Raw genomic sequence first — 56611 nt, 5'->3', positions numbered from 1 at the left:
GTAGACGCCGGACAGGCGCAGCGCGGGCACGGCGACGAGGGCTCCCACCCCTGCGGCGACCAGTACGGCGACGGGCAGTGCCCACAGCTCCCCGTGTGCGCCGAGGTGTCCCCACACCACCGCGCCGATTCCCGCGACGGACAGCTGGCACAGCGAGATCTGGCCGGTGAAGCCGGCCAGGGGCACGTAGGACAGAGCGATGAGGCCCACGGAGAAGACCGTGCCGTAGGAGACGACCGCCTCCTCGCTCAGGACGGTCGCCATGACCAGGGCGAGGAGCAGGACGCTGCCCGCGAGGACGAGGCTGCCGCGTGGGGTGGGCAGCGGTACGCGGACCAGTCGGCGGTCGCGGCCGCGCAGCCTGCGGTGCGGGAAGGCGAGCAGGGCGAGGAGCAGGAGCAGGGCGGGAGCGGCCAGGCGCAGGCCGGGGAGGTAGTCGTTGCGCGGCAGATAGCCGGCGAGGTAGGCCTCCAGCAGCCCGACGACGGCCGCGCCGAGGAAGGTGAGCGGCAGGCTGCGCAGCCTGCCGAAGACGGCGGCGGTGTACGCGCTGACGATGAGGAGGGAGAGCTGCTGGGCGTCGAGCGCGACGGTGGGGGCGATGAGGATGCCGCCGACGGCGGCGAGCTGGCTGCCGAGGATCCAGGCGAGGCGGCCGGCCCGCAGTGGGTCGGCGCCGGTGAGGCGGGCGAGGGCGCGGTCGTCGACCGAGGCGCGCATCTCCGTGCCGGCCCGGGTGCGGTGGAGCAGGAACCACAGCGCGGCCGCCACGGCGACCGCGACGGCCAGGGTGACGGCCTGGTGCCAGGTGAGGGTGGCGGGACCGAGGCGGATCGCGGACCGGTCGGCGAAGAACGGTTCGAGCGGACGGGGGGTGTCGGGGTTCCAGACCCAGCGGGCCAGAGCGATGCACCCGGTGAGCAGGGCCACCGTCATGACGAGGCGTTCGGCTTCGCCGAGGGCCTGCACCGGGCGCATCAGGACCCGCTCCACGACCAGGCCGAAGGCGGGTGCGAGGACGAGCAGGACGGTGACCAGGGCGAGCGGGACCGGCCACCCCCAGCCGACGGCCAGCTGCCAGTAGGAGAAGGCCGCGAGCATGCCGGAGGCGCCGTGGGCGAAGTTGAAGACGCCCGCTGTGGTGTGGGTGAGCACCAGGCCGCTGCCGATCACGGCGTAGATCGCGGCGGTGCTCAGGCCCACCACCGTGAAGGCCAGGAGTTGATCCATGACTTGGAAACTAGCTTCTCTCTATTGGAGAATCAACCATTCGTACATGATACTCAGTTCAGAGAATCTCATTCTCATCCGGTGCGGACGACGAGAGAGGCGTTCCTTTGAGGCCTACCGACGACCTGGTGGAGATCGAGCAGCTCCTCGCCCGATACGCGGTCGCCATGACCCGGGGCGACGTGGACGGTGTGCTCGGGGTGTTCAGCCCGGACGGCAGTTACAGCGCGTTCGGCGACACCTATCCGCTCGACGAGTTCCCCGCCCTGGTCGCCGCGGCGCCCAAGGGCCTTTTCCTGGTCGGGACGCCGCTGATCGAAGTGGACGGCGACACGGCCACCGGCACCCAGCCGCTGTGCTTCGTCGAACACTCCGCGCACACCATGCGCATCGGCTACTACAACGACACCTACACACGCACCGGCGACGGCTGGCGGCTGCGCACCCGGGCCATGACCTTCATCCGGCGCAACGGCGACCACGACTCCGGCCGTCCGCACGCCTTCGAGCGCACCCGTTCATGAAGGTCGCGGACTTCCGGCGGGCGCTTACGGCCTGGCTCGACGAACACGACCTCTCCCCCGGCCCCGACCACGGCCTCGACGCGCAGGTGGCCCAACTCGGCCGCGTGAGAAAGGCGTTGTGGGATGCGGACTGGATGCGCCACGGCTGGCCCCGTGAGGTCGGCGGAATCGCCGGGCCGGATGCGCTGCGCGCGGTGCTGGGTGAGGAGGTCGCGTACCGTCAACTGGCCGAGCCCGGCATCTGGTCGATGGTCGAGGTACTCGTGCCCACTCTGATCGACTACGCGCCGCCCGCGCTGGCCGCCGAGATGGTGCCCCGCCTGCTGAGCGGTGCGGAGCAGTGGTGCCAGGGCTTCTCCGAACCGGGCTCGGGCAGTGACCTGGCCTCGCTCTCCACCCGGGCGGTGCACGGCGGGACGGGCTGGGTGGTGAACGGCCAGAAGGTGTGGACGAGCCTCGCCCAGTACGCGGCCCGCTGCGTCCTGCTGGCCCGCACCGGGGCCCCCGGCCACGACGGCATCAGCGCCTTCTTCATGGACATGGACACCCCGGGCGTCACCGTCAGGCCGCTGCGCACCCTGCACGGCGTCGACGAGTTCGCCGAGGTCTTCCTCGACGACGTACGGATCCCGGACGACCGCCTGCTCGGCGCGCCGGGCGACGGCTGGCGGCTGGCCATGGACCTGCTGCCGCACGAGCGGTCCACCTGTTTCTGGCACCGGATCGCCCACCTGCACAGCCGCCTGGACCGGCTGCTGGCGGACGGCTGCGAACCGGACGCCGACTCGCTCGGCGCCGCCTGGCTCGACCTGCACACCGCGCGCTGCCGTTCGGCCCTCACCCAGCGGGCGCTGGCCGCCGACGGCCGGCTGGGACCGGAGACGTCCGTGGACAAGATCCTGCTCGCCACCGCCGAACAGCGGCTCTTCGACACCGCGCGCGACCTGCTCCCCGGCACTGTCGAACTGACGGACGAGGGCCCCTGGCGCACCGAGTACCTCTACTCGCGTGCGGCGACCGTCTACGGCGGCACGGCGGAGATCCAGCGCAACATCGTCGCCCGCCGCCTGCTGGACCTCGGAAAGGAGTGACCCCGTGGACGCCGACGAGCACGATCTGCTGGAGCAGACCCTGCGCAAGACGATGAACGGCGCCTCGGGCGCCGCCCTCGACGCCTCGCTCACCGCCCTCGGCTGGGCCGAGATGCTGGCCGAGGAACCTCGCACGGCGATCCCCCTGGTGTTCCGGCTGCTCGGCGAGACGGGAGCCCACGCCTCCGTCCTCAACGACGTCGTACTGCGCGAGACGGGCGGTATGCCGGGCGCAACACCGCCGCTGCCCTACACGGGCGGCCACTGGGTCGAGTGGAGGCGGGACGGGAACACGGACGACCGCCCGCTGGACCGCGAACTCCCGCTGCGGCGCGTGCCCCCGGGCGACTCCGTACCTTTGCCAGGAGCACGCCGGGCGCTGGGCTGGTGGCTCCTGGGCACCGGACGGGCGATGCTCTCGCTGGCCCGCCTGCACGTCCTGGACCGGCACCAGTTCGGCCGTCCCCTCGCCTCCTTCCAGGCCCTGCGCCACCGCCTGGCCGAGACGTACGTCGCCCTGGAGGGTGCCGAGGCGGCTCTGACGGCCGCCGGGGACGACGACACGTCGGCCCTGCTCGCCAAGGCGGCGGCGGGCCGGGCCGCCCTCACCGCCGCCCGGCACTGCCAGCAGGCCCTCGGCGGCATCGGTTTCACCGCCGAGCACGACCTGCACCGCCACCTCACCCGCGCCCTGGCCCTCGACGGGCTGCTCGGCTCGACCCGTGACCTCACGCGCGAGGCCGGGGCCCTGCTGCTGCGCGAGGGCCGGACTGTGCGCCTCGTCGACCTGTGAGGAGATCCCGGTGACCACCGATCTCTGGCACGACCTGCTCGGCTGCCTCGATCTGACGGCGGTGGACGAGCACACCTACGAGGGCCCCTCGCAACGGCTGGAGTACCGCCGTCTGTTCGGCGGACAGTTGCTGGCCCAGTTCGCGCGCGCGGCGGGCCGGGCCGTGCCCGGCAAGGAACTCAAGTCCCTGCACACCCAGTTCCTGCGAGAGGGCCGCACCGGTGAAGCGGTGCGCTACGAGACGGAGGTGCCGCAGCAGGGACGGACGTTCGCGACCGTCCGGCTCGTCGCACGGCAGCAGCACGGGGTGATCGCGGTGGCGAACGCGAGCCTTCAGGTGTGGGAGGAGGGACCCGAGCGGCAGACGACCGACCCGCCGGCGACCCCGCCCGGGCCGGAACGCCGGGTCCGGCTGGATCTGCTGCCGTGGGAGTCCCGGTCGGCGGCCGACCTCGACGCCGAGAAGGCCGAACCTCCCGTCCACGAGCTGTGGACCCGCGTCCCCGACGCGCCCCGGGCCGTGGCACCCGCCCTGCTGGCCTACGCGACCGATCTCACCCTGATCGGCACCGCGTTGCGGGCGGTGCCGGGCGTGACACAGGCGGGTGCCGGCACCGCGTTCGCGTCCGCCGTCACCGCGCACACCGTGTGGTTCCACCGGCCGTTCGACACCGGACGGTGGCTGCTGCTGCGCCAGCACAGCCCGCTGGCCGCGCACGGGCGGTGCTTCGGGCGCGGTGACGTACTGACCCAGGAGGGTCAACTGCTCGCGTCCTTCGCGCAGGAGGCGCTGCTGCGGTTCCTCTGAACCACGGTCATGAAGGTGCCCGGGCCCTGTGCGGCGGGACCCGGGCTTCCTCGTACCCGCGATCAGAGCCCGGCGACCTCCAGGACCAGCGCGGACCCCATCCCGCCCCCCGCGCACATAGCGGCGACGCCGACCCCTCCGCCCCGGCGGCGCAGTTCGTGCACCAGGGTGACGACCATGCGGGTGCCGGTCGCCGCGACCGGGTGGCCGAGGGAGCAGCCGCTGCCGTTGACATTCACCCCGGCGGGGTCCAGGCCGAGGCCGTGGACGGCGGCGACGGCCACCGACGCGAAGGCCTCGTTGATCTCGAAGAGGTCGACGTCGGACACACTCAGGCCGGCCCGGTCCAGCGCCTTGGGGATCGCCCGGATCGGTGTGAGGCCGGTCTCGGCGGGATCCAGGGCGACCGACGCCCAGGACCGTACGGTGGCCAGGACGGGCAGGCCGAGGCGTCGGGCGAGCCGCTCGTCGGCCACCGCCACCACCGCCGCCGCGTCGTTGGCGCCGCAGGCGTTGCCCGCGGTGATCGAGAAGCCGTCGATCTCCGGGTGCAGCGGCTTGAGAGCGGCGAGACGTTCCGCGCTGGTGTCGCGGCGCGGGTGTTCGTCGGCCTCGAAGGGGCCGTACGGGGTGTCGAGGGGCACGGTCTCGTCCTTGAAGCGCCCTTCGTCCAGGGCACGGACGGCGTTGCGGTGCGAGCGCAGCGCCCAGGCGTCCATCTCCTCGCGGGTGATCCCCGCGCGCACCGCGGTGTTCCAGCCCACCGTGATCGACATGTCGAGGTTGGGCGCGTCGGGCCGGTCCGGGTGGGACGGCGGCACCCAGGGGCCCTCCACGCCGCGGAAGGACAGCTTGGGCGCGGTGGAAGCGGAGTTGACGCCACCGGCGAGGACCAGCCGGTCCATCCCGGCCCGGACCGAGGCGGCGGCGGTCTGCACGGCGGCCAGGCCGGCCGCGCAGTGCCGGTTCAGGGCGAGTCCGGGCACCTGGGGCAGTCCGGCGGTCACCGCGGCGTGCCGGGCGACGACCCCGCCGCCGTAGTGGGACTCGGCGAGCACCAGGTCGTCCACCAGGTCGGGATCGAGGCCGTCCGCGACCGCCGCGACGATGTGGTCGGCCAGTTCGTGGGCGGTGGTGTCGCGCAGGGTCCCCTTGAAAGCGGTACCGATGGGGGTGCGCAGGGCGGCGACGAGCACGGCTTCAGGCATCGGTGGTCTCCTCCGGTTCGGCGAGCTCGGCGACGAGGGTGCGGCGCAGCAGTTTGCCGGTGGCGGTGCGGGGCAGCTGGGGGCGGAAGACGACGGTGTCCGGGGTCTTGGACGAGCGCAGGCGGCGCTTGGCGAAGGACCGGATCTCCTCCGGGTCTCCCGTGCCGACGAGCACCGCGACCAGCCGCTGACCCCACTCGGGGTCGGGCAGGCCGAGCACGGCGGCTTCCTGGACGCCCGGGTGCTGGAGCAGGACGTCCTCGATCTCGGCGGGTGCGATGTTCTCGCCGCCGCGAATGATCGTGTCGTCGGCGCGGCCGTCCAGGAACAGGTAACCGTCCGCGTCCAGGCGACCGCGGTCGCGGGTGGCGAACCATCCGTTCCTGCCGCCGGGCCCGGCGGCGCCCTCGTACTCGCCCGAGATCTGGGCGCCTCGCACGAAGACGAGTCCGGTCTCCCCGGATCCGAGCGCCGTGCCCTCCTCGTCGCGGATCTCGACGTCCACGCCGGGCAGCGGGCGCCCCACCGAGCCCAGCCGCGCGCGGACCGCCGGGTCCTCGGAGGTGAGCGACCGCCAGTGGTCGTCGGGGCCCAGTACGCAGACGGTGGAGGCGGTCTCCGTGAGCCCGTAGGCGTTGACGAAGCCGGTGGCCGGGAACTGGCGCAGGGCGCGCTCGACGACCGGCCGCGGACAGCGCGCGCCCCCGTAGGCGAGGTTGCGCAGGGACGGGACGTCGGCCTCGGCGTCCCCGAGCGCGGCGGTGAGGCGCGCCAGCATGGTGGGCACGACCATGGCGTGGGTGACGCCCTCGCGGCGTACCGTCGCCAGCCAGTCGGCCGGCTCGAAGAGGCTCTGGTAGACGATGCGGCGGCCGGCGTAGAGGTTGGTGAGCAGATTCATCAGGCCGGCGACGTGGTACGGCGGCAGGGACACCAGGCCGGCGTCACCCGGGTCCGCGGACCCGAAGTCCTGGGTGTTGAAGACATAGGCGAGCAGATGGCGGTGGCGGAGCAGGGCCGCCTTGGGGGCGGCGGTGGTACCGCTGGTGTAGAGCACGACCGCGACCGCGTCCTGGTCCTGCGGCGCGGGCCGCGGCTCGGGCTCTCCCGAAGCGGTCAGGAGCGCGTCGAGGCCGGCCGGGTCCAGTACCTCGGCTCCGGGATGCCGGTCGACCAGGGCGTCCCGTTGTTCCCGGCCCAGCCGGTAGTTGAGGGGCACGAAGGGGATGCCGGCCAGTGCGGCGCCGAACAGGGCGACGGGGTAGGCCGGATGGTTCGGCCCCAGGTAGAGCACGGCGGAGCGGCCGCGGAAGCGGTCGGCGGCGAGGTGCGCGAGGCGCTGGAGTTCGGCGGCGGAGAGGGTGCGGCCGCCTTCGGTGACGGCCGGCCGGTCTGCCGCCGAGGCGGCCATTTCCAGGATCACGGCTATGTTCATGAGAATGACATTCTCATACACTCATATCCCTACTCGCAAGATTGGGGAATGACGATGCGCATCGGTGACGGCTCGGCCCTGGTGGTGGGCGGCGCGGGCGGACTGGGCGAGGCCACGGTCCGGCGGCTGAGCGCGGCGGGCGCGCGGGTGGTGGTCGCCGACCTCGCCGACGACAAGGGCAAGGCCCTGGAGGCGGAACTGGGGGTGCGCTACGTCCGCACCGACGCCACCGACGAGGATTCCGTCCGGGCCGCGGTCGACGAGGCCGAACGGGTGGGGCCGTTGCGGATCGCCGTGGACTGCCACGGGGGACCCGCGAGCGGCGGCCGGCTCATCGGCAAGGACGGCTCCCCGCTCGCGCTGGCGGGCTTCCGTACGACCGTCGACGTCTATCTGACCGGGGTCTTCAACGTGCTGCGGCTCGCCGCGGCGGCGATCGGCCGTACCGAGCCCGTCGACGGGGACGGCGGCCGGGGCGTCATCGTCATGACCTCGTCCATCGCGGCGTACGAAGGGCAGGTCGGGCAGTTGCCGTACGCGGCGGCGAAGGGCGGTGTGTCGGCGATGACGCTGGTGGCGGCCCGGGACCTGTCCCCGCTCGGGATCCGCGTGGTCACCGTCGCCCCCGGGACGGTCCTGACCCCGGCGTACGGGAAGGCCGGGGACCGGTTGCAGGCCCACTGGGGTCCCCAGGTACCGCACCCGCGGCGGATGGGACGGCCCGGGGAGTACGCCGCGCTGGTGCAGCACCTGTGTGAGAACGACTACCTCAACGGCGAGGTGATCCGGCTGGACGGGGCGCTGCGGTTCCCGCCCCGGTAGGTCTGCCCGCGCGGCGGGTCAGCCGGCGTCGATCTCCTGGCGGGCCTTGGCCCACAGCCAGCCCGCGTAGGCGTGCAGCCCCTCCCCCGTCTCCCGGTTGCCCCGGCCGCCGAGCGCCCGCGCGTAGGTGCCTTCCAGCAGGGCGGCGAGACGGAAGCAGGCCAGCACCTGGTACCAGCGGAAGCGGGAGACGTCCCGGCCGGTCGCCACCGCGTAGCGCTCGACCAGTTCCGCGCGGCCCGGGAGTCCGTCCCACGGCTGGAACTGCGGTGCGCTGCCCGGCGGATCACCCTTCTCACGCCAGGCGGTGAGGATCCACGCCAGGTCGAGCAGCGGGTCGCCGAGCGACGTCATCTCCCAGTCCACGATGGCGGCCAGCCTGGGGGCGTCGCGGGCGAACATGACGTTGGCGAACTGGAGGTCGCCGTGGACGAGGCCGGTGGCGCCCTGTTCGGGAGTGTGCGCGACGAGCCAGTCGGCGACGGGGTCCACCAGCGGGGACTCGTTCTCCCGGTAGGCGGGGTCGGCGCGGTAGCCGTGCAGCATCTTCAGGTACTTGGCGGTCTGGCGTGCCGGCCAGTCCTGCGGGCGCCCGAGATCGGCCAGACCGTGGGCGGCGGGATCGACTGCCGCCAGCCGTGCCGCCCCGTCGACGAGCGCGAAGGCCACCTCACGCCGCCAGCCGGGATCCTCGGCGTACCGGCCGGGCAGGGTGCCGCGCGGCACGAACCCGTCGATCTTCTCCAGGACGGAGAACGGTGTACCGAGTACGTCCTCGTCCAGGACCGCGGCGTACAGCCTCGGGTGGGGCACGTCCGTGTCCGCGAGGGCGGACAGGGCGCGGCTCTCCCGGCGGAAGGCGTCCGAGGCGCCGGCCCGCAGATGGCGGCCCGGCCGTCTGAGGACGAGTTCGGTGCCGTCGGCCCGGCCGAGCGTGTGCAGCAGGTTCTGGGCACCGCCGCGGAGCGGGACCAGGGAGGTGACCGGGCCGTCTCCGGGGAGAGCGGCGAGACCGCTCCAGGCGTTGAGGCGGTCGAGCGTCTCTCTGAGGCCGTCGGCGGCGTCGGGGGCGTTCACCGGCCGGCTCCCGTCTCCGTCAGCCGGTCCGCGTACTTGGCGCGGGCCGCGGCCAGCCGGGTGGGCAGGTGGTCCGAGCCGAACAGCGGGTCCGCGGCCGGGGCGGCGTCCCTGAGCAGCAGCCGGGCCACGACGTCCTGGTGGGCCTCGGTGGGTCCGTCGGCGACGGCGAGGGTGGGGCCCGACTGCCACATGCGCGACAGCGGGAGTTCGTTCGAGACACCGAGGGCGCCGTGCAGATGGAGGGCCCGGTAGGCGACGTCGACCAGGACCTTGGGCGTCGCGACCTTCACGCCGGAGACATGGAGGCGGGCCCGGCGCGCGTCGTCCCGGTCGCCGGTGCGGTCGGCCCGGTCCGTCTGCCAGGCGGCGTGCAGCACCTGAAGGCGGAACTGCTCGATCTGGATCCAGGTGTCGGCCAGTTGATGACGCACCGACTGCTGGTCGGTGAGCGGGCCGCCGCGCGTACGTCTGGTGGCGGCGCGTTCGGTCATCATCTCCAGGGCGCGCCTGCACTGGCCGACCGACCGCATGGCGTGGTGCAGCCGGCCACCGCCGAGCCGGGTCTGGGCGATACGGAAACCCGCACCGGGCTCGCCCAGCAGATGGTCGGCGGGCACCCGGCACCGGGTGAAGCGCAGATAGGCGTGGGCGCCCTGGCCGAGGGGCTCCCCGGCCAGACCCGTCGCACGCACCTGCTCCATCCCGGGCGTCCCGGCCGGGACCAGCAGCATCGAGGCGCCCTGGTGCACGGGCACGTCGGGATCGGTGATCGCCATGACGACGGCGAACGCCGCGTGGGACCAGTTGGAGGCGAACCACTTCTCGCCGTCGATCACCCAGCCGTCCCCGTCGCGTACGGCCCGGCAGGTGAAGCCGCCGGGGTCGGCGCCGCCGGTCGGCTCGGTCATGGCGAAGGTGGAGACGATCCGCCCGTCGAGCAGCGGCTCCAGGTACTCCGCACGCTGCTTGTCGGTGCCGTAGTGGGCGAGGATCTCCGCGTTGCCCGAATCGGGGGCCTGGGTGCCGAACACCATCGGCGCCCAGGAGGACCGTCCCAGGATCTCGTTGAGGAGGGCGAGTTTGACCTGGCCCATTCCCGTACCGCCCAGGGCCGGCGGCAGGTGGGCCGCCCACAGCCCGCGCTCGCGGACCTGCCGCTGGAGCGGGCGGATCACCTCGCGGAAGACCTCGCTGTCCCGGTCGTAGGGCTCGGCGGTGCCCGGGAACAGCACGTCGAGCGGTTCGATCTCGTCACGGACGAGAGCGGCGGCCCAGTCCAGCTTCCTCTGGAACGCGGCGTCGGTACTGAAGTCCCACATCACACACCCCTCGGTAAGAATGTGATTCTGAAACTAGCAGAATGCCATTCTCAGCACCAGGGTCCGGGTCACCGCCGCCGGGCATCAGGAGCCCCCACGCCCGCCACCAGGAAGCCGACCAGATGCTCCACCTCGATCCGTCCGGGCACCTCCCCGGCGAACAGCCAGTACTGCAGTGCCGCCACCACGGCGCCCGCCGCGGTCCTGGCCGACCGGATCGGGTCGGCCGCGCCCAACTCGGCCGCGGGCTGGGCGAACAGGGCGGCGAGAGCATCCACCAGGGCGACGACGACATGGCCGGCACGGGCGGTACGGCCACCCGCGTTGGCCAGGACGGCCCGCGTGCGCCGGGCGGACTCGCCGTCGGCCGCCTGCCGCGCCACCGCCTCCAGACCGGCCCGCAGCCGCTCCTTCGGACCACCGGCGGCAGAAGCCGCCATCCGGTGCCGCACATAGCCGACGACCGTGCGCGCCCCGCGTTCGACGATGGCCTCCACCAGGGCGTCCTTGCTGCCGAACGTCCGGTAGAACGCGTCGTTGGACAGCCCCGCCGCGGCCACGATGTCGGTCACCCGGGGCCTGCGCCCGTCCTCCGCGACCATCAGGGCCAGACCGGCCTCCATCAACCGTTCGGCCTCAGCGCCGCCAACACTGTTCTCCATGAACAAGAATCATATTCTGCCGACAGCACGGCGGCGCCTCGTCAGACGAAGTCCCCGTGCTCACCGAGCCGCGGCGGCGGACCGTACCGCGGCTGGTACCCGGTGACGCGGAACGGGCTGCCCACCAGGCGCCGGCCGCCCGCCTCCACCACCGCGTCGGGTGCCTCGGCGAGGGCCTCGGGCAGGGTGCGTACGGCGGCGGCGGGCACGAGCAGCGGGCGCAGCCGGGCCTCCCAGCCCGTCGCCGTGTCCGCAGCGAGGGCCTTGGTCACCGCCGTGACGACCTCCTCGCGGCGGGCCACCCGCTCGGCCATCGTGCGGTAGCCGTGGATGCCCGCCTCACCGGCGAACGCACGCCAGAAGCCGTCGTGGGTGATGAACAGCGCCAGGTGTCCGTCCGCGGTCGGGAAGAGCTGCGCGGGAACGTAGTGGGCGTGGGCGCCGCCGAGGCGCCGCGGGGGTGCGCCGTCGTTCAGCCAGGCGGAGGCGTGGTAGTTCAGCTGGGAGAGCATCACGTCCCGCAGCGAGACGTCGACCTGCCCGCCCCGGCCCGAGACGACCTGCGCCAGCAGACCGAGAGCGGCGGCGAGACCGGCCGAGTTGTCCGCGGAGGAGTAGCCGGGAAGCTGGGGAGGGCCGTCCGGATCGCCGGTGAGCGCGGCGATCCCGGTGGCGGCCTGGACTACGTAGTCGAAGGCGGGCCGGTCGCCGGTGTCCATGCCCCAGCCGGTGAGGGCCACGCACACCAGCCGTTCGTTCCAGGGCTTCAGCGCCTCGTAGGTGAGGCCGTAGCGGTGGACGGCCGACGGTTTGAGGTTGACCAGCAGCGCGTCGGCGCCCCGCACCAGTTCGTGCAGCCGCCCCTGGCCCTCCGGTGTCGCCAGGTCCACGCGGACGGAGCGCTTGCCCCGGTTGAGGGCGGCGAAGTAGGCGTCCGAGACCTGGCGGGAGAGGTCTCCGCCGGGCGGCTCGACCTTGGTGACCTGCGCGCCCAGGTCGGCCAGCACCATCGTCGCGTAGGGACCGGCCAGGATGTGCCCGACCTCCAGGACACGCAGCCCGGAGAGCGGGCCCCGACCGCTCACCGGAATTCCGCGGCGATCGCCGCGACCGCGTCGCGGGTGCGCAGCTTGGAGGCGAGCAGTTCCTCGCGGCCGCTGCCGAGGGGCAGCAGCCGCACGGACAGATCGGTCACGCCGGCGTCCGCGAACCGGCGGAAACGGGCCCGCAGGGCAACCTCGTCGCCGGCCGCGCACAGGTCGCCGACGTCACGGGCGTCGCCGTGCTCCATCAGGCGCTGATAGTGGGGCGACACCTCGGCCTCACCGAGGATGCGGTTGGCACGTCCCCTGGCCGCGTCCACCTCGTGCGGGGCGCACAGGCAGACGGGAATCCCGGCGACGACGCGGGGGGCCGGGCGGCCGGCCTCCTGTGCGGCCTTGGTGATCGTCGGGACGACGTGGTCGGCCACCGTCCGTTCGTCGGCCAGCCAGAGCACGGTTCCGCCGGTCAGTGCCCCCGCGATCCGCAGCATCACCGGGCCCAGCGCGGCCAGCAGGACGGGCAGCGGGGCGACCGGGCCGACGGTGAGGGGATTGTGCACCGTGAAGGAATCGTTCTCGACGTCCACCACGTCGGTCCCGCCGATCGCCGCGTTCAGGACGTCCAGATAGTCACGGGTGTAGGCGGCCGGCTTGCGGTACGGGATGCCGAGCATGTCGCGCACGATCCAGTGGTGGGAGGCACCGACGCCGAGCGCCAGTCGCCCGCCGGCCGCCGCGTGCGCGGAGAGCGCCTGGCGGGCCAGGGCGATCGGGTGCTGGGCGTGCACCGGGACGACCGCCGTGCCCAGTTCGATGCGCGAGGTGGCCCGGCCCATGAGGGTCACGGCCGTCAGCGCGTCGAAATCGGTGGGCACCTGTGGCACCCACACGGTGTCGAAGCCCGCCTGCTCGGCCCAGCGGGCGTCGTCGGTCATCCGGTCCGCCTTGTGGACGGCGCCGCCCCGTTCGGGGCCGCTCATCACTCCGACTCGCATGTCATTCCTCGGGGTTCGAAGGGGCCTCGGGCGCAGTGGTCAGGGTGCGGATGCCGGCCACGATGGTCGCCAGCGGCGTCCCCGTGGGGTACACGGCGGCTGCCCCGGCCTCGTACAGCCGGTCGATGTCCTGGGCGGGGACGGTGCCGCCGACCACGACGGGGATGTCGTCCGCGCCGAACGCGCGCAGCGCCTCGACGGTGCGACGGGTGAGGGGGAGATGGGCGCCGGAGAGAATGGACAGTCCGACCAGGGCGACGTCCTCCTGGACGGCGGTGGCGGCGATGGAGTCGACGCGGCGGCGGATGCCGGTGAACACCACTTCGAACCCGGCGTCCCGCAGGGCCCGCGCGACGAGCTTCGCCCCGCGGTCGTGCCCGTCCAGTCCGGGTTTGGCGACCAGCACCCGCACCGGGGGCGCCATCAGAACACCACCGGCTGGCGGAACTCGCCCCACACCTCGCGCAGTGCACCGGCCGTCTCGCCCACCGTGCAGTAGGCGTGGGCGCAGTCGATCAACGGGTCCATCAGATTGCCTTCTCCTTCCGCGGCGTGTCTGAGTGCGGCGAGGCGGGCCCGGACGTCGGCGCCGCTGCGTTCGGCCTTGACGCGTGCCAGCCGCTTGAGCTGCCGCTCCCGGCCTTCCGCATCGAGTTCGTAGGCGGCGAGGTCGGGCGGCTGTTCCTCGGAGGTGAAGCGGTTGACCCCGACGACCGGGCGCCGGCCGGAGTCGATCTCCTGGTAGTGCCGCCACGCCTCGTCGGCGATGAGACCCTGCAGGTACCCGTCCTCGATGCAGCGGACCATGCCGCCGTGCGCCTCCAGGTCGGCCATGATCTCCTCGATGCGCCGCTCGGTGGCGTCGGTGAGCGCCTCCACGAAGTACGAGCCGCCCAGCGGGTCGGCGACCCGGGTCACTCCCGTCTCATGGGCGAGGATCTGCTGGGTGCGCAGGGCGAGCGTCGCCGACTCCTCGCTGGGCAGCGCGAACGGCTCGTCCCAGGCCGCGGTGAACATCGACTGCACCCCGCCGAGAACGGATGCGAGAGCCTCGTAGGCGACCCGGACGGTGTTGTTGCGGGCCTGCGGCGCGTACAGCGAGGCCCCTCCGGACACACAACCGAAGCGGAACATGCACGCCTTGTCGGTCTTCGCGCCGAACCGCTCCCGCACCAGCGTGGCCCAGCGCCTGCGTCCGGCACGGTACTTGGCGATCTCCTCGAAGAAATCACCGTGCGTGTAGAAGAAGAAGGAGATCTGCGGGGCGAACTCGTCGATCGTCATGCGGCCTCGCGCCAGGACGGTCTCGCAGTACGTCACGCCGTCGGCGAGGGTGAACGCCATCTCCTGCACGGCGTTGGCGCCCGCGTCGCGGAAGTGCGCACCGGCGACGGAGATGGCGTTGAAGCGGGGCACCTCGGCCGCGCAGAACTCGATGGTGTCCGCGATGAGCCGCAGCGAGGGTTCGGGCGGCCAGATCCAGGTCCCCCGGGAGGCGTACTCCTTGAGCACGTCGTTCTGGATGGTGCCGGTCAGCCTCGCGCGCGGGATGCCCCGTCTGTCGGCGGCGGCGACATAGAAGGCCAGCAGGATCGCGGCCGTCCCGTTGATGGTGAAGCTGGTGCTGATGCGGTCCAGGGGGATGGCGTCGAAGAGGATCTCCGCGTCGGCGAGGGTGTCCAGGGCGACACCGACACGGCCGACCTCGTCGGTGTACTCCGGGTCGTCGGAGTCGTATCCGCACTGCGTGGGCAGGTCCAGCGCGACCGACAGTCCGGTGCCGCCCTGGTCCAGGAGGTAGCGGTACCGGTGGTTGGACTCCTCGGCGGTGCCGAATCCGGAGTACTGGCGCAGGGTCCAGGTGCGGCCCCGGTAGCCCGTGGGGTAGTTGCCGCGGATGAAGGGGAACACTCCGGGGGGCGGCGGGTCCGAGGAGGAATCGGCCGGCCCGTAGACGGGCTTCAGCGGAATGCCGGAGGCGGTGCGGGCTTCGTCGGTCATGACGGGATGTCGTCCTTGTGTGAGGCGGGACTTGGGAGCCGGGACGGGCGCGAGTGCGCCTGGCGGGTCCGGGACCAAAGACGGACCGCAGCCCGGCGGTGGTGCGGGAAGGCGGTGACCGGGCTGCGGCGGAGGGGGGAGGCGGTCTCCGGGGAGTCCGTGGTCCTCGTCGGAAGCCGTCGACGCGGTCGGGGTGATGTCCGGGGTCGTCTCGTCCTGTTCCGCCGGCTCGGTCAGCGCAGTCGGTCCTTGAGCACTTTGCCGGTCGCCGTGAGCGGCAGGCCGGCGCGGAACTCGATGTGACGGGGCACCTTGAAGCCGGCCATCCGTTCCCTGGCCCAGGCGATCAGCTCGGTCTCCGTGATGGCGCCGCGCCGCACCACGAACGCCTTCCCGACCTGCCCCATCCGGGCGTCGGGCACACCGATGACGGCGGCCTGGGCGACGGCCGGGTGTTCCAGCAGAAAGCCCTCGATCTCGGCCGGGTAGGCGTTGAACCCACCGACGACGAACATGTCCTTCTTGCGGCCGACGATCCGGAGCCGTCCCTCCTCGTCCAGTTCCCCGAGGTCGCCCGTGCGCAGCCAGCCGTCGGGATCGATCGCCTCCGCGGTGGCCCCGGGATCGTCGAGGTAGCCGCGCATCACGGAGTAGCCGCGCACCAGCACCTCCTGGTCGTCGGCGATACGCACCTCGACGCCCTCGCAGGGGCGGCCGACCGTCGTGGCCACGGCCTCGTACGGGTCACCCGGGCGGGAGGCGGTGACGGTGCCGGCCTCGGTGAGGCCGTAGCCCGTCATGAGGTGACGGAACGGCAGTTCCGTCGTGATCCGGCGCACCAGCTCCACCGGGATGTCGGCGGAGCCGGTCACCGCCACCCGCAGCGACGACAGGTCCCGGCCGCCGGCCGCCTCCAGCAGCGAGTGGTAGAGGGTGGGCGGCCCCGGCAGGACGGTCACCCTTTCCCTCTCCACCAGTTCCAGCACCCGCTCCACGTCGAAGACCGCCAGCGGCAGGACGGTCGCGCCCCGGATCAGTGAGGCGATCAGCCCCGCCTTGTAACCGAAGATGTGGAAGAACGGGTTGACGATCAGATACCGGTCACCCTGCCGCAGCTGCGCGAGATCGCACCACTCCGCGTACAGCCGCAGGGTCTGCCCGTGGGTGGTCATCACCCCCTTGGGGCGGCCCGTCGTGCCGGAGGTGAAGACGATGTCGGCCAGGTCGTCCTCAGCGGGCCCGTACCGAAGCGGCCGCCCCGAGGCGAGGAAGCCGTCCTTCTTCAGGTCGATGACGGGCACCCCGGGCGGACCGGTGAAGTCCCGGTCCAGGAAGCCGTTCTGCACCAGCAGAGCCTTGGCGCCGCTGCGGACGACGATGTCGTGAGCCTCCTCCTGGAGGAACCGGGTGTTGACCGGGACCAGCACGCCGCCGGCGCTCAGCAGTCCGAGTGCGGCGATGATCCACTCGGCGGAGTTGGGTGCCCACAGCGCGACCCGGTCGCCCGGTCCGACACCGGTCGAGGCGAACGCCCCCGCGGTGCGCCGGACCCGGTCGGCCAGCTCGTCGAAGGTCAGACGCAGATCGCCGTCGACCACGGCCTCGGCGGCACCGAACCGTTCGGCCGCGCTCCGCACCAGCTCGGGGATGCTGCGCCAGGGCTGGGTCACCGGTGTCATGCGTCGATCAGCCGGGCCAGGTTGCCGCCCATCACCTTCGCCTTGTCCTCCTCGCTGAGCCTGGTGAGGTGGTCGACGTAGGTCACCGGGTCGGCCAGGCCCTCCGGGTGGGGGTAGTCGGAGCCGAACAGGACGCGCTCGATGCCGATCAGGCCGCCGAGTTCGGCCATGTCCTCCTCCCAGAACGGGCTGATGTGGATGTTGCGGCGGAAGACCTGTACGGGGTCCTCCTGGAACTCGTGCGGCATCTTCTTGTGCACGTCGGCCAGCCGGTCGAGCACCGGCGCCACCCAGGAGGCGCCGTTCTCGATGACCGCGATCTTCAGCTCGGGGAAACGGGACAGCGCCCCGTGACAGATCAGGGAGGTGACCGCGTCCTCGATGGGCCGCCACTCGTGGACCTGCCGGAAGGCATTGGGCTTGAAGGGGAGGAACTCACGCCGCTGCCCCTCCCAGTCGTTCGCGTAGTTCGCGTAGCCGGAGTCGGAGGAGTGCAGGGCGACCAGGACCCCGGTCTCCACCACGCGCTTCCAGAACGGGTCGAACTCGGGCAGGGCGAAGGACCGGGTGCCGCCGTGGCCGGGCACGGGAGCCGGCCGGACGAGGACGGCCCGCGCGCCCCGTTCCACCACCCGGTTCAGCTCGTCGATCGCCTTCCCGACGATCGGCAGGGTGATGACGGGGACGGTGAAGATACGGTCCTTGTAGGTGAAGCCCCAGGTCTCGTGCAGCCACTGGTTGAGGGCGTGGATGACCGCGTGGATCAGCTCGGGGTCGTCCTTCATCCGCTCCTCGATGAGGCTGGCCAGTGTCGGGAACATCAGGCTGCGCTGCACACCCAGCTGGTCCATCAGTTCAAGGCGGGGGCCCGGCTCGCGGAAGGCGGGCACGGAGCGCATCGGCTCGCCGAAGATCTCCCGGCGGGTCCTGCCGTCGGGATTGCCGACCTTGAAGTACTCCTCCATGGCACCCGGGCGGGCCACCACGTCGAAGGTGGGGTTGGGGATGTACTCGCTGATCTGCCCACGTATCGCGATCTTGGTGCGGCCGCGGACGTTCACGTACTCGATGGCCCCGTCGTACTCCTTCGGAAGGTACTTGGTCAGTGCCTCCTGGGTCTCGTACAGGTGGTTGTCCGCGTCGAAGAGCGGATACGCGAGGTCGCGAGACGGCATGAGATCCTCCTTCACTGATTGAGAGAATCGTATTCTCACTCATGGGAAGTGGCAATGCGGTCGCGAAGGGCGAACTTCTTCACCTTGCCGCTCGGGGTACGGGGGAACTCGTCGACCGCGTGGATCCGCTCGGGCCACTTCTGCCGGGCCAGACCGGCCCGTTCCAGGTGCAGCCTCAGCTCGGGCAGGCCCGGCGCCTGCCACCCCTGCCGCATGCGCAGCACGGCGGCGGCACGCTCCCCGAAGCGCGGATCGGGCACGCCGACCACGGCGGCCTCCGCCACACCGGCCAGGCCGAGCAGGAGTTCCTCGACCTCCCGCGCGCTGATGTTCTCGCCGCCGCGGATGATGACGTCCGCCTTGCGGTCGGTGACGGACAGCCAGCCCTCGGCGTCCAGGGTGCCGATGTCGCCGGTGCGGTACCAGCCCTCGGCGTCGAAGGCGGCCCGGGTCAGGGCGGGGTCGGTGTAGCCGAGGCACAGGTCGGGGCCGCGGGTGAGGATCTCCCCGTCCGCGGCCAGACGCAGTTCCACGCCGGGCAGCGGGATGCCGTCGGTGTACAGGCGCCTGTGCGCCGGTCCGTCGTACGGGGTGCAGGTGACCGACGGATGCTCCGTGGAGCCGTACGCCCGGAACACACCGATCCCGAGGGATTCCAGCCGGGTGGTCACCTCGGACGGCACACTCGCGCCGCCCAGACCCGCGTACCTGAGGCCGGCGATGTGCTCGGGGGTGCAGTCGGGATGGTCGAGCAGGCTGGTCATGTAGTACGTCGCCCCGCCCCCGACGGCCAGCCCCTCCTCGCGCAGGAGCGCGAGCGCCCTGGCGGGGTCCCAGGTGTCGCCCAGGTCGACGGGTGTTCCCTCGAGGACGGGGACGAGGAAGGCGTTCACCATGCCGATGAAGTGGCCGACCGGCGCGACGGTGAACTGACGGCCGCGGTCGGGCGGATAGGAGGCGGCGAGCTGCCGCGTCTCGCAGCCCAGGGTCCGGTGGCTGTGGATCACCCCCTTGGGGTCCCGGGTGGTGCCGGACGTGAAGGCCACCAGTGCGGGCTCGTCCGGATCGACCGGCAGCACACCCCGCATCGGATCGTCGGCCAGGAGTTCGTCGAAGTCACGGCCCACGACGCCGACGTACGGGACCTCCTCGCACAGGTCCGGGCGGAACACGTGCCGTCCGAAGCGCTCGGCGGTGAAGAACGCCTTGGGACGGGTCGCCCCGAGTATGTACGCGATCTCCTTCGGTCCGTAGAAGTGCACGACGGGGACCACCACGGCGCCGAGGAGGGCCGAGGCCCAGAACACCGCGGCGGCCTCCATCCAGTTGGGCAGCTGCATGACCACCACGTCACCGGGCCCCACCCCGCGCTCTGCGAGTCCCGCGGCCAGCCGCCGGGCGGCCAGCTCCACCTCGCCGAACGTCCCGGTCCACGGCCGGTGATCGGAATGCACACGGAAGCGCACGTCCCGGAACCTGGCCAGGCCGCCCGTCAACAGGTCCCCGAGGGACTCGCGGGTCCACCAGCCCTCCTCCTCGTAACGGGCGACCAGTCCGGCCGGGACGGTCCGCAGGGCGGAGGCAGGAAACGTCGACATGCCCGGGGCTCTCCTCTCACGCACGACGGGTTATGAGAATTGCACTCTCCCATGAAGAGAAGGTAACTTCCATATATGGCACGTGACCACGGTTTCCATCCGGTGCGGATCATCCGGATCACCGACGAGGCACCGGACGTCCGCACCTTCACCCTCGACGCCCCCTTCCCCTACCGCGCCGGGCAGTTCCTGACCCTCCGGGCCCTCGGTGCCCTGCGCAGTTACTCGATGTCGAGCTCCCCCGACACCGACGGCGAGGTGTGCCTGACCGTCAAGCGCGTGCCCGGCGGGCTCGTCTCCCCCTGGATGCACCAGGAGCTCAAAGCCGGCGACACCCTCCAGGTGTCCCGGCCGGCCGGGGCCTTCTGCCTGCGCGAGGACAGCGGCGGGCGCGCGCTCGTCGCCTTCGCGGGCGGCAGCGGGATCACACCCGTCTTCTCGCTCGTCAAGAGCGCGCTGGCCACCACTGCGCGGCCGGTGCGGCTGCTGACGGCACACCGCGACCGCGAGTCCGCCATCTTCCCGGCCGCTCTGGACGCACTCGCCGCCCGGTACGCGGGCCGGTTCGAGGTACGGCATCACCTCGACGACCGCAACGGACTGGTCGCGGGGAAGGACATCCGCGCTCTGGCGGGTGAACGTCCCGAGGACGGCGACTTCTATGTATGCGGACCGGCCCCCTTCATGGAGCTGGTGGAACGGACCCTCGCCGGGGCCGGGGTACCTCCCGGGCAGGTCGTCGTCGAGCGGTTCACCCCGGTGACCGAGCCCGCGGCCCCGGCTCCGGCGGTGGGCGACGGGGCCGTCCCCGGGCCGCGGACCGTCACGGTCGGCCTGCGCGGGCAGCACCGCACGGTCCCGCAGCGGGTGGGCGAGACCCTGCTGCAGAGCGCGCGACGGGCCGGGTTCGCCCCGCCCTTCTCCTGTGAGTCCGGGGACTGCGCCACCTGCATGGCGCATCTGACGGCAGGCGAGGTGAAGATGCGGGTGAACAACGCGCTCGACGCCGACGAGGTGGCCGAGGGCTGGGTGCTCACCTGCCAGGCCGAGCCGATCTCCCCCGATGTCACCGTGATGTACGAGGACTGAACCGTCCCGCCCGACGACCGGAAGGCCACACATGGTTGAGCTGGAGCTCGAGGACGGCCTGGCCGTCATCACGATCGACCGTCCGCACGCCCGCAACGCTCTCGACCTCGGCACCATGGGGGAGCTGGAGAAGGCGCTGGACGCGGCCGGTGGGGCATCGGCGCTCGCGGTCACCGGCGCCGGCGACCGGGCGTTCGTGTCCGGCGGGGACCTCAAGGAACTGTCCCGGCTGCGCACGGAGGCGGAGGTGTCCGGGATGGCCCTGCGGATGCGGGCGCTGTGCGACCGGATCTCCGCCTTCCCCGGCCCGGTGGTGGCCGCGCTCAACGGCCACGCGCTGGGCGGCGGGGCGGAGGTCGCGGTCGCGGCCGACATCCGGGTGGCCGCGGACGACATCCGTATCGGCTTCAACCAGACCAGCCTCGCGATCGTGCCGGCCTGGGGCGGGGCCGAACGCCTGGCCCGGCTGGTCGGACCGGGACGCGCCCTGCTGCTCGCCGGCACCGGCCGTGTGGTCGGCGCCGCCGAGGCGGAGCGCCTGGGGCTGGTGGACCTGGTGCTGCCCCGCGCCGGGTTCGGCCCGGGCTGGCGGGAGGTGGCGCGTTCGCTCGCCACACGCCAGGCGGGCGAGATCAAGGCACTGACCTCGCGCGTCCGCTCGCCGCAGGAGGCCGCCGCGGCCTTCGCCCGCTTGTGGGTGGCGGAGGAACACTGGGAAGCAGCGGAGAAGGTGATGTCCCGTGGCAGGTGAAGTCCGCGTGATGGAGGGGCCGTTCGGGCCGGAGGTACGGTCGCAGGGCGCGGCCGGCGGCCGGACGGTGCTGTATGTGCACGGCGATCCCCGGTTGGGAGGCACCCCCCAGGACGCGTTGCCGACCGCCCGGGAACTGACGCGCCTCACCGGCCAGGCGGTCGTGTGCGCCCGTTATCGCCCGCGCTTCCCCGAGGCGTTGGAGGACGTGTACGCCGCCTGGGAGCACTGCCACGACCGGGGACCGGTGGCGGTGGCCGGGAAACGGCTCGGCGGCGCTCTGGCCGCCGGCCTGCTGCTGCGTCTGCGCGACGAGGACGCTCCGCCGCCCACCTGCGCGGTGCTGACGTCTCCGGTACTCGACTTCACTTTCGAGGCGCCGAGCCTGCTCCTCAACGCGGTGGCCGACCGCACGGTGGACGCCGCGGCGCTCCCCGGGCGGGCGGCCGCCTACGCGGGCACCGTCCCGCGCGATCATCCGCTGCTCAGCCCGCTCCACGGCAACCTGCACGGTCTGCCGCCGGTGCAGCTGCATGTGGCGGGCACGGAGGTGCTGCTGGACGACAGCCTGTCGTTCGCCACCCGGGCCGCGCACTCCGGGGTCGCCGTGGACCTGCGCGTCTACGAGGACCTGTCGGCGCAGGGGCTGCGGCAGCTGGGCGCCATGGCGGTGTTCCTCCAGGCGTGGGACAGGGCGGCGTCGTTCAGTCCCTCGGACGGCTGAGAGCACGGGTGCGGAGCCCGTGTGAGGGACGGGCGAGGTCCGCGCGCCCCGGCCGTCCTCAGCCGTCCCCGAGGAGGCAGTCCGCGGCCCGCCAGGCCATCGCCATCACCGGTCCGTTCAGGTTGCCCGCCACCATCACCGGCAGTACGGACGCGTCCACCACCCGCAGGTTGTCGACCCCGCGCACCCGCAGCTCCGGATCGGTGACGTCCTCGGGCGCGGAGCCCATGGCGCAGGTGCCGACGGCGTGGAAACCGCAGTAACCCCCGTCGAGGGCCGACCGGACGATGTCCTCCTCGGAGCCGGAGGCGACGGCCGGGCCCGGGAAGGTCTCCCGCCGGATGCGGGAGGCGATGGGGTCGGTGGCGAAGTACCCGCGCAGCCGCCGGAACAGGTCGCCGGCGATCTGCCGGTCGTGCACCGTGGAGAAGTACCCCGGGTCGATGTCCAGTGCGCCGTCGGGGTCGGCCGAGGTGATGGCCAGCGAGCCCTCCGAGGTGGGCCGCAGCACCATCGCGCACGCCGACACCCCGGGCTCCCGTTCCACCGCCGCGGGCTTGCCCGGCACCAGCGCGCCCAGTGACCAGGGTGCCAGCAGCACCTCGGTGTCGGGGCGTTCGGCGTCGGGACGGGACTTGAGGAACGCCATCACGTCGTAGGCGGGTCTGGCGAGCGGGCCCTTGCGGGTGAGCAGGTAGGCGGCGCCGGTGCGCGCCTGCGCGAGCGGTCCGGCCAGCCGCCGGTTGGCGCCGAGCGGGGCGTTGAGGCGCAACCGCATCGCCAGACAGCGGTGTTCGCGCAGCCGCGCCCCCACCAGCGGGCGGTCCAGGCGTACGTCGACGCCCGCGGCGCGCAGCGTCCCGGCGGGACCGATGCCGGAGAGCTGGAGCAGCTTGGGCGTGGCCAGGCTGCCGAGGCTGAGGATCACCTCCCGCCGGGCACGGATCTCCTCGCTCGATCCGTCGGCGGTGCGCACCCGTATCCCGGTCGCCTTGTCCCCGTCGAAGAGCACCCGGGTGACGGTGGTGTCCGCGGCGACGACCAGGTTGGGGCGGGAGCGGGCGGGACGGAGGAAGGCTCGGGCGGCGCTGAAGCGCTGACCGGTCCTGACGGTGGCCATGGTGTAGCCGATGCGTTCACCGTCCTCCTCGTTGACGTCGGGCACCGCCCGCAGGCCGAACGCCTCCCCCGTGGCGATGAGTTCGTCACACAGCGGGTCCGGGTCGCGCACGGTGGAGACGTGCAGGGGGCCACCGGTGCCACGGGTGCGGGAGGCACCCAGCGCGTTGTCCTCGACGGCGCGGAAGGCGGGCAGGACACGGTCCCAGCCCCAGCCGGGGTTGCCGAGCGCCGCCAGGCCGTCCCAGTCGGCGCGGGTGCCCCGGTTGTAGATCATTCCGTTGACGGAACTCGAACCGCCGAGCACCTTGCCGCGCACCCACATGTCGGGGTTCCCGCCGGGCCGCACGGGCCGGGTGCGGTAGTGCCAGGAGTAGGCGGGATCACCGAAGAGCTTTCCGACGCCCTTGGGGATCCGCAGGTAGGGGTGGCGGTCGGCGCCGCCCGCCTCCACGAGCAGCACCCGCAGCCGGGGGTCGCGCGAGAGCCGGTCGGCCAGCACACAGCCCGCCGACCCGGCACCTGCGATCACGTAGTCGTACATCTGTCGGGACTCCTTCTTCGCGGCTCGGGCCGGACGGGCCGGGGGTCAGCGCTCCGGTGTGTCGTCGCGGTACACCCGGCCGCCTTTCATGACGAACGACACCCGCTCGGTGACGGAGACGTCCGCGAGCGGGTCTCCGGGCACGGCGACGACGTCGGCGAGCAGGCCCGGTTCCAGGCGTCCCCGGTCGCCGGCGTCGATCAGGTCGGCGGCCACCGTGGTCGCGGCGCGCAGCGCCTGGAGGGGCGCCATGCCCCGGTCCACCAGGGCCCGCATCTCCAGCGATCCCCTGCCGTGCGGGACGGCGGGGGCGTCCGTGCCGAGGGCCACCTTGACGCCGCGCCGGATCGCGCGGGAGGTGGACTCACGGGCACGCGGGAAGACCTCGGCCGCCTTGGCCCGCAGGGCGGGGGCGGCGTGCTGGGTGTCCATCCCCTCGGTGAGGTAGGTGGTGGCGACCAGGAAGGTGCCGCGTTCCACCATCAGGTCCCAGGTCGCGTCGCTCGCCAGGAAGCCGTGCTCGATGCAGTCGACACCCGCCTCGACGGCGGCCCGGATCGCGGAGTCGCCCATGCAGTGCGCGGCGACCTTCACGCCCGCCCGGTGCGCCTCGTCGACGGCGGCGCGCAGCTCCTCGTCCGAGTACTGCTGGGCGCCCGCCGGACCGGTGTGCGACATGACCCCGTTGGACGCGCACACCTTGATGACCCGTGCCCCGTACTTGATCTGGTACCGGACCGCCTTGCGCACCTCCGCCACGCCGTCGGCGATGCCCTCCTCCACGGTGAGCGGCAGGACGCCCGGGGCGAACGCCTGGAACATCGTCGGGTCGAGGTGTCCGCCGGTCGGGGCGATCGCGTGGCCCGCGGGCACCACCCGTGGTCCCTCCACCCAGCCGAGGTCGATGGCCTTCCCCAGCGCGACGTCGAGGAGGACACCTCCGGTCCGCACGAACAGGCCGAGGTTGCGGACCGTGGTGTAGCCGCGCCGGAGGGTCCGGCCGGCGTTGGCCACCGCGCGCAGGGTGCGGACGGCCGGGTCCTCCTGCACCGGGATCAGCGGACTGCGGTGGTCGGGACCGCCGAGGAAGAGATTCACCTCCATGTCCATCAGACCGGGCATCAGGGTGACGTCCCCGAGGTCGCGGACCACGGTGCCTTCGGGGAGCCGGTCCGGCCGTCCCACCGCGGTGATGTGCTCGCCGGTGACCAGGAGTCCGCCGGGCTCGGCGAGTTCGCCCTTGTCGATGTCCAGCAGCCGCGCCGCCCGCAGCAGCACGGGGGGCCTGGGTGCCCTCTCCCGCGGCGCCATCAAACGGTCGCCGGGTCGCCGGGACCGAGCCGGGTGAGCGCGGCGGTGATGCGGTGGGTCATGTCCGGGTCTCCGTGTCTGGTCGCTGGTCGGCGCCGGCTGCGGCGGCCGGCGTCTCGGACCGGCGCCGGGGCCTCGGGTGGTGGCGCGATGCCGTGCGAACGGCTCGGCGACACCCTGCGATCGCGGTCGGCACCCCTTCGCCCCGCAGGGCGGCCGACTCGACGATAACAGCGATCTCTCTCAGTGAGAATAGCGTTATCACAGCTGTGCAGGACCGCCTGTACAAGCACAGGCCGTCCCGCGGTCAGCGGTCCTCGGGCAGCAGGCCCTCCAGGCTGCGCACCGCAGGCTCCAGGGCGCCGAGCGACAGGCCCAGTTCTTCGGCCAGACCGGAGACCACCGCGAGGTCCTTGCGGAGGAAGGGCCCCGCGCTGAGGGCCAGTTCACTCACCCCGCCACGGGCGGCGGACGCCGCCGACGCGTTACCGGCCGCGCTGCCGTGCGAGAGCGCGGCCAGCAGCACGTCCTCCTCGACCTCAAGGCACCGCCCGAGTCGCACCAGGTGGGCAAGCAGGCCCAACTGGGCCGCGAACATCGCGTTGTTCAGGAGCTTCACACTCTGCCCGGCACCGAGAGCCCCCACGTGCAGCACCGGATCGGCGTAGGCGTGCAACGCGGGCCTCACCCTCTGGACCGTCTCCTCCTCTCCTCCGGCGTAGACGGTCAGGCGGCCGGTCTCGATGTCGTGCGGGCCACCGCTGACGGGCACGTCCACGACATCGGCTCCCAGGCCGGCCAGTGCCCGTACCGTGCGCGGGTCCCCGGTGGTGTGCACAGCCAGCACCGACCCGTCCGGCAGCACGGAGATCAGCCCCCCGTCGAGGCACACGTCCCGGACCTGGGCGTCGGTGAGCACACAGACGAAAACCGCCTGCGCCCCGTGGGCCACGGTGGCGAGCGAGTCGACGGGCTCGGCACCGTCGCGGGCGAGGGCCTTTCGGGCCTCGGAGGTCCGGGCGTACACGCGCACCATGTGCCCTGCCCCGACGAGACGTCGCACCATGGGCCGGCCCATCCGTCCCGCCCCGACGAAACCCAACTCCATGACAGCCTCCGTTTCCGGGCCCGGGCGGCGGCCGGCTTCTCCCGGGTCTACTTGTCCGGGGCGGTACCCGGAGCAGAGGAGTCGGCTCTCTCCTCGCCGGTGTCCCCTCCTCCCGGCGTGGCACCCTGGGAGCCGAAGAGGACCGCGAGCGTCTCCCGCACGATCCTCGGATAGTGGTCCGCATCCGGTTCGGGGTCCATCAGCCACCACTGGTGGATGCCCTCCACCAGGGCGAGCGCGCCGGTGGCGGCGGCGGACGCGCTCAGGCCGCTGGGCATGTACGCGCCGTAGCGCTCGGTGAGACGGGCGGTGAGATGGAGCTGGAGGGAACGTAATCGGTCCCCCGCGTAGCTGCGGGCGGGTTCCTGGCCGGTGACCGCCTCGGCCATCACCACGCTGTGCACGGTGGCGAACGAGGGGTGGCCCTGTTCGAAGGCGACGGCCGCCGCGAAGTGGGCGGGCAGGTCCTCACCCACCGGGTGGTCCGCGAGGTGCGCGCGGTTGAGCTGCTCACGGAACGTCAGCAGCTCCAGCAGCAGCTGCTTCTTGCTGGGGAAGTAGTGCAGCACACCCTGCCGGGTCAGCCCCGCCCGCTCGGCCACCGCGTCGATCGAGGCGTTCTTGAAGCCGCGCTCCGCGAAGACCTCCAGGGCCGCTTCCAGGATGTCCTGTCGCCGCGCAGAACCCACCAGGTCCCCTTCCGCCGTTGCCCGGTGCCTGCACACAGTACGCACCCGGCCGGGCCCGGGCGAGGGGCCCGGCTGGGTCGTCCCGGCCCCGGGCCTCACCGTCCCATGGCGTCCAGGGCGGAGCGGGCCGCTTCCCGCACCGGGCCCCGCTGCCCCGCGCCGTCGGGGACGGCGGTCCCGACGACGTCCGTGAACAGCCGGACGTCCTTCGCGAGCAGCCCGCCCGCGTGTGCGGCGATGCGCCGCAACGTGCCGCCCGCGTCGACGACCCGTTCGAGGGCGAAACTCGCCGCGCTGCCGTGTGACAGGAGCCGCCCCAGACCGGCAGTGTCGAGTCCCAGCGCGGCCCCCAGCCCGAGGGCGTCCGCGGCGAGGCCCAACTGAGCTGTGAAAAGAACGTTGTTGAGCAGTTTCGCCACCTGTCCGGCGCCGGTGGCCCCGAGGTGGGCCACCGGGTCTCCGTAGGTGACGAACAAGGGACGGCAGTAGGCGAAGACCTGCGGGTCGCCGCCCGCCATGACGAGCAGGGTGCCCTGTTCCGCCGCCCGCCCCCCGCCGCTCACCGGCGCGTCGAGCACGGAGACCCCCTGGACGCGGGCCCGTTCCTCCAGCCGGCGGCAGGTCTCGGGGTGGACGGTGGAGTGCACCACGATCACCCCTCCCGGACGCATCCCGGCCAGGATTCCCTCCCCTCCGGTGGTCAGCTGCTCGATGTCGGCGTCGTCGACGACACAGAGACACACCACGTCGCTGCCGGCGGCCAGTTCGGCCGGTGTTCCGGCCGTCTTGGCGGGGGTGTCCGCGAACGGTGCGAGGGCGGCGGAGCGGCGGGCCCACAGGGTCGTCCCGTATCCCGCGTCGACGATCCGCCGCGCCATCGGCGCGCCCTGGCTGCCCAGTCCGATGAAGCCGACCCGCATGTCGCGTCCCCTCACGTCGTCCGCCGTGGCCGCCAGAAGACGGCGAGCAGCCCGGCCGTGGCCACCACACCCACCGTGAGCACCGCACCGGCGCCCGCCCATCCGGTCACGGCGAGATCCGCCGCGTTGTCGATCGCGTACCGTCCCGGTCCCCACGCACCGAGCGCCACCGCGAGCACCCCCAGGACCAGGACGTACTCGTAGCCCTCCTTGAAGACGAAGAAGCCGTGCGGACGGTGGGCGAGCAGACCGGCGACCAGCATCACCGACAGGACGGCCGCACAGGCCAGGGTGGTGAACAACCCCAGCGCCAGGAGTGCTCCCGCGCCGATCTCCGTCCATACGCTCAGCCACGCCTGCAGACGGGGGCGGCGCAGACCGAGGCCGGCGAACCAGCCCGCCGTGCCCGTGAGGCCGCCCCCACCGCGCCAGTGGTTCCAGCCGTGCGCCACCATGACCGCACCGAGCACGACCCGGACGAGCAGCAGCGCGGCGTCCGCGGGCTCACCCATCACGGTGCCCCTTCTCCGCGGGCAGGGCCGACACGCCGAGCGCGCACTCCTCCACGAAGGCCAGGACGCGCAGGTGGTAGGCGAGGGCGGTGCGGCTGACACTGGTGTTGTGACCGGCACCCGCCTGTTCGTGCAGCACCAGCCGGGGCGCGGCGGTGAACAGGGCGGCCAGGTCCGCCAGCCCGTCGGGGCCGTTCGCCCACACCTGCTCGTACTCGGCGAGCGTGATGTGGACCGGGACCGGCACTCGCTCGGCGAGCCGCGCGAACACCTCCTGCCACTGCTCGGGACGGCCCTCGTACGAGGGTGAGGCGGCACCGATGCCGCGTCCGCCCCACACCTCGGAGGGGTAGGCGTGCGGCGGGTCCCACAGCACACCGCGCAGGTCGGGCCGGGAGCGGCTCGGATCGCGGCGCCACTCCTCCATCGCGGTGAGCACGTGGGGATGGTGGGTGCGGCCCATGCCGGCGAGTTCCACGCCGAGCAGACCGGCGCCGCGGGGATCACCGGCCATCCGGACGGTCAGTTCACAGCCCGCCGAGTGCGCCCAGAGGAACACACCGGCGCCGCGGTCCCGGCCGTCCAGGAACGTGTCGAGGGCGGCGAAGGCGAAGTCCGCGCGCTGCCCGGGGGTTTGCAGGTGTTCCTGGTGCCCTGCCGAGCTGCCGTATCCGGGGCGGTCGAGGGCGATGACGGTGAAACCGGCCGCGGCGGCGGTGCGCAGCAGGGACAGTCCGGGGTGGCCGGGGTGGTCGAAGTAGCGGGAGTCGGTGGCGCCGCCGTGCAGGGCCAGGATCACGGCCCGGGGGCGAGCGGCCCCGGCGACCAGCGCGGAGGCGGGGACGCCGTGCACGTCCACCACCTCCCGGTGGACACCGGTGACGAGTTCGGGTTCGGTCGAGGTCATCCGTCCGTCCTGAGCAGGAGTACGCCGCTGGGGGTGAGCCCACCGCTGGAGACGACGGCCGTCCGCGCGTCCGCCACCTGGCGCGCACCGGCGTCGCCGCGCAGCTGGACGACGGCCTCGTGGAGCAGGCCCATGCCGTGGGTGCGGCCGTGGGAGAGCTGTCCGCCGTGCGGGTTGAGCGGGAGGATCCCGTCACGGGCGATGTTCTTGCCGCCGTCCAGGAAGTCGCGCGCCTCGCCGATACCGCAGAAGCCGAGCGCCTCGATCCAGGACAGGCAGTTGAAGGTGAAGCCGTCGTACAGCAGCGCCACGTCCACGTCGGCCGGGCGCAGGCCGGTCCGGGTCCACAGGTGGGCGGCCTGGCCGAGCACCTGGGGTTCGTAGGCGAGGGCGGCCTGGTCCCATTCGGGGCGCTCGACGAGCCGTGTCCCGACCGCCTCGACGCGGACCGGGGGTCTGCGCAGGTCGGGTGCCGTCTCCGCGGCGGAGACGACGACGGCGGTGGCGGCGTCGCAGGGGACGTCGCAGTCGTAGAGGCCGAAGGGGGTGCTGATGGTGCGCGCCGACAGGTAGTCGTCCATGGTCAGCGGGTCACGGTAGACCGCGTCCGGGTGGAGGGCGGCGCCGGCGCGCTGGTTGAGGGCGATCCAGCCGAGGGTCTCGCGGGTGGACCCGTACCGGTGCATGTGCCGCTGGGCGTTCATCGCCAGCATGATCGCGGGTGAGACGGCGCCGAACGGCTTGAACCAGCCGTCGGCCGTGTCGACGCGGGGCGGCCGGATCTTTCCCTGCCGGACGAGTTCGGCGTACGTCGCCTCCCACACCGTGCGGAAGCACAGCACGTGCCGGGCCAGGCCGCCGGCCACCGCGAGCATGGCGGCGATCACCGATCCGCCGGGGCCGAAGGTCTCCCCCGCCCCGTTGTGCCAGACAGGGCGGATGCCGAGCGCCGACTCCAGTGCGGTGACTCCTCCTTCGGCGAAGCCGCCGTACGCGCCGCCGCCGGGATAGGTGGACAGTCCGTCGATGTCGTCGAAGGTGAGACCGGCGTCCGCCACGGCCTTCTCGCACGCCTCCACGGTGAGGTGCAGGGGCGGGACCATCAGGCGGCGTCCCATACGGGAGGCTCCGGCACCGCTGAGGACCGCGCGGTCCTCGAACTTCCGGGTCACCGGCCTGCCGCCGGCCGACGCCCGTATCCGGTCGGGGGCCGGTTCGCCGGAGGGAAGCGGGGCCGGGTCCGGCTGGTCGGCGGCGGGCCGGAAGAGCGGCAGCCAGGTGTCGCCGGCCTGCTCGAAGACGACCTCCATGAGCATGCCGAGCCGCAGGTCCCCGGGCGCGCAGCCGATGACGTTGGTGGTGAGGCGGACCTCGGGGTCCTCCTCCAGCGCGACCTGGGCGACGACGAACGGGGTGGGCAGGCCGGGCACGGGGAAGCGGTGGTTGACGGTGAAGCCGATCAGGACGGCTCGGCCGGAGACCTCTCGGACGGTGGTGCGGTGGCCGCGGCAGTGCCGGCAGACCGGCTGCGGCGGGTGGATCAGGGCCGAGCAGGCGGTGCAGGATCGGAGGCGCAGCCGCCCGTCGCGGCCGGAGGTCCAGAAGAACTCGTTCTCCTGGTCCGGTTGCGGCCGCGGACGGGTGGTCTCGGGAGGGGGCGCGGTCAACGGACCTTCGCCTCCGCCTTGCGCACGGTGACGGGCTCGGCCAGTCCCTGCTCGTCGCACGCCTGCTGAAGGATCTCCAGGGTCTCCTCCAGGCCGGGGCCGAGGCGCGCGCCGGGCGTGAACGCGGCGGGCAGGTGGCGCATGCCCTGGATGACGCCGATGGTCTCGTAGTGCACGGTGCCCTCGGGGTCGCAGACGAAGTCCGGGACGCGGTCGAGGACCTGGATCAGCATCCGTTTGAAGACCGTGCGGGCCACGTTGGAGCCGATGCAGCGGTGGATGCCGAGGCCGAAGGCGGTGTGGCGGTTGCCACCCCGCGCGAGGTCCACCTGGTCCGGGTCCGGGAAGACGGCGGGGTCGCGGTTGGCCATCGCCCACGACAGCCAGACCCGCTCGCCCTCCTCGAACTCCTTGCCGGCGATCTCGCAGTCCTCGGCGACCGTCCGCCCGTCGCCGGGCGCCGGGGTGAAGTAGCGCAGGAATTCCTCGGTGGCCGTGTCGAGCAGGGCGCCGCGCTCCCGGCTCAGCCGGTCCCGCTCGCCGGGGTGCCGGGAGAGCCATTCCAGGGCGTGCGCGGTGAGCGCGGTGGTGGTGTCGAAGCCGCCGCCGATGACCAGGGCCATGGCGCCGACCAGGTCGGTGTCGGACGGCGGCCGGCCGTCGATCTCCAGGCGGGCGAGGGCGTCGGCGAGGCCGGGGCGCGGATGGGCACGGACCTCGTGGAGGGTGGCGGCGATGTCCTCGAGCATGACCATGTGCGCCTCCACCACCCGGGCCATCTCCGGTGAGTTCGGCGGGGTGTAGACGCCGGCGTGGGCGGGTTCGTTGTACAGCTCCCACTTCTTCAGCGGTACGCCCAGCATGGCAAGGGTGAAGACGGCCGGGACGATGTTCGCGAGGTCGTCGACGAAGTCGATGCGTCCGGACTCGATCCTCTCGTCGAGGCAGGCCCGCACCACCTCGTCGATGAACGGGATCCAGCGGGTGACGGCGGCCGGGGAGAGGTAGGGGTTCAGGGCGCTGCGGTAGGCGCGTTGTTCGGGCGGGTCCATCTCCAGGAAGCCACCGCGGATACCGCGTCCACGGGCGGGTGCCGGGATGTTGATGCCCTGGTAGCCGCGGCGCTCGCCGTGGATGTCGTGGTCGTTGGAGAGCTTCTGTCCGGCACGGGCGAAGGCGAGCAGCTCGCGGTTGCCCGCGGCGACCCAGTGCCCGCCGTAGGTCTCGGACCAGGCGAGCGGGCAGCCGGCGTGGAAGGCACGGGTCTGCTCCTCGAACCGGTCGCGGTACTCGGGGGCGTGCCGGTCGAAGTGGACACGGGGCTGCTTGCGGGCCTCGTCGTCACGCGGGTCGGTTGCGGTCATGGTGGGCTTCTCCTCGTGTCTGCCGCGCCCGCTCAGAAGACGCTGATGGCTCGCTCGGGGCAGGAGCGGACGGCTTCCACCACCTCGTCCTGCTGGTCGTCGGGGACCTCCTCGGAGACCGGGGAGGAATGGCCGTCGATCTCGCTCAGCCGGAAGGCCTTCGGGGCGCGCATCGCACACAGGGTGTGCCCCTGGCAGCGCTCGGGGTCGACGCGTACCTTCACGTCACTCAGCTCCCGTTCACGTTCGGGTGGGGTCAGGTCAGGTCGGACAGGGACTTGCCGACGGAAGCGAGGGTGACGGGACTGCCGTAGTCACCCTTGTACTTGTAGACGGGACCGTCGCAGCGGTAGGCGCCCCGGTCGGGCCGGAAGCCGGCGGGCCGCCAGCCCTTGGCGGTGGCCTCCACGACCGAGTAGCAGCTGGTCGGCTTCTTGGAGGTCAGGTCGAACGGAGCCTGCAGGCCGCCCGCCGTCCAGTCCGTGTTCTTCATCGCGTTCTCGTACACGCACCTGCGGGTGAGGGTGGTGCAGTCGCGGGCGGCGGTGGCGAACAGCAGCCAGGCGGAGAAGGCGCGCAGTGCGGGGTAGGTGACCTGTCTGCCGGGGGCGTACTTCTTGTAGAGGTCGATCACCTGCCGGGTGGCCGGGTCGCCGGACGCGCTCTCCAGCGGCGCCGTGGCGAACAGTTCGGCGTAGTTGTGCTGCCTGGCGAGTGACGCGGCTGCCAGTTGGAGGAAGGCGGGGCCGTACGCGTTGGAGTTGGCGTCGATCCAGTCGGGTTCGTAGCCGATGTCGGTAAGGCTCTGCTCCAGTTTGGCGAGGCTCACGAAGTCGCCGAGGAAGGCCAGGCCCTTGACGCCCTGCTTCTTGATCGACTGGGCGTAGGGTGTCCAGTCGGAGACGCCGGCCGCGGGGTAGAGGTCGGTGTAGGAGACCCGGCCGCCGAGTCCTGCCACGGCCTCCTTGTACTGGGCGACCATCACCTTGGTGACCGGGACGTCACCGGCGATGACACCGACCTTCTGCGCGGAGTCGGGGTATTTCTCCTTCAGCAGCCAGTGGTAGTAGCCGGGGTACTGGAAGTAGCCGGCGGTCGGCTGTGACGCGACGGCCTGGAGGTCGGACCCGATGGCCCCGATCTGGCTGGACTGCGCGGGGAAGCTGGGCAGCAGGCAGGTGAGCCGGTCCTTGACACCCAGGCTGTCGAGAGCCGCCCCGCCGCCGACGAGGGCGAAGTCGGCCTTGCACGCCTCCAGGGTCCGTTGCCGGACCTCCATGAGCCGGGTGTCCCGGGTGACCGGTTCGATGGCCCGGCCGTTGATGCCGCCCGCCGCGTTGCACCAGGAGGTGAAGACCTTCGCGGCGTCGACGAACTCGGAGTTCTTGGTGTAACCGACGTCGGAGAGGACACCGACCTGGATCTTGTCGCCGGAGACACCCTGGGCGGAGGACTTCCCGGGGGTGCCGGGGCCGCACACGCCCTTCAGGGCGCCGAAGTCGGCCGATGCGGCTCCGCTCTCCTGCCCGGCGGGGCGGGTGCTTCGCGCGGAGCCGGTGTCCTCGCCGGACCGGGTGGAACAGCCGGCGGCCAGCAGCACCGCGAGAGCGGTGACGCCGCCTGTGAGCAGTCTGCGCATGGTGCCTCCTCGGGAAGCCCGGACGCCGTCGTCCGGGGGAGGGGACGGGAGGATCAGGTCAGGTGACCGCTCCGCTCGCCTTGAGGGCGAGGATGTGGTTCCAGTCGTGGCCGAGCTCGGTGAGGATCTCCTCCGTCTGCGCGGCGAACTCCGGAGCGGGGCCGAGGGCGGTGTCCTCGGTGTCGAACTGGACGGGGCTCGCGACGAGTTCGAGGTCTCCGGCCCGGCCGATGTAGCCGTTGGCGCGTACCTGGGCGTCGGCCGCCGCCTGGAGGGTGTCCTGGACGGGCGCCCAGGGGCCCTCGAGTGCGGCGAGCCGCTCGGACCACTCGGCCAGGGGCCGGGCGGCGATCGTCTCACGAAGGATCTTCACCGCGTCGCCGGTGTGTTCGGCGAGGGACCGGGCGGTGGCGAAGCGGGGGTCGTCGGCGAGTTCGGGACGCTCCAGACAGCGGCACACATCGGCCCAGAACTTCTCCGGCTGGAGCATGACGAAGCAGATGTAGCGGTCGTCGGCGGTGCGGTAGAGCCCGGAGAGCGGGTTGGTGGGTGAGCCGTGGGTGCTGGGTGAGACGCCTTCCCACGGTCGGTCGAGGTGCAGGGACAGGGCGATGGAGTGGCCGAGGGCCCACAGACCGCTGCCGAGCAGGGAGACGTCGACCACGGAGGGCTCGCCGGTGCGTTCCCGGTGCAGCAGCGCGGCCGCGATGCCGCCGGCGAGGTTGGTGCCGGAGACGGTGTCGCCGTAGGCGGGTCCGGGCGGGCTGATCATGCCGTCGGTGCCGGGCGGGGTGATGCCGGCCGCCGTGCCGGCCCGGGCCCAGAAGGCGGTCATGTCGTAGCCGCCGCGGTCGGCCTCGGCGCCCCGGGGGCCCAGTGCGCTGCCGCGGGCGTAGACGATGCGCGGGTTGACGGCGCGGATGTCGTCGACGTCGATGCCGAGCCGGGTGCGGGAGGCGGGCAGGAAGCTGGTGAGGAAGACATCGGCGTCCTCGGCCAGTTGGTACAGCACCTCGCGGCCCTGGGGCTTGGAGATGTCCAGGCCCAGGGAGCGCTTGCCCCGGTTGGCGTGGGCGACGTTGGGGTTGGGGTCGCCCTCCACCTTGAACGTGCCGGTCTGGCGCAGTCCGCGCTGCGGGTCGCCGGTGACCGCGTGCTCGACCTTGATCACGTCGGCGCCCCAGTCCGCGAGGACGGCGCCGGCCGACGGCACGAAGCCGTACATCGCGACTTCCAGGACGCGGATGCCCTCCAGTGGCTTCATGCCTGCTCCTCCGGGACGACGACACGGGCGAACGCCTTCTCCTCGAGGAACTCCTCGAAGCCCGAGCGGCCGCTCTCCCGGCCGATGCCGGACTGCTTGTAGCCGCCGAAGGGCACGTCAGGGGCGAAGTAGTTGCCGCCGTTGATGGAGAAGGTGCCGGTGCGTACCCGCCTGGCGATCCGGACGGCCCGTTCCTCGTCGGCGCTGTGCACGGCGCCGGACAGTCCGTACCTGGAGTTGTTGGCGATGCGGACGGCGTCGTCCTCGTCGTCGTAGGGGATCACGGCCAGGACGGGGCCGAAGACCTCCTCCTGGGCGATCTCGCTGTCCGGGTCGACCTGGGCCAGCAGGGTGGGAGCGTAGAAGAAGCCGGGGTCGATGCGCTTGCCGCCGCGCACCAGGACGGCTCCGTCGTCGACGGCCCGGCGGACCATCCCGTCGACCTTGTCGCGCTGCTGCTCGCTGATGAGGGGGCCCATGGCCGTCCGGGGGTCGGCGGGGTCGCCGACCTGGACCCGGTCGAGTCCGGCGGCGACCAGCTGGGTGATCTCGTCGTGCCGGGCGCGGGGGACGAGAAGGCGGGAGGTGAGCGCGCAGCCCTGCCCGGAGTGGGAGCAGATGGTGAAGGCGGCGAACATGGCCGCCTTGGTGAGGTCGGCGTCGTCAAGGACGATCATGGCCGACTTGCCGCCGAGTTCGAGGAAGACGCGTTTCACCGAGGCGGAGGCGGCGGCCATGATGTGCCGGCCCGTGGTGGTGGCGCCGGTGAAGGTGACCACGTCGACGTCGGGATGGGTGGTGAGCACCTCGCCGGTCTCCGAGGACGAGGAGCTGAGGACGTTGACGACGCCGGGCGGGATGTCGGTGTGCCGGGCGATCAGTTCGCCGAGGGCGAGGGTGGTGAGCGGAGTCTGCGGGGCGCCTTTGAGAACGACGGTGCAGCCCGCGGCGAGGGCGGGGGCGAGTTTGGCCAGCGCGAGCTGGTTGGGGAAGTTGTACGGCAGGATCGCGGCGACGACACCGGCCGCCTCCTTCTCCACCCAGCGGTGATGGCGCTGGCCGCGGGACTCGGCCTCGCCGAGGTCCTCGGTGAACCGGTAGGTCTCCAGCAGGTCGGCGTAGTACTTCACGATGCCGATGGGCTCGTCGAGCTGCGGGCCGTGGGTGAGCCGGCGGGGCGCGCCGACCTCGGCGATCGTCAGTTCGCGCAGTTCCTCCCGGTGCTCGTCGAGGGCCCGGTGCAGCTCGCGCAGGCAGCGGAGTCTGAGGTCCCGGTCGGTGGACCAGCCGGTGGTGTCGAAGGCCCGGCGGGCGGCGTCGACGGCGGCCTCGGCGTCCGCCCGGGTCGCTTCGGGGGCGTGTCCGACCGGTTCGCCGGTGGCGGGGTTGTGGGAGGCGAAGACGGCGCCGGTCGTCAGGAGCTTGCCGTCGATCAGCAGGCTGTGGGTGGGGGCGGTGTTCACAGCCGCACCACCGATCCGCCGTCGACCGCGATGACCTGGCCCGTCACCCAGCTCGCCGCGTCGGACAGCAGGAAGAGGAGGAGTCCTGCCTGGTCCGCCGGGGTGCCCATGCGTTTGAGCGGCAGTGACCGTACCAGTGCCTCGCGGACCTGCTCCGGGATGATGTCGCGGGTCGCCTCGGTGTCCGTCGGTCCGGGCGCGATCGCGTTGACGCGGATACCGCGGTCGCCGAGTTCCGCGGCGAGGGAGGCGGTGAGATGGTTGATGCCGGCCTTGGCGAGTCCGTAGTGGCCGGTGGGCTGCCAGGCCGCGGTGGACGACTGGTTGACGATGGCCGAGCCCTCCCTCAGGTGCGGCAGGACGGCCCGGGTCATGTGGAGCGCACCGAGCAGGTTCACCTTGAGGAACCGGTCGAGGTAGTCGTAGCCGATCTGGGTGATGCCCTCGCGGCGCATCCCGTGGAAGATCGCGGCGTTGTTGACCAGGTGGTCGATACGGCCGAACTCCTGGACCACCGTGGCGGCGAGCGCCTCGGCGGACGCCGGATCGCCGACGTCGGTCCGCACGAACAGCGCGTCACCGATCTCCTTGGCGACCCGTTGCCCCTGCTCCTCGTTCAGCTCCGCCACCACGACCCGGGCGCCCTCGGCGGCCAGCGCCTTGGCGTAGCCCTCGCCGATGCCTTGGCCGGCTCCGGTGACGATCGCCACCTTGTCCCTGAACCGCATCCCAGCCTCCCTGCTCGGTTGGTCGGAAACTACATTCTCGCATTCCGCGAATCAAGGATTCAGACGGGAGAATCTGATGCCCTAGCCCGGGGAGCCACCCCGGGACGCAGGCCGACCCCACCACCACCTCGCCTTCCGGGGGGTTCCCTCGACAACCCGCGCGAGAATATGGTTCTCGCATACGGAAGGGATGTTTCCATGATCGGATCGAAGATCCTCAGTCCGTCGCTCGGAGCGGAGTTCACCGGCGTGACGGATCCGCGGTGCGCGGAGGAACCGGAGCGACCGCCAGGCCGCGGCGCCGACGTCACCGCCGAGGCGTTCGCATGACCCCGGTCAGGACGGCCGTCGTCACCGGCGGCGCCTCCGGGATCGGCCGGGCGATCGCCCGGCGGCTCGCCGCCGACGGACTGCGCGTGGCCGTGTTCGACATCGCACCTGGCGAGACCGGCGACGCCCTGACCGTCGACGTATGCGACCGGGCGCAGGTCGACAAGGCCATGGCCACCGTGCGAGAGCGCTACGGGCCGGTCTCCGTACTGGTCAACGCGGCGGGCAAGGACGGCTTCACCCGCTTCTCCGATCTGCCCTTCGAGGAATGGCGGCGGATCGTGGACATCAACCTCAACGGCGTCTTCCACTGCGTGCAGTCGGTGCTGCCGGACATGTGGGAGGGACGCTGGGGGCGGATCGTCAACATCTCCTCCTCCAGCACCCATTCCGGTCAGCCCTTCATGGCCCACTACGTCGCCGCCAAGTCCGCGGTGAACGGACTGACCAAGGCCCTCGCCCTGGAACTCGGCCCCCGGGGCATCACCGTCAACGCCGTCCCGCCCGGCTTCATCGACACCCCCATGCTGCGCACGGCCGAGCACGAGGGGCGGCTCGGCGGCAGCATCGAGGAACACATCGACCGCACCCCGGTACGGCGGGTGGGCCGCCCCGAGGACATCGCGGCCACCTGCGCCTTCCTGGTGAGCGAGGAGGCGGGCTACATCACCGGGCAGATCATCGGCGTGAACGGGGGGCGCAACACGTGACGCGACTGACCCCGGTGCCGTACGAGGAGTGGGACCCCGAGACGCTGCGACCGCTGACGGGCGGGCGGGAGGTGCCCCCCTCGAACGTGCTCGGTCTGCTCCTGCGCCACCCCGCGCTCGCCCGGTCGTTCCTCGGCTTCTCCAGCCACCTGCTGGCCCGCAGCTCGCTGCCGGAGAAGACCCGTGAACTGGCGATCCTGCGGGTGGCGTGGCGCCGCCGATGCCGGTACGAGTGGACCCAGCACGTGCTGATCGGCCGGCGGGCCGGTGTGACGCAGGACGACCTGCAAGCGGTGCGGACGGGCGCCGGCACGCTGGTGAACCGGGCCGTCGACGAGCTGGAGACGTCCTACACGCTCTCCGACGGGACCTACGCGGCCCTCGCGAAGGAACTCGACGAACGGCAACTGCTGGACTTCGTGTTCACCGTGGGCGCCTACGGGATGCTGGCGGCGGCACTGAACACGTTCGGGGTGGAACCCGACCCCGACCCCGGTCTCGACGACGAGGACTTCGGCTAGTCCTCCGCGGCCACCGCGCCCGCCGACTCCTCAGCCCCTGGGCACGGTCGGCGGGCGCCGTACGCGCGGCGCCGGCCGCGGCCGCCGGGCCGACCGCCCGGTCCGCGCCGCTCACGAGCCCCTCTCACCCACCCCGGCGCAATAGATGTTCTCTTCTCAGAGAATTACGTTTCCGATTACTGACATTGTCATGTTCATTCACGCTACTCTTCGGGCGACCCGCACACCCCTACGGCTTGCCGGAGTCCTCCCATGTCCGAGAACAGCTCCTCCCGCCCCCTCGCCGGGCTGACCCGCCGCCGACTGCTGGGCACCACCGCCCTCGGTGCCGCCGCGGTGGGCGGCACCCTCGCCGGCACCGGGACGGCACGCGCCGCAGTCTCCCCCGCCGTGACCGAACTCCGAGAGCGGGCGGTGGTCGTCGGCACCGGCTTCGGCGGTGGTGTCACCGCGCTGCGGCTGGCCCAGGCCGGCGTCTCCACCCTGGTCCTGGAACGGGGACGGCGCTGGCGGACGGGCCCCGACGCCACCACGTTCTGCCGCTTCGCCACCATGGACAACCGTTCCGCCTGGCTCACCGACCACCCCGTCGTCGGAGGCGTCGACAAGACGTGGACGCCGTACACCGGAGTACTCGAAGCCGTCGTGGGAAACGGCATGACCGCCATGTGCGGAGCGGCGGTCGGCGGCGGTTCTCTCATGTACCACGGGATGACCCTGCAGCCCACGAAGCAGGCCTTCGCGGCCTCCGTCCCGGTGGCGGCCGGACTCTACGACGACCTCGCCCGGTGGGCGTACCCGCTCGTCTCCGCGATGCTCGGCGTCTCCACCGTCCCCGACGACATCCTCGCCTCCGACCCCTACAAGTCCTCCCGGCTCTTCCGGGAGGTCGCCCCCGCGGCGGGTCTGACCCCGTTCGAGGTGCCGCTGCCCATCGACTGGCGCTATGTCCGGGGCGAGCTGACCGGTCGGTACGAGGCGACCTACACCACCAGCGACATCGCCTTCGGTGTCAACAACGGCGGCAAGCACTCCATCGACGTCACCTACCTCGCGCAGGCGGAGTCGACCGGGCTGGTACGGGTGGCGCCGCTGCACGTGGTGCGAGACCTCGCGATGGGCGCGAACGGCACCTGGGTGCTGTCCGTCGACCGCATCGACACCGGCGGTGCCGTCCAGGAGCGGATCCGGATCACCGCGGACGCCGTGTTCCTCAACGCGGGCTCACCCGGCACCACGCGTCTGCTGGTCAAGTCCCGCGCCAAGGGCCTCGTGCCGGACCTCCCGGACGCCATCGGGACGCAGTGGGGCAACAACGGGGACCGCATCTGGGCCTGGATCAACCCGTCCGGCGACGCGGGCACCCAGCAGGGCGGACCGGCCTGTGTCGGCGGACGCGCCCCGGACAGCGCCATCCCCCTCACCGTCGTCCATGCCGGATCCCCCATCCGGCAGGAGGGCGTCACGGCCATGACGGTGGTCGGCTTCGGCGTGGTCGAGGGCGCGGGCACCTGGACCTACGACGCCGGCACCGACGACGCCGTCCTGACCTGGCCGGCCGACGCCGATGCCGCTCTCCAGAGCCTCATCGCGGCCCGTATGCGGGACATCGCCACCGCGGGCGGCGGCATCATGATCGACACCAACGCCCAGGCCCCCTCGACCTGGCACTCCTTGGGCGGTGTCCCCATGGGCGACGCCGTCGACCTCACCGGCCGCGTCCTGGGGCACAAGGGCCTCTACGTCCTCGACGGCGCCCGCATCCCCGGCTCCACCGGCGCCTGCAACCCGTCCATGACCATCGCCGCGCTCGCGGAACACAGCATGCGGACGATCATCATGAAGGACGTCGGACGGGTCTTCTGAGAACCCGGGACGGATCGTTCGGCGGGAGACGCACCCACCACGGGTCCGTACCGGAGCTGTCGTCCGGCACGGACCCGTACCCGGGGTCGCGTCCTCAGCCCTGCCGGAGACGTTCCTTCATGTCGTCGAGCCGGGTCAGAATGGGGAAGCCGCCCACGCTGAGCGCGTTTCCGTGCCCGGTCTGGTGGATGTCGAACACGGCCTGGAGCGCGGCGTAGAAGCCCTGGACGTCCTGCGTCTGGTTGACGGCCCGCTTGGCCTGGCGCAGTCCGAAGGGCGGCATCGTCGCGATCCGCGCCGCCAGTTCACGGGCCGAGTCGTCCAACTGGTCGAGCGGGACCACCTTGTTCACCATTCCCGTCTGCTCGGCCTCGCGGGCGGTCAGCGGCCGGCCGGTGAAGAGGATCTCCTTGGCCTTGCGCGGACCCAGCTCCCAGGTGTGGCCGTGGTACTCGACCCCGCCGATGCCCATGTGCACCACCGGGTCGGAGAACTCGGCGTTCTCCGCGGCCACGATCAGGTCGCACGGCCAGCACAACATGAGCCCGGCCGCGATGCACTTGCCCTGGACGGCGGCGATGGTGGGCTTGGGGATGTTGCGCCACTTGAGTGTGTACTCCAGGTAGCGGCGCGTCTCGTGGTCGTAGATCCATTCCAGGGTGATCTCGCCGGGTCCGGGCCAGCGGTCCTTGAGGTCGTGCCCTGCCGAGAAGTGGCGTCCGTTGGCCCGCAGCACGACCACGCGGACCTCCTCGTCGCGGGCCGCACGGCTCCAGGCGGCGTCCAGGTCGTCGAGCAGGGCCATGGTCTGGGCGTTGGCGGCCTCGGGGCGGTTGAGCGTGATGACGGCGACGCCGTCCTGTGCTTCGTAGAGGATGTGGTCCATGACCGGCGTCCTAACGCGGTAGGCCGAGGATGCGCTCGGCGATGATGTTGCGCTGGATCTCGCTGGTCCCGCCGGCGATGGTGCCGGCGAAGCTGCGGGCATAGCGCTCGAACCAGCTGGAGACGAAGACCTCGTGGTGCAGATGGTGGTACGGGCCGGTGCGCGCGGGATGCCTCAGGGCGTCGGCGCCGTGCTCCTCCAGGGCGTGCAGGGACGCGTTCTGGACGGCTTCGGAGCCGAGCAGTTTGAGGACCGAGATCTCGGCGGGATCACGGTCCGGCCCCAGCTGCCGGTGGCCGAGCAGGCGCAGGGCCGTCAGGTCCGTCAGGAGCGTGGCGTACCACTCCTGACCGGCACCCACGTCCGCGGCATCGCGCACCAGGTCCTCGAGGCGTTCCGCGTACGACAGCCACAGCAGGGTGCGTTCGTGCCCGAGGGAGCCGTTGGCCACCCGCCAGCCCTCGTTGAGGGGCCCCACCAGGTTCTGGCGCGGCACGCGTACGTCGGTGAGGAAGACCTCGTTGAAGTCGAGGTCGTCCTCGGCGGCGATCGACCCGAAGGGCCGGCGCACGACGCCGTCGGCGGCGGTCGGGATCAGCAGCGCGCTGATCCCCCGGTGCTTGGGGGCGTCCGGGTCGGTGCGCACGAAGGCGAGGAGCACGTCGGCGTCGTGGGCGCCGGAGGTCCAGATCTTCTGCCCGTCGACCGTGAAGGTGTCCCCGTCGAGGACGGCCCGGGTCCGCAGGGAGGCCAGGTCGGAACCGGCCTCGGGTTCGCTCATGCCGAGGGCGGCGGTGATCTCGGCGCGCAGGATCGGCACGGCCCAGCGGCGCTTCTGCTCGTCGGTGCCGAAGGTGAGCAGGGAGGCGGCGACGATGCCGAGTCCCTGCGGATTGAAGCTGTGGTAGATCCGGCGGCGGGCCAGTTCCTCCAGGTGGGCGAGCTGCTGGGGCAGGGTGGCGTTCCGGCCGCCGTACTCGGGCGGCTGCCCCGGCAGCAGCCAGCCGCCGTCGAAGAGGGTGCGCTGCCAGCGGCGGGCCCAGCCGGGCACGTGGGCGCTGGAGCGGGAGCGTTCGCGGGCCTCCGCCTCGGTGGGCAGGTGGGCGTCGAGGAAGGCGGAGAACTCCGCGCGGAAGTCCTCCACCTCGGGGTCGTCGGCGAGCTTCATACGGTCAGCAGGACCTTCCTGTGGGCGGACGCGGTGCCGAGCAGCAGGTCGCAGGCCTGGGCCCGCTTCAGGTGCAGCTGGAGTTCGTTCTCCCAGGTGAAACCCATGGCGCCGAAAAGCTGGAGACCGTGCCGGAAGACCAGCCGCTGGCACTCCCCCGCCGCCGCCTTGGCCATGTGCGCGGCCCCGGCGCGACGCGGGTCGTCCTCGGCGATCGTGAGCGCGGCGAAGTGGGTGAGGGCGCGAGCCCGCTCGACGGCCACGTACATGTCGGCGGCCTTGTGCTTGACCGCCTGGAACGAGCCCAGTGCCCGGCCGAACTGGGTGCGCCGCTTCACATGGGCGAGGACCAGGTCGAGGATGCGGCGGCAGGCGCCGACCGCGGTGGCCGCCAGGCCCGTCAGGGCGAGGTCGGGGACGCCCGCGGCGAGGGTCCCCGCGTCCACGTGCGCCACATGCAGGTGGGGGTCGAAGACATCCACCCTCTTCGCGCCGAGGTCCGCTCCGCGGACGACGGTGACACCGTCCGGTGTGAGCAGCGCGACCTCGTCGGCCCGGTCGCCGTCGAGGACGTAGCGGCCGGTGCCGTCCAGGACGGCCGTGCCGGATCCCGCGGGCAGCCGCCCGGCCAGCGGCGCGAACCAGGTCGCGGTGGCCAGGAACGGGGTCGGGTCGGCCGCGTACCCCAGCTCCTCCAGGATGAGGACCAGTTCGACCGGCGGCGCCTCCAGCCAGCCCAGCCTCCGATAGGTCTCCCACTGGCGGTCCTCCGGCTGCGGCCGCACCTTCGCGACCGTCTCCCGCACCGTGCGGCGCAGCAGACGCTGCTCCTCGTCGAGTTCGAACTCCACGCCCGGCCTCCGGTCTCCCGCGTGCTGGTGGCTCTCTCCGACCCGGGCGAGAATACCATTCTCGGTTTTGAGAAGTAAGACTCTTGTTACGTGCGGAGCCTGATTCGGTAGGGGCAGCGCCACTACTTTTCACATGTGTGGAGTACGGTTCTGCCATGAGTGCCGTCCCAGCCGAACCGGTCGAATCCCCTGAGCCCGCATGGCGGCAGCGCGCCGTCGAGCGATCCACACGAGCCGCGAAGCAGCGCGCCGAACAGCGCGTACAGCGCTTCCTGGACGCGGCGCAGGAACTGATCGCCGACAAAGGGACCACCGACTTCACCGTGCAGGAGGTCGTGGAGCGGTCCCGTCAGTCGCTGCGCAGCTTCTACCAGCACTTCGACGGCAAGCACGAGCTGCTGCTCGCCCTCTTCGAGGACGCCCTGTCGAAGGCGGCCACCGAGACTCGGGAGAAGATCTCGGCCGTGACGGACCCGCTGGAGCGGCTGAGAGTCGCGGTGGATCACCTGTACGAGTCCTCCACCCCCCGCGAGGGGCAGCAGTCCCCCCTCTTCACCGACTTCGCCATCCAGCTCCTGGTCGGACACCCGGACCAGGTGGCCAGCGCCCACCTGCCGCTGCTCGGCCTGTTCACCGAACTGGTGGAGGACGCGGTCACCGCCGGCCGGGCCGTCGCCCCCAGGCCGCGCCGCACCGCCTCCCTGATCATGCAGACGGCCATGTTCACGGCTCAGGCCCCCGCCGCCCCGGTCGGCGCACAGCCATCCCGCATCGGCGCGGAGGACGTGTGGGAGTTCTGTCTGGGCGGCATAACCGGTACGGGAGGGGGCACCGCCCCCGGCACGGCCGGGACCGCCGCGCCCAGGAAGACCACGACCGCCCGGAAGACGGCGTCGAAGAAGACCGCCGCCAGGAAGTCCGCCGCACCCGGGACCGCGGGCCGCGGCACCGCCTGACACCGTCCGGTACGACTCGAAGGGTCCGCATCCATGCGGGCCCTTCCCCTATGCCAGGAACTCCTCGGGCACTGCAACCGCCGCCCCCCTCACGGCAGTTGACGGTGCCTTTCGGTCTGACCTTTGATATGTTTCACACATCAGCAACCGGCAGAGGGGTTCCCCGCCGTGGATTTCGAGCTGACCGAGGACCAGGAGACGATCCGCAAGGCCGTGGCCGGTCTCCTGCGCGACTTCGACGACCGGTACTGGATGGAGAAGGACCGTGACCACGCCTTCCCCTACGAGTTCTACGACGCCGTCGCCGGCGGCGGCTGGCTCGGCATCACGATCCCGGAGGAGTACGGGGGTCACGGTCTGGGCATCACCGAGGCCTCCCTGCTGCTGGAGGAGGTGGCCCGCTCCGGGGGCGGGATGAACGCCGCCAGCGCCATCCACCTGTCGGTCTTCGGCATGCATCCCGTCGTGGTGCACGGGTCCGAGGAGCTGAAGCGCAGCACTCTGCCCCGTATCGTGCACGGCGACCTGCACGTCTGTTTCGGGGTGACCGAGCCCGGCGCCGGCCTGGACACCACGAGCATCACGACGTACGCCCGGCGCGACGGGGACCACTACGTCGTCAGCGGCCGCAAGGTGTGGATCTCCAAGGCGATGGAGTCGGAGAAGATCCTCCTGCTGACCCGCACGTCACGGCGTGAGGAGGGCGCGAAGCCGACGGACGGCATGACGCTGTTCCTCACCGACCTCGACCGTGACCATGTGGAGGTCCGCCCGATCCCGAAGATGGGGCGCAACGCCGTCACCTCGAACGAGCTGTTCATCGACGAGCTGCGGGTTCCCGCCGGGGACCGGGTCGGCGAGGAGGGCCAGGGCTTCCGCCATCTGCTCGACGGCCTCAACCCCGAGCGGATGCTGATCGCCGCCGAGGCACTGGGCATCGGCCGGGTGGCGCTGGAGCGGGCGGCCGCCTACGGCCGTGACCGTGAGGTGTTCGGCCGCCCCATCGGGATGAACCAGGGCATCCAGTTCCCGCTCGCGGACTCGCTCGCCCGGCTCGACGCCGCGGAACTGGTGCTGCGCAAGGCGACCTGGCTGTACGACCACGGCCGCCCCTGCGGGCGGGAGGCGAACACCGCCAAGTACCTCTGCGCCGACGCGGGGTTCACCGCCGCGGACCGCGCCCTGCAGACCCACGGCGGGATGGGGTACTCCGAGGAGTACCCCGTGGCCCGCTTCTTCCGCGAGGCCCGGCTGATGCGGATCGCCCCGGTCAGCCAGGAGATGGTCCTCAACTACCTGGGATCCCATGTCCTGGGGCTGCCCCGCAGCTACTGATCCTTCCCCTCTGTGACAAGGAGTCAGGGATGACCGACCGTACGGGACTGTTCGACCTCGCGGGCCGCTCGGCCCTCGTGACGGGAGCCGCCGGCGGGATCGGCTCCGCGGTGGCGGGGGCCCTGGCCCGCGCCGGGGCCGCGGTGCTCGTCACCGACAGGGACGGCGAGGCGGCGGCGGCCGTCGCGGAGAAGCTGTCCGCCGCGGGCCTGGCCGCACACGGCGCGGCCCTCGACGTGACAAACCGGACGGCCGCCGACGACGCGGCGTCCCGGGCCGCCGCGCTCACCGGCGGAACACTGCACATCCTCGTCAACAACGCCGGGGTCACCGCGCCCGCCATGTTCGACAATCTCGGGGAGGACTCCGTCCGGCGGCTGCTCGACATCCATGTGATGGGCGCCTTCCACTGCACGCAGGCGGCGCTGCCGTTCCTGGCGACGGACGGCACCGGACGCGTCATCAACGTCACCTCCTCGGCCGGGCTGACCGGCACCCTCGGCCAGGTGAACTACTCGGCGGCGAAGGCGGGCGTCATCGGCCTCACCAAGTCGCTCGCCCGCGAGCTGGCCCGCAGGCGCATCCTCGTCAACGCCCTGGCCCCGCTGGCGGCGACCCCGATGACGGAGACCATCCGCACCGACCCGAAGTTCGCGGAGCGCATGCTGGCCCGCATTCCGCTCGGCAGGTGGGCGGAACCGGACGAGGTGGCGGGGGCGTTCGTGTTCCTCGCCTCCGACGCCGCCTCGTTCGTCACCGGGCAGGTGCTGCCGGTGGACGGCGGGCTGGTCATGTGACAGGTCCGGGCCCGGCTGTGTTGAATGGTCCGGCCGAAAGGGACGCCCGACGAGAGGCCCGCACCGTGTCCAGCGCCGAATCCACCCCGCCCGCACCGCGCTTCGGGCCGCTCACCGTTCCGAAGGCGTCGGACGTCCTGGCGGGTGAGGTCCGCGAGCGCATCCTGTCCGGGGAGTTCGGCGAGGGCACGGCGCTGCCCCCGGAACGCCGGCTCGTGGAGCAGACGGGACTGAGCCGCGCGACGGTGCGGGAGGCGCTGCGCATCCTGGAGGTCGAGCGGCTGGTCGAGATCCGGCCGGGGCGCGGGGGCGGCGCCTTCGTGCACCGGCCGGGGCGCGAGTCACTGGCCGACACCGTGCGCCTGGTGATCCGGGGACAGCGGATCCGTCTGGAGGCCCTGCACGAGACCCGCGAGGCGATCGAACCGGCCTGTGCGGCGCTGGCGGCCCGGCGGCGCACCGAGCAGGACCTCGCGGACCTGGAAGCCGCCCACACGGAGCTGGTGGAGGCGGGTGACGACGTGCCCCGGTTCCTGCGCGCCAACATCCAGTGGCACAACGCCGTGGCCAAGGCGGGCGACAACGAGCTTCTCATCGGCTTCCTGGCCGCCCTCTCGCAGTCCATCCACGCCTCCACCGACCTGGCGCAGTTCATGGACGCCGACATCCGCCGGCTCACCGCGCGCGCCCACGCCCGGATCACGGAGGCGATCCGCGCGGGGGACGCGGAGGCCGCACACCGGCGGATGAGCCGCCACGTGTGCGGCTTCGCACGGGCCGCCACCGAGGTGGACGGGCGGGAACTGGTGGACCTGCCAAAAACCGACGACTGACCCCTGCCCCGCGCGGGGCAGGCGCACGTCCGCACGGCAGAGGGCCGCCCGGCTCAGCTCATACGAGAATTATGTTCTCGTTTTTCGGCAACACCATTGACAGTATCGGTCTGACCTTTAATACCATCGCCGCATGAGCGACGTGAGCCCCGCCCTGACCGTGGCCGCCGACGGCGACGTCCGCGTCGTCACCCTGAACCGACCCGACCGACTCAACGGAGTCTCGGAGGAACTGCACCGCCGGCTGTCCGAGGTGTGGCGTGAACTCGCCGACGACCCGAAGGCCCGGGCGGTCGTCCTGACCGGGGCGGGACGGGCGTTCAGTGCCGGCGGCGACTTCGACCATCTGCTCCGCCACCACGACGACCCGGAGTTGCGGGAACGCTCCATCCGGCTCGACCGGAGCATTCAGACGGAGATGATCCGCTTCCCCCTGCCGGTGGTCGCGGCGGTCAACGGGCCCGCCGTGGGGCTCGGTTGCAGTCTCGCCCTGGGATGCGACCTGGTCCTGATGGCCGAGGACGCCTACCTCGCCGACCCCCATGTGTCGGTCGGTCTGGTGGCCGGCGACGGCGGCGTGACCCTGTGGCCGCTGCTGACGAGCCTGCTGCGCGTCAAGGAGTACCTCTTCACCGGCGACCGCATCCCGGCGGCCACCGCCGTCGGCCTGGGCCTGGCCAACCGCGCTGTTCCGCCCGGCGACCTCATGGACGAGGCCCTCGCACTCGCCCACCGGCTCGCCGCCCAGCCCGCGGAGGCGCTGCGCGCCACCAAGGCGGCACTGGCGGCGGTGGTGGAGCAGGTCTCGCGCGGCGGCATGGAGGCCGCGCTGCTGGCCGAGCGGTCCACGATGACCAGCCCGGACCACATCCGCGTCATCAACGAGCTGGCCTCCCGGGCACGCCGCCGCCCGGCCGCCCCCGAGGAGGACTGACCGTGGAGACCGAGGAGTTCACCCTGGTCCACGACATGCTGCGGTCGTTCGCCACCCGGCACCGCGTCGGCTCCGCGGACGGGATCAGCCCGCGGACCCGCGCCACCGCCCGGCGGGCCCTGGACGAGCTGGGCCTCGCGGAGCTGCGCCGCGCCTCTCCGCCCGCCGCGACGGTCCAGGAGTGCGCGCTGCTCGCCGAGGAACACGGCCGGCACCCGCTGACGACGTCTCTGCTCGGCACCGCACTGCTCGCACCCGAACTGCTGCGTCTGCTCGACAGCGCCCCGACGCCGTCCCGACCCACCCTCGCGCTGGCCCCTGATCTGCGCTTCCCCGGCCCCGACCACCGGTCGCCACTGGTCGCCTGGGACTGCGACGCGGCCGACTGCGCGCTGCACGTCGCTCCCGACGGCACCGTACGGCGGCTCACCCTCGGACCGCCCACCCGGACCGCCGACCTGCTGCGCGCGGTGTGCACGGCCTCCGGCGAAGGTGACGGCGAGACCGTGGGACACCTCGCCCCCGAGGCCCTGCAACGCTGGCAGGCATACGCCCTGATCGTGGTGGCCGCCGAACTGGTCGGCGCCGCCGACGCTTTCACCGTGCTGAGCACCGACCACGCCCGTGACCGCCGCCAGTACGGCCGGCGGATCGGCTCCTTCCAAGCCGTGCGGCACCTGCTGGCCGACGCGCGGGTCCGCGTCGAGGCCTGCACCAGCGCCGTCCGGTACGCGGCCTGGTGCCTGGACCACGAACCGCCTCAGGGGGCGCTGGCGGCGGCCCGGGTGGCCAAGGCCGAAGTGAACGTCTCGGCCGTCGAGGCGGTGTACGCGGGCATGCAGGTATTCGGCGGCATCGCCCAGACCTGGGAGCACATGGCCCATCTGTATCTCCGCAGGGTCCTCGTGGGGGCCACCCTGCTGGCGACCACGAGTGACCTCCTGCCGGCCCTGGCCGAGCCCTCACCCACGAGGACGGAGCCGCACCTCATGGGAGCCGGCCGTCTCCCCTCCGCCGCGGCCGCATCGGAGGCGACTCGATGACCGTCCTCCCCCTGGACTTCGGCGACAGCGCCGATCTCGAACGCCTGCGCCGCGGCTTCCGCGCCTGGCTGGCGGACAACCCGCTCCCCGCGCGCACCCCTGGTGAACCGGTCCCCGTCTTTTTGCATCGCTGGCACCGCATCCTGCACTCCGGTGGCTGGGTCGGCCTGGACGTGCCGCGGGAGTACGGCGGACGCGGCCTCACCTCCCTGCACCAGGTCGCGATCAGCGACGAACTGGGCGCGCGGGGTGCGCCCGGAGTGCCCCGCATCGGGTATCTCGCCCACGCCCTGCTGGAGTTCGGCTCCGCGGAGCAGCGACATCGCCTGCTGCCGCGCATGCTCGCGGGCGACGACGTCTGGTGCCAGGGCTTCAGCGAACCGGGCGCCGGCTCGGACCTGGCCGGAATGAGCACCCGGGCCGACCGCGGCGCGGACGGCCGGTACACCGTCAACGGACAGAAACTGTGGACCAGTTACGCCCAGTACTCCCGTCTCTGTCTGCTGCTGGCCCGCACCGACCCCGACGGCCCGCCCCACCGGTCCCTCTCGGCGTTCGCCCTGCCGCTGGACCGCCCCGGCGTGACCGTCCGCCCGCTGCGTGCCGCCAACGGGGACGACGAGTTCTGCGAACTGTTCCTCGACGACGTACACCTCGCGGAGTCCGAGCGCATCGGTCCCGAGGGAGCCGGGTGGGCCCTGGCGATGACCACCGTGGCCTACGAGCGCAACGCACTCGACACCGGCCACCTGCCGAAGTACGGGCTGCTGATCGAGCGGATGCGCCACCACGCCCTCGAGCACCGCGGCACCCTCCCCGACGGGCTGCTCTCCGACATCGGCCGGTGCGTCGTCGACTACCAGGTCCTGGTGGCCCACTCCCGCCGCCGCACGGCCGAGCGCCTGGCGGGCCGGGCCGCGGGCCCGGAGTCCTCGGTCGACAAACTGCTGATGACCCGCACCGAACAGCGGCTGTACGAGACGGCGCTCAAGGTGTTCCCCGAGGAACTGCACGGGCCGGGCGGCGAGGTGTTCGGCGACTACCTCTACTCCAGGGCCGCGTCCGTCTACGGCGGGACGTCCCAGATCCAGCGGAACATCATCGCCAAGCGGCTGCTGGGCCTGCCGGCCGACGGCCGCGGCTGAACGGAGTCCCCTCATGCGACACGACCTGGAATTCCGGAGCATCCCGAACGTGGTGAGAGTGGCCGCACAGCGGTTCGCCGACGCGACGGCACTCGTCGAAGCAGACCGGCGTCTGAGCTTCCGGGAACTGCGGGACCACATGCTCCGAGCCGTCTCCGCAGCACAGGCGCTGGGCATCGGACCGGGCGACCGGGTCGGCCTGTGCGCGCCGAACTCGGTGGAGTGGATCGTGGCGGCCCTCGGCATCCAGGGGGCCGGGGGTGTCGTCGTACCGCTCAACACCCGTTTCAAGGAACAGGAGTTGTCCTACATCCTGCGCAGATCCGGGGCCAAGGCCTTGTTCGCCGCGTCCTTCGTGGGCAACGACTACACCACCGGCCTGAAACGCGCCGACCCGTCGCTTCCGGCCCTGCGGACCACCGTGTCGCTGCTGGAGACACCCGGCGGGGCCGACCTGACGTGGAACGCCTTCATGGACCTGGGCACCGGGCGGCCGTCGGCGGCGCACGAGGCCGTCGACCGGCTCGGTCCGGACGACGTCAGCGACGTGATGTTCACCTCCGGCACCACCGGGCACCCCAAGGGCGTCGTCCTCACCCACGGACAGTCCCTGCGCGCCTACGGCTGGATGTCCACCGAGTACGGCTTCCGCACCTCGGACCGTTTCCTGGTGGTGCCCCCGTTCTTCCACTGCTTCGGCTACAAGGCGGGCTGGCTCTCCTCGTTCCTGCACGGGGTGACAGTGCTCCCGATGGCCGTCTTCGACGCGGGACGGGCGCTGGAGCTGATCGAACGGGAACGGGTCAGCATCCTGCTCGGCCCGCCCACCGTCTTCCACGACCTGCTCCGTCACCCCGGCCGCCCGGACCGCGACCTGTCGTCCCTGCGGGTGTCCATGACGGGCGGCTCCACCATCCCCGGATCCCTGATCCACGCGATGAAGAAGGACCTGTCCTTCGACATCGTGCTGAGCGCCTACGGACTCACCGAGGCGACCGCGCTGGTGACCTCCACCCGCGTCGGCGACACCGAGGAGACGGTGGCCCGCACCACCGGCCGCCCCGTCCCGGACGTCGAGGTCCGCCTCACCGACACCTCGGGAGCCGAAGTACCACCGGGGCAGGACGGGGAGATACAGGTCCGCGGCTACAACGTCATGCGGAGCTACTGGGACGACCCGCAGGAGACCGCCGCCGCCGTCGACGCCGACGGATGGCTGCACACCGGTGACATCGGGCATCTCGACGCGGCGGGCAACCTCGTGATCGTCGACCGCAAGAAGGAGATGTACATCGTCGGCGGCTTCAACGCCTACCCGGCCGAGATCGAGAAGCTGCTGCTCGCCTGCGAGCACATCACACAGGTGGCGGTCGTCGGCGTGCCCGACGCGCGCCTGGGCGAGGTGGGCTGCGCCTTCGTCGTCCCCGCACCGGGAGCCGACCTCACCGCGGAGGACGTGGTGGCGTGGGCGCGTGCGTACATGGCCAACTTCAAGGTGCCTCGGCATGTGCGGTTCGTGGACGCGCTGCCCCGCAACGCCGGCCTGAAGGTCCTCAAGGACGACCTGCGGGCCCGGTACCAGCAGGGGGAAGCCCGATGAGGAACGGGCCGCTGGCCGACGTCACCGTGGTGGCGCTGGAGCAGGCCGTGTCCGCGCCGATGTGCACCCGAACCCTCGGTGACTTCGGCGCCCGCGTGATCAAGGTGGAGAACCCCGAGGGCGGAGACTTCGCACGGCACTACGACGACGTGGTGAGAGGTCTCGCGGCGCACTTCGTCTGGGTCAACCGGGGCAAGGAGTCGGTCGCGCTGGACCTGAAGTCCGACGCGGGCCGCGCCGTGCTGCACCGGCTGCTGGACCGCGCCGACGTGCTGGTCTCCAACCTCGCCCCCGGAACCACCGCCAGACTGCAGCTCTCCCCCGCCGACCTGGAGATCCGGCACCCGGACCTGATCGCCGTCGAGATCGACGGGTACGGGCCCGGCGGTCCCCTCTCCCACAAGCGCGCCTACGACCTGCTGGTGCAGGCCGAGGCGGGCGCCTGCGCGGTGACCGGGCACCCCGGAATGCCCGCCAAGCCCGGTCCGCCGGTCGCCGACGTGTGCAGCGGCCTGTACGCGGCCCTCACCGTCCTGGCCCTGCTCCACGGCAGGGGGCGCGGGCAGCTCACCCCCTCCGCCGCGGTGAGCATGTTCGACACCATGACGGAGCTGATGGGGTATCCCCTGACGTACACCCGGCACTCCGGTGTCCAGCAGCAGCCGCTCGGCATGAGCTCACCCGCCGTCGCCCCCTACGGCGCCCACCGGACCGCCGACGGCCACACGGTCGTCCTCGGCACCACCAACGACCGCGAATGGCGGCGCCTGGCAGGGGAGCTGCTCGCCCGGCCGGACCTCGCCGACGACGAACGCTTCCGTACGAACGCCGGCCGGGTCGAGCACCGGGCCGTCCTGGACACCGAGATCTCCGCCTGGTGCGCCCGACACGAGCTGGCCGACATCCAGGCCCGCGCGGACGCCGCCGGTATCGGCAACGCCCGCTACAACACCCAGACCGACGTCCTCGTGCATCCGCAGCTCGCCGCCCGCGACCGGTGGCGGACGGTCGGCACACCGGTCGGACCGGTGTTGGCCCTGCTCCCGCCTCCCGTCGTCACCGGGTACGAACCCTCCATGGGAGCGGTCCCGGCCCTGGGCGAGCACACCGATGCCGTGCTCGGCGAACTCGGCTTCTCGGACGACGAGATCAAGGCACTCCGCGAGCAGGGAGCCGTAGGATGACCGTCCTCCTCACCGACGACGCGGACGGCGTACGGACCCTGACGCTGAACCGCCCGCACCGCAGGAACGCGATCGACGCCGAACTGTGGGAAGCCCTGCGCACCGCTCTCGACGACGCCGGACGGGACCGGGAGGTGCGCGCCCTGGTCCTCACCGGCGCGGGCGGGGCCTTCTGCTCGGGCGCCGACATCTCCCAAGGACTCAGCAGCAGCCATCCCCTGTACCGCATGCGCACGCTGACCGACGTCACACTGCTGCTGCACGACCTGCCCGTGCCGACGGTCGCCAAGGTGACCGGAGTGGCGGTGGGCGCGGGCTGGAACCTCGCCCTGGGGTGCGACCTGGTCGTGGCGACGCCGGAGGCGAGGTTCTCTCAGATCTTCACCCGGCGGGGGCTCTCCCCCGACTGCGGCGGCTCCTGGCTGCTGCCGAGGCTCGTCGGCCTCCAGCAGGCCAAACGCCTCGCACTGCTCGCGGAGACGATCAGCGCCGAGGAGGCCCGTGCCCTGAACCTGGTGACCTGGGTGGTGGACGCGAACGAGGTGGACGCCTTCGTTGACCGCCTCACCGCGCGCCTGGTGACCGGCGCTCCGGTCGCGCTCGCCCAGACCAAGGCGCTGCTGAACGAGAACACCGACCGCTCCCTGCGGGAGGCGCTCGCCGGCGAGGCACGCGCGCAGGGGGTGAACTTCGCGACCGCCGACGTACCCGAGGCGTACGCGGCCTTCGCCGACGGACGGGATGCCCACTTCACCGGCCACTGGGCGGTGCCCGGCGCGACGGCCGGACGATCGGAGGACGAGACATGAATCGGGAAGCCGTGATCGTCGGGGCGGTCCGCACCGCCGTCGGCAAGCGGGGCGGCGGACTGGCCGGCACCCACCCGGTGGACCTGTCCGCGACCGTGCTGAACGCCCTGGCGGAGCGGACCGGGGCCGATCCGGAGGTGGTCGACGACGTCGTCTGGGGCTGCGTGTCCCAGATCGGCGACCAGTCCGGCAACATCGGCCGCTACGCGGTGCTCGCGGCGGGCTGGCCGGAGAGCATCCCGGGCACCACGGTCAACCGGGCCTGCGGATCGAGTCAGCAGGCGCTGGACTTCGCCGTGCAAGCGATCCTGTCGGGCCGGCAGGACGTGGTCGTGGCCGGCGGTGTGGAGGTGATGAGCCGGGTGCCGCTGGGAGCCGCGAAGGCGGACGGGATGCCGTACGGCCCGCAGGTCCTCGACCGCTACCAGGGTTTCTCCTTCAACCAGGGGATCTCGGCGGAGCGGATCGCCCGGAAGTGGGGCTTCTCGCGGGAGCGGCTCGACGCCTGTGCCGCGCTCTCGCACGAGCGCGCGGCGGCGGCACAGGATGCCGGGGCGTTCGACGCGGAGATCGTGCCCGTGGCGGGGATCCGGGCCGACGAAGGGATCCGACGCGGCACGAGCGTGTCGACGCTCGCCGGGCTCAAGCCCTCCTTCCAGGAGGACGGCGTGATCCACGCGGGCAACGCCTCACAGATCTCCGACGGCGCTGCGGCGCTGCTGGTGACCACGGCGGAGAAGGCACGGGCTATGGGGCTCGCCCCCCTGGTCCGCTACCGGGCGGGCGCGGTGGTCGGCTCCGATCCCGTACTGATGCTCACCGGGCCGATCCCGGCCACCGAGAAGGTGCTGCGCAAGGCGGGCCTCGCCCTCGGGGAGATCGGTGTCTTCGAGGTGAACGAGGCCTTCGCCCCCGTCCCGCTGGCCTGGCTCGCCGAGACCGGCGCGGACGTGGAGCGGCTCAACCCGCTCGGCGGCGCCATCGCGCTCGGCCACCCGCTGGGGGCGTCGGGTGCGGTGCTGATGACCCGCATGATCCACCACATGCGCGCGCACGGCATCCGCCACGGCCTGCAGACCATGTGCGAGGGCGGCGGCACCGCGAACGCCACCGTCGTCGAACTGGCCGACTGACGACGGGAGTCACCGTGCGCAGAGACGTCTTCACCGCCGACCACGAGGAGTTCCGGAAGCTGGTCCGCGACGTGGTGGCCAAGGAGGTGGTACCGCACTATGCCGAGTGGGAGAAGGCCGGTCGGCTGCCCCGTTCGTTCTTCGAGCAGCTCGGCTCGCTCGGCCTGCTGGGCATGGCCGTCCCGGAGGAGTACGGCGGCGGCGGCCGGCCCGACTACCGCTACAACGTGGTCCTTCAGGAGGAGGCGGCCCGCGCCCTCATCACCCTGGGCACGGTCCGCACCCAACTCGACGTCGTCCTGCCCTACTTCCTCTCCTACGCCGACCGCGCCCAGCGCGAACGCTGGTTCCCGGGGCTCGTCTCCGGCAGACTCCTGACCGCCATAGCGATGACCGAGCCGGGCACGGGCTCCGACCTCGCGGGCATCCGCACCACCGCCGTGCGGGACGGGGACGCCTACGTCCTGAACGGCGCGAAGACGTTCATCACCGGCGGTCTGCTGGCCGATCTGGTGATCGTGGTGGCGCGCACGTCCCACGATCCCGGCGAGCGGAGAGCCGGACTGACCCTGCTGGTGGTGGAGGACGGGATGCCGGGCTTCACGCGCGGACGGACGCTGGACAAGATGGGCATCAAGGCCCAGGACACCGTGGAACTGGCGTTCGACGATGTCCGCGTCCCCGTCGCCAACCGGCTCGGCGAGGAAGGCCGCGCCTTCACCTACCTCGGGCACAATCTGCCGCAGGAACGGATGACCGTGGCGGTCGGCTCCGTGGCGCAGGCGCGGGCGGCGCTCGACACGACACTGGCCTACGTCAAGGAGCGCAAGGTCTTCGGGAACCCGGTCGCGTCCTTCCAGAACACCAAGTTCGAACTGGCCGCCGTGGCCGCCGAGGTGGAGGCCGCGCAGGCCGTGCTCGACCGGGCCGTGCTCGAACTGGTCGACGGCCGGCTCTCCGGCGCCGACGCCGCCAAGGTCAAACTCTTCTGCACCGAGATGCAGGCCCGCTCCGTCGACCGATGTCTCCAACTGTTCGGCGGGTACGGCTACATGCTGGAGTACCCGATCGCCCGTCTGTACGCGGACGCCCGCGTCACCCGCATCTACGCCGGGACGAGCGAGGTCATGAAGGTCATCATCGCCAAGTCACTGGGGTTGTGAGACATGGAGGACTTCTCGTCCCGGCCGGGCGTCGCCCTCGTCGCGGGCGGCACCGGCGGCATCGGCGCGGCGGTCGTCCGCACCC

Annotated in this window: 54 protein-coding genes (1 of these 54 cut by a window edge); 24 read left to right on the top strand and 30 right to left on the bottom strand. The window is 72.1% G+C overall.

Going from position 1 to position 56611, the window contains the following annotated elements; translation table 11 throughout:
• Positions 1 to 1230, bottom strand: partial view of an ABC transporter permease gene (locus ABZ862_RS35945; protein ID WP_360967980.1) — the 5' portion only. 879 nt of this gene lie to the left of the window's left edge; the window shows 1230 of its 2109 coding nt (coding positions 1–1230); its start codon is at positions 1228 to 1230; the stop codon falls past the left edge of the window.
• 107 nt (positions 1231 to 1337) lie between these two features.
• On the opposite strand from ABZ862_RS35945, the gene ABZ862_RS35940 reads away from it, so the two are divergent.
• Genes ABZ862_RS35940 through ABZ862_RS35925 form a run of 4 tightly spaced genes read left to right on the top strand, consistent with a single transcriptional unit; the run spans position 1338 to position 4446 of the window.
• The gene (locus tag ABZ862_RS35940) at positions 1338 to 1754 is read left to right on the top strand and encodes a nuclear transport factor 2 family protein (RefSeq protein WP_360967977.1); all 417 of its coding nucleotides are present in this window, start codon (positions 1338 to 1340) and stop codon (positions 1752 to 1754) included.
• Positions 1751 to 2845, top strand: a complete 1095-nt coding sequence (locus tag ABZ862_RS35935) for an acyl-CoA dehydrogenase family protein (RefSeq protein WP_360967974.1) — start codon at positions 1751 to 1753, stop codon at positions 2843 to 2845. The genes ABZ862_RS35940 and ABZ862_RS35935 overlap by 4 nt, the downstream gene beginning before the upstream one ends.
• Before the next feature lie 4 nt (positions 2846 to 2849).
• A complete protein-coding gene (locus ABZ862_RS35930; protein WP_360967971.1) occupies positions 2850 to 3638 on the top strand; it encodes an acyl-CoA dehydrogenase family protein in 789 nt (262 codons plus the stop codon).
• Between the two features lie 10 nt (positions 3639 to 3648).
• Positions 3649 to 4446 (top strand): acyl-CoA thioesterase domain-containing protein, encoded by a 798-nt coding sequence (locus ABZ862_RS35925; protein WP_360967969.1) that lies wholly within the window; start codon positions 3649 to 3651, stop codon positions 4444 to 4446.
• A gap of 62 nt (positions 4447 to 4508) precedes the next feature.
• On the opposite strand, the gene ABZ862_RS35920 is transcribed toward ABZ862_RS35925, so the two are convergent.
• Both ABZ862_RS35920 and ABZ862_RS35915 read right to left on the bottom strand, forming a co-directional pair.
• Entirely contained in the window at positions 4509 to 5654 is a 1146-nt protein-coding gene (locus ABZ862_RS35920; RefSeq protein WP_360967966.1) for a thiolase family protein, read from the bottom strand.
• Positions 5647 to 7089, bottom strand: coding sequence for an AMP-binding protein (locus ABZ862_RS35915; protein ID WP_360967963.1), 1443 nt, complete (start codon positions 7087 to 7089; stop codon positions 5647 to 5649). The genes ABZ862_RS35920 and ABZ862_RS35915 overlap by 8 nt, the downstream gene beginning before the upstream one ends.
• A gap of 54 nt (positions 7090 to 7143) precedes the next feature.
• Between ABZ862_RS35915 and ABZ862_RS35910 the strand changes: the two genes are divergently transcribed.
• Positions 7144 to 7911, top strand: coding sequence for an SDR family oxidoreductase (locus ABZ862_RS35910; RefSeq protein ID WP_360967998.1), 768 nt, complete (start codon positions 7144 to 7146; stop codon positions 7909 to 7911).
• Between the two features lie 18 nt (positions 7912 to 7929).
• Here the strand turns inward: ABZ862_RS35910 and ABZ862_RS35905 are convergent, their stop codons facing one another.
• The 10 genes from ABZ862_RS35905 to ABZ862_RS35860 all read right to left on the bottom strand — a co-directional run bounded on the left by ABZ862_RS35905 (position 7930) and on the right by ABZ862_RS35860 (position 19463).
• On the bottom strand, positions 7930 to 8988 hold the full coding sequence (locus tag ABZ862_RS35905; RefSeq protein WP_360967960.1) for a phosphotransferase family protein: 1059 nt from the start codon (positions 8986 to 8988) through the stop codon (positions 7930 to 7932).
• A complete protein-coding gene (locus ABZ862_RS35900) occupies positions 8985 to 10310 on the bottom strand; it encodes an acyl-CoA dehydrogenase family protein (RefSeq protein ID WP_360967957.1) in 1326 nt (441 codons plus the stop codon). Before ABZ862_RS35900 ends, ABZ862_RS35905 begins: the two co-directional genes overlap by 4 nt.
• A gap of 68 nt (positions 10311 to 10378) precedes the next feature.
• Positions 10379 to 10972, bottom strand: a complete 594-nt coding sequence (locus ABZ862_RS35895) for a TetR/AcrR family transcriptional regulator (protein ID WP_360967954.1) — start codon at positions 10970 to 10972, stop codon at positions 10379 to 10381.
• A gap of 41 nt (positions 10973 to 11013) precedes the next feature.
• Positions 11014 to 12057, bottom strand: coding sequence for a CaiB/BaiF CoA-transferase family protein (locus tag ABZ862_RS35890; protein ID WP_360967951.1), 1044 nt, complete (start codon positions 12055 to 12057; stop codon positions 11014 to 11016).
• Entirely contained in the window at positions 12054 to 13010 is a 957-nt protein-coding gene (locus tag ABZ862_RS35885) for a TIGR03564 family F420-dependent LLM class oxidoreductase (protein WP_360967948.1), read from the bottom strand. Before ABZ862_RS35885 ends, ABZ862_RS35890 begins: the two co-directional genes overlap by 4 nt.
• 1 nt (position 13011) lies before the next feature.
• The gene (locus ABZ862_RS35880; protein WP_360967945.1) at positions 13012 to 13434 is read right to left on the bottom strand and encodes a cobalamin B12-binding domain-containing protein; all 423 of its coding nucleotides are present in this window, start codon (positions 13432 to 13434) and stop codon (positions 13012 to 13014) included.
• Entirely contained in the window at positions 13434 to 15011 is a 1578-nt protein-coding gene (locus ABZ862_RS35875) for a methylmalonyl-CoA mutase family protein (protein ID WP_360967942.1), read from the bottom strand. Before ABZ862_RS35875 ends, ABZ862_RS35880 begins: the two co-directional genes overlap by 1 nt.
• Before the next feature lie 233 nt (positions 15012 to 15244).
• Positions 15245 to 16690 carry a FadD3 family acyl-CoA ligase gene (locus ABZ862_RS35870; RefSeq protein WP_360967939.1) on the bottom strand — a complete coding sequence of 482 codons (1446 nt, stop codon included), beginning with the start codon at positions 16688 to 16690 and terminating at the stop codon, positions 15245 to 15247.
• A complete protein-coding gene (locus ABZ862_RS35865; protein ID WP_360967936.1) occupies positions 16687 to 17865 on the bottom strand; it encodes an amidohydrolase family protein in 1179 nt (392 codons plus the stop codon). Before ABZ862_RS35865 ends, ABZ862_RS35870 begins: the two co-directional genes overlap by 4 nt.
• A gap of 35 nt (positions 17866 to 17900) precedes the next feature.
• Complete coding sequence (locus ABZ862_RS35860; RefSeq protein WP_360967933.1) at positions 17901 to 19463, bottom strand: AMP-binding protein; 1563 nt, start codon at positions 19461 to 19463, stop codon at positions 17901 to 17903.
• A gap of 75 nt (positions 19464 to 19538) precedes the next feature.
• Here ABZ862_RS35860 and ABZ862_RS35855 point away from each other — a divergent pair, with 75 nt between their 5' ends.
• From ABZ862_RS35855 to ABZ862_RS35845, 3 genes are read left to right on the top strand one after another with little or no spacing between them, the layout of a single operon-like run.
• Complete coding sequence (locus ABZ862_RS35855; protein WP_360967930.1) at positions 19539 to 20552, top strand: ferredoxin--NADP reductase; 1014 nt, start codon at positions 19539 to 19541, stop codon at positions 20550 to 20552.
• A gap of 31 nt (positions 20553 to 20583) precedes the next feature.
• Positions 20584 to 21303, top strand: coding sequence for an enoyl-CoA hydratase/isomerase family protein (locus ABZ862_RS35850; protein ID WP_360967928.1), 720 nt, complete (start codon positions 20584 to 20586; stop codon positions 21301 to 21303).
• Positions 21293 to 22027, top strand: coding sequence for an alpha/beta hydrolase fold domain-containing protein (locus tag ABZ862_RS35845; RefSeq protein WP_360967925.1), 735 nt, complete (start codon positions 21293 to 21295; stop codon positions 22025 to 22027). Before ABZ862_RS35850 ends, ABZ862_RS35845 begins: the two co-directional genes overlap by 11 nt.
• A 58-nt stretch (positions 22028 to 22085) precedes the next feature.
• Here ABZ862_RS35845 and ABZ862_RS35840 read toward each other — a convergent pair whose 3' ends face one another.
• The 14 genes from ABZ862_RS35840 to ABZ862_RS35775 all read right to left on the bottom strand — a co-directional run bounded on the left by ABZ862_RS35840 (position 22086) and on the right by ABZ862_RS35775 (position 37262).
• Positions 22086 to 23690, bottom strand: a complete 1605-nt coding sequence (locus ABZ862_RS35840; RefSeq protein ID WP_360967922.1) for a GMC family oxidoreductase N-terminal domain-containing protein — start codon at positions 23688 to 23690, stop codon at positions 22086 to 22088.
• A 45-nt stretch (positions 23691 to 23735) separates the two neighbouring features.
• The gene (locus tag ABZ862_RS35835) at positions 23736 to 24968 is read right to left on the bottom strand and encodes an amidohydrolase family protein (RefSeq protein ID WP_360967919.1); all 1233 of its coding nucleotides are present in this window, start codon (positions 24966 to 24968) and stop codon (positions 23736 to 23738) included.
• Between the two features lie 340 nt (positions 24969 to 25308).
• Positions 25309 to 26109 (bottom strand): NAD(P)-dependent oxidoreductase, encoded by an 801-nt coding sequence (locus ABZ862_RS35830; protein WP_360967916.1) that lies wholly within the window; start codon positions 26107 to 26109, stop codon positions 25309 to 25311.
• Between the two features lie 47 nt (positions 26110 to 26156).
• On the bottom strand, positions 26157 to 26798 hold the full coding sequence (locus tag ABZ862_RS35825; protein ID WP_360967913.1) for a TetR/AcrR family transcriptional regulator: 642 nt from the start codon (positions 26796 to 26798) through the stop codon (positions 26157 to 26159).
• A gap of 95 nt (positions 26799 to 26893) precedes the next feature.
• Positions 26894 to 27733, bottom strand: a complete 840-nt coding sequence (locus ABZ862_RS35820; protein ID WP_360967910.1) for an NAD(P)-dependent oxidoreductase — start codon at positions 27731 to 27733, stop codon at positions 26894 to 26896.
• Positions 27730 to 28230, bottom strand: coding sequence for a DoxX family protein (locus ABZ862_RS35815; RefSeq protein ID WP_360967907.1), 501 nt, complete (start codon positions 28228 to 28230; stop codon positions 27730 to 27732). Before ABZ862_RS35815 ends, ABZ862_RS35820 begins: the two co-directional genes overlap by 4 nt.
• The gene (locus ABZ862_RS35810) at positions 28223 to 29137 is read right to left on the bottom strand and encodes an alpha/beta fold hydrolase (protein ID WP_360967904.1); all 915 of its coding nucleotides are present in this window, start codon (positions 29135 to 29137) and stop codon (positions 28223 to 28225) included. The genes ABZ862_RS35815 and ABZ862_RS35810 overlap by 8 nt, the downstream gene beginning before the upstream one ends.
• On the bottom strand, positions 29134 to 30804 hold the full coding sequence (locus ABZ862_RS35805; RefSeq protein ID WP_360967901.1) for an OB-fold domain-containing protein: 1671 nt from the start codon (positions 30802 to 30804) through the stop codon (positions 29134 to 29136). The genes ABZ862_RS35810 and ABZ862_RS35805 overlap by 4 nt, the downstream gene beginning before the upstream one ends.
• Positions 30801 to 32168, bottom strand: coding sequence for a cytochrome P450 (locus tag ABZ862_RS35800; RefSeq protein ID WP_360967898.1), 1368 nt, complete (start codon positions 32166 to 32168; stop codon positions 30801 to 30803). Before ABZ862_RS35800 ends, ABZ862_RS35805 begins: the two co-directional genes overlap by 4 nt.
• A gap of 32 nt (positions 32169 to 32200) precedes the next feature.
• Positions 32201 to 32392 (bottom strand): ferredoxin, encoded by a 192-nt coding sequence (locus tag ABZ862_RS35795; protein WP_360967896.1) that lies wholly within the window; start codon positions 32390 to 32392, stop codon positions 32201 to 32203.
• 32 nt (positions 32393 to 32424) lie between these two features.
• Positions 32425 to 33807 (bottom strand): ABC transporter substrate-binding protein, encoded by a 1383-nt coding sequence (locus ABZ862_RS35790; RefSeq protein ID WP_360967893.1) that lies wholly within the window; start codon positions 33805 to 33807, stop codon positions 32425 to 32427.
• Positions 33808 to 33865: 58 nt separating this feature from the next.
• Entirely contained in the window at positions 33866 to 35071 is a 1206-nt protein-coding gene (locus ABZ862_RS35785; protein ID WP_360967890.1) for a CoA transferase, read from the bottom strand.
• On the bottom strand, positions 35068 to 36534 hold the full coding sequence (locus ABZ862_RS35780; protein ID WP_360967887.1) for an aldehyde dehydrogenase family protein: 1467 nt from the start codon (positions 36532 to 36534) through the stop codon (positions 35068 to 35070). Before ABZ862_RS35780 ends, ABZ862_RS35785 begins: the two co-directional genes overlap by 4 nt.
• A complete protein-coding gene (locus tag ABZ862_RS35775) occupies positions 36531 to 37262 on the bottom strand; it encodes an SDR family oxidoreductase (RefSeq protein ID WP_360967884.1) in 732 nt (243 codons plus the stop codon). Before ABZ862_RS35775 ends, ABZ862_RS35780 begins: the two co-directional genes overlap by 4 nt.
• 198 nt (positions 37263 to 37460) lie before the next feature.
• Between ABZ862_RS35775 and ABZ862_RS35770 the strand changes: the two genes are divergently transcribed.
• From ABZ862_RS35770 to ABZ862_RS35755, 4 genes are all read left to right on the top strand, one after another.
• Positions 37461 to 37592, top strand: a complete 132-nt coding sequence (locus ABZ862_RS35770) for a hypothetical protein (RefSeq protein WP_360967882.1) — start codon at positions 37461 to 37463, stop codon at positions 37590 to 37592.
• Entirely contained in the window at positions 37589 to 38302 is a 714-nt protein-coding gene (locus ABZ862_RS35765; RefSeq protein WP_360967879.1) for an SDR family NAD(P)-dependent oxidoreductase, read from the top strand. The genes ABZ862_RS35770 and ABZ862_RS35765 overlap by 4 nt, the downstream gene beginning before the upstream one ends.
• The gene (locus ABZ862_RS35760) at positions 38299 to 38823 is read left to right on the top strand and encodes a carboxymuconolactone decarboxylase family protein (RefSeq protein ID WP_360967877.1); all 525 of its coding nucleotides are present in this window, start codon (positions 38299 to 38301) and stop codon (positions 38821 to 38823) included. The genes ABZ862_RS35765 and ABZ862_RS35760 overlap by 4 nt, the downstream gene beginning before the upstream one ends.
• A gap of 252 nt (positions 38824 to 39075) precedes the next feature.
• The gene (locus ABZ862_RS35755; RefSeq protein ID WP_360967874.1) at positions 39076 to 40689 is read left to right on the top strand and encodes a GMC oxidoreductase; all 1614 of its coding nucleotides are present in this window, start codon (positions 39076 to 39078) and stop codon (positions 40687 to 40689) included.
• A 94-nt stretch (positions 40690 to 40783) separates the two neighbouring features.
• Here the strand turns inward: ABZ862_RS35755 and ABZ862_RS35750 are convergent, their stop codons facing one another.
• From ABZ862_RS35750 to ABZ862_RS35740, 3 genes are read right to left on the bottom strand one after another with little or no spacing between them, the layout of a single operon-like run.
• Positions 40784 to 41575 (bottom strand): enoyl-CoA hydratase, encoded by a 792-nt coding sequence (locus ABZ862_RS35750; RefSeq protein ID WP_360967872.1) that lies wholly within the window; start codon positions 41573 to 41575, stop codon positions 40784 to 40786.
• A 10-nt stretch (positions 41576 to 41585) separates the two neighbouring features.
• Positions 41586 to 42743, bottom strand: coding sequence for an acyl-CoA dehydrogenase family protein (locus tag ABZ862_RS35745; protein ID WP_360967869.1), 1158 nt, complete (start codon positions 42741 to 42743; stop codon positions 41586 to 41588).
• Positions 42740 to 43594, bottom strand: a complete 855-nt coding sequence (locus ABZ862_RS35740; RefSeq protein WP_360967866.1) for an acyl-CoA dehydrogenase family protein — start codon at positions 43592 to 43594, stop codon at positions 42740 to 42742. Before ABZ862_RS35740 ends, ABZ862_RS35745 begins: the two co-directional genes overlap by 4 nt.
• Before the next feature lie 155 nt (positions 43595 to 43749).
• Between ABZ862_RS35740 and ABZ862_RS35735 the strand changes: the two genes are divergently transcribed.
• The 12 genes from ABZ862_RS35735 to ABZ862_RS35680 all read left to right on the top strand — a co-directional run bounded on the left by ABZ862_RS35735 (position 43750) and on the right by ABZ862_RS35680 (position 56526).
• The gene (locus ABZ862_RS35735) at positions 43750 to 44550 is read left to right on the top strand and encodes a TetR/AcrR family transcriptional regulator (RefSeq protein ID WP_360967863.1); all 801 of its coding nucleotides are present in this window, start codon (positions 43750 to 43752) and stop codon (positions 44548 to 44550) included.
• Positions 44551 to 44718: 168 nt separating this feature from the next.
• A complete protein-coding gene (locus tag ABZ862_RS35730) occupies positions 44719 to 45885 on the top strand; it encodes an acyl-CoA dehydrogenase family protein (protein WP_360967860.1) in 1167 nt (388 codons plus the stop codon).
• A gap of 29 nt (positions 45886 to 45914) precedes the next feature.
• Positions 45915 to 46682, top strand: a complete 768-nt coding sequence (locus tag ABZ862_RS35725) for an SDR family NAD(P)-dependent oxidoreductase (RefSeq protein WP_360967858.1) — start codon at positions 45915 to 45917, stop codon at positions 46680 to 46682.
• Positions 46683 to 46747: 65 nt separating this feature from the next.
• Entirely contained in the window at positions 46748 to 47515 is a 768-nt protein-coding gene (locus ABZ862_RS35720) for an FCD domain-containing protein (protein ID WP_360967856.1), read from the top strand.
• Positions 47516 to 47648: 133 nt separating this feature from the next.
• Entirely contained in the window at positions 47649 to 48449 is an 801-nt protein-coding gene (locus tag ABZ862_RS35715; RefSeq protein WP_360967853.1) for an enoyl-CoA hydratase/isomerase family protein, read from the top strand.
• 2 nt (positions 48450 to 48451) lie between these two features.
• Positions 48452 to 49492, top strand: coding sequence for an acyl-CoA dehydrogenase family protein (locus ABZ862_RS35710; RefSeq protein WP_360967851.1), 1041 nt, complete (start codon positions 48452 to 48454; stop codon positions 49490 to 49492).
• Positions 49489 to 50637 (top strand): acyl-CoA dehydrogenase family protein, encoded by a 1149-nt coding sequence (locus tag ABZ862_RS35705; RefSeq protein WP_360967848.1) that lies wholly within the window; start codon positions 49489 to 49491, stop codon positions 50635 to 50637. The genes ABZ862_RS35710 and ABZ862_RS35705 overlap by 4 nt, the downstream gene beginning before the upstream one ends.
• A 13-nt stretch (positions 50638 to 50650) precedes the next feature.
• On the top strand, positions 50651 to 52237 hold the full coding sequence (locus ABZ862_RS35700; protein ID WP_360967846.1) for a FadD3 family acyl-CoA ligase: 1587 nt from the start codon (positions 50651 to 50653) through the stop codon (positions 52235 to 52237).
• Positions 52234 to 53421 (top strand): CaiB/BaiF CoA-transferase family protein, encoded by a 1188-nt coding sequence (locus tag ABZ862_RS35695; protein ID WP_360967843.1) that lies wholly within the window; start codon positions 52234 to 52236, stop codon positions 53419 to 53421. Before ABZ862_RS35700 ends, ABZ862_RS35695 begins: the two co-directional genes overlap by 4 nt.
• On the top strand, positions 53418 to 54230 hold the full coding sequence (locus tag ABZ862_RS35690; RefSeq protein WP_360967840.1) for an enoyl-CoA hydratase-related protein: 813 nt from the start codon (positions 53418 to 53420) through the stop codon (positions 54228 to 54230). Before ABZ862_RS35695 ends, ABZ862_RS35690 begins: the two co-directional genes overlap by 4 nt.
• The gene (locus ABZ862_RS35685) at positions 54227 to 55363 is read left to right on the top strand and encodes a thiolase family protein (RefSeq protein WP_360967838.1); all 1137 of its coding nucleotides are present in this window, start codon (positions 54227 to 54229) and stop codon (positions 55361 to 55363) included. The genes ABZ862_RS35690 and ABZ862_RS35685 overlap by 4 nt, the downstream gene beginning before the upstream one ends.
• A gap of 14 nt (positions 55364 to 55377) precedes the next feature.
• A complete protein-coding gene (locus ABZ862_RS35680; RefSeq protein ID WP_360967835.1) occupies positions 55378 to 56526 on the top strand; it encodes an acyl-CoA dehydrogenase family protein in 1149 nt (382 codons plus the stop codon).
• Positions 56527 to 56611: the final 85 nt, after the last annotated feature.

It is taken from the genome of Streptomyces sp. NPDC047000, assembly GCF_040644295.1.
GTDB lineage: Bacteria > Actinomycetota > Actinomycetes > Streptomycetales > Streptomycetaceae > Streptomyces.
This window is presented reverse-complemented; position numbering and strand designations above follow the sequence as displayed.

Bases quoted from the DNA above. Each gene is read 5' to 3' on its own strand.
- ABZ862_RS35935 (WP_360967974.1), top strand. From the start codon at position 1,751: ATGAAGGTCGCGGACTTCCGGCGGGCGCTTACGGCCTGGCTCGACGAA.
- ABZ862_RS35920 (WP_360967966.1), bottom strand. From the start codon at position 5,654: ATGCCTGAAGCCGTGCTCGTCGCCGCCCTGCGCACCCCCATCGGTACC.
- ABZ862_RS35915 (WP_360967963.1), bottom strand. From the start codon at position 7,089: ATGAACATAGCCGTGATCCTGGAAATGGCCGCCTCGGCGGCAGACCGG.
- ABZ862_RS35910 (WP_360967998.1), top strand. From the start codon at position 7,144: ATGCGCATCGGTGACGGCTCGGCCCTGGTGGTGGGCGGCGCGGGCGGA.
- ABZ862_RS35900 (WP_360967957.1), bottom strand. From the start codon at position 10,310: ATGTGGGACTTCAGTACCGACGCCGCGTTCCAGAGGAAGCTGGACTGG.
- ABZ862_RS35895 (WP_360967954.1), bottom strand. From the start codon at position 10,972: ATGGAGAACAGTGTTGGCGGCGCTGAGGCCGAACGGTTGATGGAGGCC.
- ABZ862_RS35885 (WP_360967948.1), bottom strand. From the start codon at position 13,010: ATGCGAGTCGGAGTGATGAGCGGCCCCGAACGGGGCGGCGCCGTCCAC.
- ABZ862_RS35880 (WP_360967945.1), bottom strand. From the start codon at position 13,434: ATGGCGCCCCCGGTGCGGGTGCTGGTCGCCAAACCCGGACTGGACGGG.
- ABZ862_RS35875 (WP_360967942.1), bottom strand. From the start codon at position 15,011: ATGACCGACGAAGCCCGCACCGCCTCCGGCATTCCGCTGAAGCCCGTC.
- ABZ862_RS35870 (WP_360967939.1), bottom strand. From the start codon at position 16,690: ATGACACCGGTGACCCAGCCCTGGCGCAGCATCCCCGAGCTGGTGCGG.
- ABZ862_RS35865 (WP_360967936.1), bottom strand. From the start codon at position 17,865: ATGCCGTCTCGCGACCTCGCGTATCCGCTCTTCGACGCGGACAACCAC.
- ABZ862_RS35860 (WP_360967933.1), bottom strand. From the start codon at position 19,463: ATGTCGACGTTTCCTGCCTCCGCCCTGCGGACCGTCCCGGCCGGACTG.
- ABZ862_RS35855 (WP_360967930.1), top strand. From the start codon at position 19,539: ATGGCACGTGACCACGGTTTCCATCCGGTGCGGATCATCCGGATCACC.
- ABZ862_RS35850 (WP_360967928.1), top strand. From the start codon at position 20,584: ATGGTTGAGCTGGAGCTCGAGGACGGCCTGGCCGTCATCACGATCGAC.
- ABZ862_RS35840 (WP_360967922.1), bottom strand. From the start codon at position 23,690: ATGTACGACTACGTGATCGCAGGTGCCGGGTCGGCGGGCTGTGTGCTG.
- ABZ862_RS35830 (WP_360967916.1), bottom strand. From the start codon at position 26,109: ATGGAGTTGGGTTTCGTCGGGGCGGGACGGATGGGCCGGCCCATGGTG.
- ABZ862_RS35815 (WP_360967907.1), bottom strand. From the start codon at position 28,230: ATGGGTGAGCCCGCGGACGCCGCGCTGCTGCTCGTCCGGGTCGTGCTC.
- ABZ862_RS35810 (WP_360967904.1), bottom strand. From the start codon at position 29,137: ATGACCTCGACCGAACCCGAACTCGTCACCGGTGTCCACCGGGAGGTG.
- ABZ862_RS35800 (WP_360967898.1), bottom strand. From the start codon at position 32,168: ATGACCGCAACCGACCCGCGTGACGACGAGGCCCGCAAGCAGCCCCGT.
- ABZ862_RS35790 (WP_360967893.1), bottom strand. From the start codon at position 33,807: ATGCGCAGACTGCTCACAGGCGGCGTCACCGCTCTCGCGGTGCTGCTG.
- ABZ862_RS35785 (WP_360967890.1), bottom strand. From the start codon at position 35,071: ATGAAGCCACTGGAGGGCATCCGCGTCCTGGAAGTCGCGATGTACGGC.
- ABZ862_RS35775 (WP_360967884.1), bottom strand. From the start codon at position 37,262: ATGCGGTTCAGGGACAAGGTGGCGATCGTCACCGGAGCCGGCCAAGGC.
- ABZ862_RS35770 (WP_360967882.1), top strand. From the start codon at position 37,461: ATGATCGGATCGAAGATCCTCAGTCCGTCGCTCGGAGCGGAGTTCACC.
- ABZ862_RS35765 (WP_360967879.1), top strand. From the start codon at position 37,589: ATGACCCCGGTCAGGACGGCCGTCGTCACCGGCGGCGCCTCCGGGATC.
- ABZ862_RS35755 (WP_360967874.1), top strand. From the start codon at position 39,076: ATGTCCGAGAACAGCTCCTCCCGCCCCCTCGCCGGGCTGACCCGCCGC.
- ABZ862_RS35750 (WP_360967872.1), bottom strand. From the start codon at position 41,575: ATGGACCACATCCTCTACGAAGCACAGGACGGCGTCGCCGTCATCACG.
- ABZ862_RS35745 (WP_360967869.1), bottom strand. From the start codon at position 42,743: ATGAAGCTCGCCGACGACCCCGAGGTGGAGGACTTCCGCGCGGAGTTC.
- ABZ862_RS35735 (WP_360967863.1), top strand. From the start codon at position 43,750: ATGAGTGCCGTCCCAGCCGAACCGGTCGAATCCCCTGAGCCCGCATGG.
- ABZ862_RS35725 (WP_360967858.1), top strand. From the start codon at position 45,915: ATGACCGACCGTACGGGACTGTTCGACCTCGCGGGCCGCTCGGCCCTC.
- ABZ862_RS35715 (WP_360967853.1), top strand. From the start codon at position 47,649: ATGAGCGACGTGAGCCCCGCCCTGACCGTGGCCGCCGACGGCGACGTC.
- ABZ862_RS35705 (WP_360967848.1), top strand. From the start codon at position 49,489: ATGACCGTCCTCCCCCTGGACTTCGGCGACAGCGCCGATCTCGAACGC.
- ABZ862_RS35700 (WP_360967846.1), top strand. From the start codon at position 50,651: ATGCGACACGACCTGGAATTCCGGAGCATCCCGAACGTGGTGAGAGTG.
- ABZ862_RS35695 (WP_360967843.1), top strand. From the start codon at position 52,234: ATGAGGAACGGGCCGCTGGCCGACGTCACCGTGGTGGCGCTGGAGCAG.
- ABZ862_RS35690 (WP_360967840.1), top strand. From the start codon at position 53,418: ATGACCGTCCTCCTCACCGACGACGCGGACGGCGTACGGACCCTGACG.
- ABZ862_RS35685 (WP_360967838.1), top strand. From the start codon at position 54,227: ATGAATCGGGAAGCCGTGATCGTCGGGGCGGTCCGCACCGCCGTCGGC.